53 protein-coding genes and 4 tRNA genes (1 of these 57 running past the window's edge) are annotated in these 57,671 nt (G+C 33.4%); 29 read left to right on the top strand and 28 right to left on the bottom strand.

Translation table 11 applies throughout. The features are described from left to right. The 10 genes from CCY98_RS03120 to cysE all read left to right on the top strand — a co-directional run. A protein-coding gene (locus tag CCY98_RS03120) for an HP0729 family protein (protein ID WP_112057141.1) crosses the window boundary here: on the top strand, positions 1–472 show its 3' portion. It extends 638 nt beyond the left edge of the window; only the last 472 of its 1,110 coding nucleotides appear in the window; the start codon falls outside the window, past its left edge; its stop codon occupies positions 470–472. 183 nt (positions 473–655) lie between these two features. Continuing rightward, positions 656–1,534, top strand: a complete 879-nt coding sequence (locus CCY98_RS03115; RefSeq protein WP_112057140.1) for a YafY family protein — start codon at positions 656–658, stop codon at positions 1,532–1,534. A gap of 91 nt (positions 1,535–1,625) precedes the next feature. Continuing rightward, entirely contained in the window at positions 1,626–2,936 is a 1,311-nt protein-coding gene (locus CCY98_RS03110) for a radical SAM protein (protein ID WP_112057139.1), read from the top strand. Continuing rightward, entirely contained in the window at positions 2,933–3,583 is a 651-nt protein-coding gene (locus CCY98_RS03105; RefSeq protein ID WP_112057138.1) for a hypothetical protein, read from the top strand. Before CCY98_RS03110 ends, CCY98_RS03105 begins: the two co-directional genes overlap by 4 nt. Before the next feature lie 384 nt (positions 3,584–3,967). Then, positions 3,968–5,221: a TolC family protein gene (locus tag CCY98_RS03100; RefSeq protein ID WP_112057137.1), complete on the top strand. Its 1,254-nt coding sequence runs from the start codon at positions 3,968–3,970 to the stop codon at positions 5,219–5,221. After that, a complete protein-coding gene (locus tag CCY98_RS03095) occupies positions 5,218–5,955 on the top strand; it encodes an efflux RND transporter periplasmic adaptor subunit (protein ID WP_112057136.1) in 738 nt (245 codons plus the stop codon). Before CCY98_RS03100 ends, CCY98_RS03095 begins: the two co-directional genes overlap by 4 nt. After that, positions 5,955–9,008, top strand: a complete 3,054-nt coding sequence (locus CCY98_RS03090) for an efflux RND transporter permease subunit (protein WP_112057135.1) — start codon at positions 5,955–5,957, stop codon at positions 9,006–9,008. Before CCY98_RS03095 ends, CCY98_RS03090 begins: the two co-directional genes overlap by 1 nt. 69 nt (positions 9,009–9,077) lie before the next feature. Further along, positions 9,078–9,302, top strand: coding sequence for a flagellar basal body rod C-terminal domain-containing protein (locus tag CCY98_RS03085; protein WP_112057134.1), 225 nt, complete (start codon positions 9,078–9,080; stop codon positions 9,300–9,302). A gap of 81 nt (positions 9,303–9,383) precedes the next feature. Then, complete coding sequence (gene speA, locus CCY98_RS03080) at positions 9,384–11,237, top strand: arginine decarboxylase (RefSeq protein ID WP_112057133.1); 1,854 nt, start codon at positions 9,384–9,386, stop codon at positions 11,235–11,237. Continuing rightward, on the top strand, positions 11,234–11,935 hold the full coding sequence (gene cysE, locus CCY98_RS03075; RefSeq protein ID WP_112057132.1) for a serine O-acetyltransferase: 702 nt from the start codon (positions 11,234–11,236) through the stop codon (positions 11,933–11,935). The genes speA and cysE overlap by 4 nt, the downstream gene beginning before the upstream one ends. Before the next feature lie 5 nt (positions 11,936–11,940). Here cysE and CCY98_RS03070 read toward each other — a convergent pair whose 3' ends face one another. Both CCY98_RS03070 and CCY98_RS03065 read right to left on the bottom strand, forming a co-directional pair. Further along, on the bottom strand, positions 11,941–12,408 hold the full coding sequence (locus CCY98_RS03070) for an ankyrin repeat domain-containing protein (protein ID WP_005021968.1): 468 nt from the start codon (positions 12,406–12,408) through the stop codon (positions 11,941–11,943). Between the two features lie 87 nt (positions 12,409–12,495). Then, positions 12,496–13,920 (bottom strand): catalase, encoded by a 1,425-nt coding sequence (locus CCY98_RS03065; protein ID WP_112057131.1) that lies wholly within the window; start codon positions 13,918–13,920, stop codon positions 12,496–12,498. Positions 13,921–14,146: 226 nt separating this feature from the next. Here CCY98_RS03065 and CCY98_RS03060 point away from each other — a divergent pair, with 226 nt between their 5' ends. Genes CCY98_RS03060 through CCY98_RS03050 form a run of 3 tightly spaced genes read left to right on the top strand, consistent with a single transcriptional unit; the run spans position 14,147 to position 18,894 of the window. Next, the gene (locus tag CCY98_RS03060) at positions 14,147–14,731 is read left to right on the top strand and encodes a hemerythrin family protein (RefSeq protein ID WP_112057130.1); all 585 of its coding nucleotides are present in this window, start codon (positions 14,147–14,149) and stop codon (positions 14,729–14,731) included. Between the two features lie 9 nt (positions 14,732–14,740). After that, a complete protein-coding gene (gene tkt, locus CCY98_RS03055) occupies positions 14,741–16,660 on the top strand; it encodes a transketolase (RefSeq protein WP_112057129.1) in 1,920 nt (639 codons plus the stop codon). 2 nt (positions 16,661–16,662) lie between these two features. Continuing rightward, positions 16,663–18,894, top strand: a complete 2,232-nt coding sequence (locus CCY98_RS03050) for a PD-(D/E)XK nuclease family protein (protein WP_112057128.1) — start codon at positions 16,663–16,665, stop codon at positions 18,892–18,894. Here CCY98_RS03050 and CCY98_RS03045 read toward each other — a convergent pair. From CCY98_RS03045 to CCY98_RS03020, 6 genes are all read right to left on the bottom strand, one after another. Continuing rightward, positions 18,869–19,366, bottom strand: a complete 498-nt coding sequence (locus tag CCY98_RS03045) for a DUF4149 domain-containing protein (RefSeq protein WP_112057127.1) — start codon at positions 19,364–19,366, stop codon at positions 18,869–18,871. The two genes, CCY98_RS03050 and CCY98_RS03045, sit on opposite strands and share 26 nt — an antisense overlap. A gap of 170 nt (positions 19,367–19,536) precedes the next feature. Beyond that, positions 19,537–19,613: transfer RNA gene (locus tag CCY98_RS03040), tRNA-Asp, on the bottom strand. 7 nt (positions 19,614–19,620) lie between these two features. Then, a tRNA-Val gene (locus tag CCY98_RS03035) sits at positions 19,621–19,696 on the bottom strand. 24 nt (positions 19,697–19,720) lie between these two features. Further along, a tRNA-Glu gene (locus tag CCY98_RS03030) sits at positions 19,721–19,795 on the bottom strand. A 12-nt stretch (positions 19,796–19,807) separates the two neighbouring features. Continuing rightward, positions 19,808–19,883 (bottom strand) — tRNA-Lys (locus CCY98_RS03025). Positions 19,884–19,919: 36 nt separating this feature from the next. Continuing rightward, a complete protein-coding gene (locus tag CCY98_RS03020; protein WP_112057126.1) occupies positions 19,920–20,954 on the bottom strand; it encodes a CinA family protein in 1,035 nt (344 codons plus the stop codon). Between the two features lie 83 nt (positions 20,955–21,037). Between CCY98_RS03020 and ppk2 the strand changes: the two genes are divergently transcribed. From ppk2 to CCY98_RS03000, 4 genes are all read left to right on the top strand, one after another. After that, entirely contained in the window at positions 21,038–21,910 is an 873-nt protein-coding gene (ppk2, locus tag CCY98_RS03015) for a polyphosphate kinase 2 (RefSeq protein ID WP_112057125.1), read from the top strand. A 263-nt stretch (positions 21,911–22,173) separates the two neighbouring features. Beyond that, positions 22,174–24,282, top strand: coding sequence for a methyl-accepting chemotaxis protein (locus CCY98_RS03010; protein WP_112057124.1), 2,109 nt, complete (start codon positions 22,174–22,176; stop codon positions 24,280–24,282). 107 nt (positions 24,283–24,389) lie between these two features. Then, positions 24,390–25,316 carry an OmpA family protein gene (locus CCY98_RS03005; protein ID WP_112057123.1) on the top strand — a complete coding sequence of 309 codons (927 nt, stop codon included), beginning with the start codon at positions 24,390–24,392 and terminating at the stop codon, positions 25,314–25,316. Between the two features lie 4 nt (positions 25,317–25,320). Then, positions 25,321–26,715 carry a chemotaxis protein CheX gene (locus CCY98_RS03000; protein ID WP_112057122.1) on the top strand — a complete coding sequence of 465 codons (1,395 nt, stop codon included), beginning with the start codon at positions 25,321–25,323 and terminating at the stop codon, positions 26,713–26,715. On the opposite strand, the gene ruvX is transcribed toward CCY98_RS03000, so the two are convergent. The 9 genes from ruvX to bamD form a co-directional block, all read right to left on the bottom strand. Continuing rightward, entirely contained in the window at positions 26,692–27,099 is a 408-nt protein-coding gene (ruvX, locus tag CCY98_RS02995) for a Holliday junction resolvase RuvX (RefSeq protein WP_112057121.1), read from the bottom strand. The two genes, CCY98_RS03000 and ruvX, sit on opposite strands and share 24 nt — an antisense overlap. Further along, positions 27,099–27,860, bottom strand: a complete 762-nt coding sequence (locus CCY98_RS02990) for a DNA-processing protein DprA (RefSeq protein ID WP_112057120.1) — start codon at positions 27,858–27,860, stop codon at positions 27,099–27,101. Before CCY98_RS02990 ends, ruvX begins: the two co-directional genes overlap by 1 nt. 2 nt (positions 27,861–27,862) lie before the next feature. Then, entirely contained in the window at positions 27,863–29,992 is a 2,130-nt protein-coding gene (locus tag CCY98_RS02985; RefSeq protein WP_112057119.1) for a WD40 repeat domain-containing protein, read from the bottom strand. A gap of 53 nt (positions 29,993–30,045) precedes the next feature. Further along, a complete protein-coding gene (locus tag CCY98_RS02980) occupies positions 30,046–31,056 on the bottom strand; it encodes a divergent polysaccharide deacetylase family protein (RefSeq protein WP_112057118.1) in 1,011 nt (336 codons plus the stop codon). 6 nt (positions 31,057–31,062) lie between these two features. Then, positions 31,063–31,299: a cell division topological specificity factor MinE gene (gene minE, locus CCY98_RS02975; RefSeq protein WP_006655121.1), complete on the bottom strand. Its 237-nt coding sequence runs from the start codon at positions 31,297–31,299 to the stop codon at positions 31,063–31,065. Beyond that, complete coding sequence (gene minD / locus CCY98_RS02970) at positions 31,296–32,096, bottom strand: septum site-determining protein MinD (protein WP_112057117.1); 801 nt, start codon at positions 32,094–32,096, stop codon at positions 31,296–31,298. The genes minE and minD overlap by 4 nt, the downstream gene beginning before the upstream one ends. Positions 32,097–32,162: 66 nt before the next feature. Beyond that, a complete protein-coding gene (locus CCY98_RS02965; protein WP_112057116.1) occupies positions 32,163–32,777 on the bottom strand; it encodes a ribonuclease HII in 615 nt (204 codons plus the stop codon). Next, a complete protein-coding gene (gene lon, locus CCY98_RS02960; RefSeq protein ID WP_112057115.1) occupies positions 32,764–35,181 on the bottom strand; it encodes an endopeptidase La in 2,418 nt (805 codons plus the stop codon). Before lon ends, CCY98_RS02965 begins: the two co-directional genes overlap by 14 nt. 9 nt (positions 35,182–35,190) lie before the next feature. Further along, on the bottom strand, positions 35,191–35,859 hold the full coding sequence (bamD, locus tag CCY98_RS02955; protein WP_112057114.1) for an outer membrane protein assembly factor BamD: 669 nt from the start codon (positions 35,857–35,859) through the stop codon (positions 35,191–35,193). A gap of 269 nt (positions 35,860–36,128) precedes the next feature. On the opposite strand from bamD, the gene fliW reads away from it, so the two are divergent. From fliW to CCY98_RS02920, 7 genes are all read left to right on the top strand, one after another. After that, entirely contained in the window at positions 36,129–36,560 is a 432-nt protein-coding gene (fliW, locus tag CCY98_RS02950; RefSeq protein WP_112057113.1) for a flagellar assembly protein FliW, read from the top strand. A gap of 2 nt (positions 36,561–36,562) precedes the next feature. After that, a complete protein-coding gene (gene proC / locus CCY98_RS02945) occupies positions 36,563–37,303 on the top strand; it encodes a pyrroline-5-carboxylate reductase (RefSeq protein ID WP_112057112.1) in 741 nt (246 codons plus the stop codon). Continuing rightward, positions 37,300–38,196, top strand: a complete 897-nt coding sequence (gene miaA, locus CCY98_RS02940; RefSeq protein ID WP_112057111.1) for a tRNA (adenosine(37)-N6)-dimethylallyltransferase MiaA — start codon at positions 37,300–37,302, stop codon at positions 38,194–38,196. Before proC ends, miaA begins: the two co-directional genes overlap by 4 nt. Positions 38,197–38,316: 120 nt before the next feature. Continuing rightward, on the top strand, positions 38,317–39,672 hold the full coding sequence (selA, locus tag CCY98_RS02935; RefSeq protein ID WP_112057277.1) for an L-seryl-tRNA(Sec) selenium transferase: 1,356 nt from the start codon (positions 38,317–38,319) through the stop codon (positions 39,670–39,672). After that, the gene (gene selB / locus CCY98_RS02930; RefSeq protein ID WP_112057110.1) at positions 39,662–41,479 is read left to right on the top strand and encodes a selenocysteine-specific translation elongation factor; all 1,818 of its coding nucleotides are present in this window, start codon (positions 39,662–39,664) and stop codon (positions 41,477–41,479) included. The genes selA and selB overlap by 11 nt, the downstream gene beginning before the upstream one ends. Further along, positions 41,473–42,468 carry a nitrogen fixation protein NifS gene (locus CCY98_RS02925; protein WP_112057109.1) on the top strand — a complete coding sequence of 332 codons (996 nt, stop codon included), beginning with the start codon at positions 41,473–41,475 and terminating at the stop codon, positions 42,466–42,468. The genes selB and CCY98_RS02925 overlap by 7 nt, the downstream gene beginning before the upstream one ends. Before the next feature lie 2 nt (positions 42,469–42,470). Further along, positions 42,471–43,697: a molybdopterin molybdotransferase MoeA gene (locus CCY98_RS02920; RefSeq protein WP_112057108.1), complete on the top strand. Its 1,227-nt coding sequence runs from the start codon at positions 42,471–42,473 to the stop codon at positions 43,695–43,697. Here the strand turns inward: CCY98_RS02920 and pyrF are convergent. From pyrF to CCY98_RS02890, 6 genes are read right to left on the bottom strand one after another with little or no spacing between them, the layout of a single operon-like run. Continuing rightward, positions 43,694–44,377: an orotidine-5'-phosphate decarboxylase gene (gene pyrF, locus CCY98_RS02915; RefSeq protein WP_112057107.1), complete on the bottom strand. Its 684-nt coding sequence runs from the start codon at positions 44,375–44,377 to the stop codon at positions 43,694–43,696. The two genes, CCY98_RS02920 and pyrF, sit on opposite strands and share 4 nt — an antisense overlap. Then, positions 44,374–44,907: a transcription antitermination factor NusB gene (gene nusB / locus CCY98_RS02910; RefSeq protein WP_112057106.1), complete on the bottom strand. Its 534-nt coding sequence runs from the start codon at positions 44,905–44,907 to the stop codon at positions 44,374–44,376. Before nusB ends, pyrF begins: the two co-directional genes overlap by 4 nt. Next, the gene (gene ribH / locus CCY98_RS02905) at positions 44,908–45,378 is read right to left on the bottom strand and encodes a 6,7-dimethyl-8-ribityllumazine synthase (protein ID WP_112057105.1); all 471 of its coding nucleotides are present in this window, start codon (positions 45,376–45,378) and stop codon (positions 44,908–44,910) included. Then, positions 45,378–46,184 carry a 3-deoxy-8-phosphooctulonate synthase gene (gene kdsA / locus CCY98_RS02900; protein ID WP_112057104.1) on the bottom strand — a complete coding sequence of 269 codons (807 nt, stop codon included), beginning with the start codon at positions 46,182–46,184 and terminating at the stop codon, positions 45,378–45,380. Before kdsA ends, ribH begins: the two co-directional genes overlap by 1 nt. Before the next feature lie 2 nt (positions 46,185–46,186). Further along, on the bottom strand, positions 46,187–46,807 hold the full coding sequence (locus CCY98_RS02895) for a carbonic anhydrase (protein WP_181566540.1): 621 nt from the start codon (positions 46,805–46,807) through the stop codon (positions 46,187–46,189). Positions 46,808–46,831: 24 nt separating this feature from the next. Then, a complete protein-coding gene (locus CCY98_RS02890) occupies positions 46,832–47,602 on the bottom strand; it encodes a flagellar motor protein MotB (protein WP_112057102.1) in 771 nt (256 codons plus the stop codon). A gap of 97 nt (positions 47,603–47,699) precedes the next feature. On the opposite strand from CCY98_RS02890, the gene CCY98_RS02885 reads away from it, so the two are divergent. Next, complete coding sequence (locus tag CCY98_RS02885; protein WP_112057101.1) at positions 47,700–48,293, top strand: DedA family protein; 594 nt, start codon at positions 47,700–47,702, stop codon at positions 48,291–48,293. A 29-nt stretch (positions 48,294–48,322) separates the two neighbouring features. On the opposite strand, the gene CCY98_RS02880 is transcribed toward CCY98_RS02885, so the two are convergent. Continuing rightward, positions 48,323–50,140, bottom strand: coding sequence for a Na/Pi symporter (locus CCY98_RS02880; RefSeq protein ID WP_181566538.1), 1,818 nt, complete (start codon positions 50,138–50,140; stop codon positions 48,323–48,325). Positions 50,141–50,243: 103 nt separating this feature from the next. Between CCY98_RS02880 and CCY98_RS02875 the strand changes: the two genes are divergently transcribed. Beyond that, positions 50,244–51,458 carry an NAD(P)/FAD-dependent oxidoreductase gene (locus CCY98_RS02875; RefSeq protein ID WP_112057099.1) on the top strand — a complete coding sequence of 405 codons (1,215 nt, stop codon included), beginning with the start codon at positions 50,244–50,246 and terminating at the stop codon, positions 51,456–51,458. Positions 51,459–51,565: 107 nt separating this feature from the next. On the opposite strand, the gene CCY98_RS02870 is transcribed toward CCY98_RS02875, so the two are convergent. The 4 genes from CCY98_RS02870 to CCY98_RS02855 are packed head-to-tail and all read right to left on the bottom strand — an operon-like array spanning position 51,566 to position 54,204. Next, complete coding sequence (locus tag CCY98_RS02870; protein ID WP_112057098.1) at positions 51,566–52,387, bottom strand: UDP-N-acetylmuramate dehydrogenase; 822 nt, start codon at positions 52,385–52,387, stop codon at positions 51,566–51,568. Further along, positions 52,387–52,653 (bottom strand): flagellar biosynthesis protein FliQ, encoded by a 267-nt coding sequence (fliQ, locus tag CCY98_RS02865; RefSeq protein WP_112057097.1) that lies wholly within the window; start codon positions 52,651–52,653, stop codon positions 52,387–52,389. Before fliQ ends, CCY98_RS02870 begins: the two co-directional genes overlap by 1 nt. Positions 52,654–52,668: 15 nt before the next feature. Next, the gene (gene fabI, locus CCY98_RS02860; protein WP_112057096.1) at positions 52,669–53,490 is read right to left on the bottom strand and encodes an enoyl-ACP reductase FabI; all 822 of its coding nucleotides are present in this window, start codon (positions 53,488–53,490) and stop codon (positions 52,669–52,671) included. A 9-nt stretch (positions 53,491–53,499) separates the two neighbouring features. After that, the gene (locus CCY98_RS02855; protein WP_112057095.1) at positions 53,500–54,204 is read right to left on the bottom strand and encodes a triose-phosphate isomerase; all 705 of its coding nucleotides are present in this window, start codon (positions 54,202–54,204) and stop codon (positions 53,500–53,502) included. A 145-nt stretch (positions 54,205–54,349) separates the two neighbouring features. Between CCY98_RS02855 and CCY98_RS02850 the strand changes: the two genes are divergently transcribed. From CCY98_RS02850 to CCY98_RS08720, 3 genes are all read left to right on the top strand, one after another. Continuing rightward, complete coding sequence (locus tag CCY98_RS02850; protein WP_112057094.1) at positions 54,350–55,432, top strand: FUSC family protein; 1,083 nt, start codon at positions 54,350–54,352, stop codon at positions 55,430–55,432. A 175-nt stretch (positions 55,433–55,607) separates the two neighbouring features. Continuing rightward, positions 55,608–56,114, top strand: coding sequence for a PAS domain-containing protein (locus CCY98_RS02845; RefSeq protein ID WP_112057093.1), 507 nt, complete (start codon positions 55,608–55,610; stop codon positions 56,112–56,114). Further along, positions 56,089–57,459 (top strand): methyl-accepting chemotaxis protein, encoded by a 1,371-nt coding sequence (locus CCY98_RS08720; protein ID WP_112057092.1) that lies wholly within the window; start codon positions 56,089–56,091, stop codon positions 57,457–57,459. The genes CCY98_RS02845 and CCY98_RS08720 overlap by 26 nt, the downstream gene beginning before the upstream one ends. Positions 57,460–57,671: the final 212 nt, after the last annotated feature.

The following is a 57,671-nucleotide window of genomic DNA, read 5'->3' as shown; positions in this document are numbered from 1 at the left end:
CAATAACCTTATCCTAGCAGAGCTAGAACTACAAGAAAACTTAGAAAATCCACTTTATGACTTTACTTCAATAATAGTAAAATACTCTAAAACTATAGAATATGAAGTATATGATTTTGCCAAAAAAATATTTTCAAAACTTATCGAACGGAATTCTCATCTTTTGTCTATAAGTTATAGTGTGCAAGGAAGGGAATTTGACTTTAAGCAGTTTTTCATCAGCAAACCTAATCTTGGAACAATTAAATTTTTATTTAAAAATAAAGAAATTCAAGAGCTTTTAGACAAGGATATAAAAGGCTTTATCAATTATGAATTTAATAAAACCTTAGATAAATTTCAAATAATACGAAATCATGCAGTGCATACAAAATCGCCCACTTTGGAACAGACGCTAAAAATTAGAAGCCTAATTTTAGGTATAGAAAATACTAGCATTTTAAAACGCGCATTAGAGTATAAATTCAAATAAAAAGGATAAAAATGATAAGACCAAAGCCTTTTCTTAAAAAATGCCCAAAGTGCGGAAAAATGTTTTTTTGTGCTCCTAAGAGCGATTGTTTAAATCCAAGTGATTTTTTCTGCGATAAGTGTAGTGGCAAAAAAGATACAAGCTTGATAAGTAAAATTATTTCTGTAATTAAAAAGGTTTAATATGACCCACGATAAACTTGCAGTGCGTTTAGCACAAATTTTAATGCGTTTTAATGATGGGGGAAAGTTTAGTTTAGAAGAGTTAGCAAGTGAGTTTGGCGTAGATATTAGAACTATACAAAGAGATTTAAACCAAAGACTTTCTTTTATGCCTATCAAAAAAGAAAATGGCAAGTATTTTTTGGAATCTTTTGTTCTTGGTAAGCTTAGTTTTAAAGATATACAAAATTTTGCTATGTTAAGCGGGATTCAAGAGCTTTATCCAAAACTGGATAAGGATTTTATAACAGATTTGCTAAACTCTAAAGTAAATAGCGTTTTTATGGTAAAAAATGAAGGCTTTGAAAAAGTGAGTTATGAATTATTTGAATCCATAAGTATAGCTATTGTGAAGCATAATGTTTTGAGTTTTGTCTATAAAGATAAAGATAAGAATCGTGAGGTTAATCCCTATAAGCTTATTAATAATAAAGGGATTTGGTATGTTTTAGTCGATGAAAAGGGCAAGTTAAAGCATTTTGCATTAAGCAAGATAAAGAATCTAAAAATTACAAAGCAGAATTTTACCCCACAGCAAGAATTTTTACAACAAATCAAAGAGGATGCAAGCATCTGGCTTAATGCGACCAAAGAAGCGACAATCAAGCTAGATAAAAAGGGAAAAGATTATTTTTTTAGAAAAAAATTATTTGAATATTGTGAAATAGTAGATGAGGATGAAAAATATTTTATTTTGAATGTGCGTTTTTCTTATGATGATGAGCTTTTAAATGTGGTAAAACAATGGATACCTTATATAAAGATTCTAAAACCTTTAACATTAAAATCAAAACTTGAAATGATGTTGAAAGATTATTTAGATTTTAATCAAGAAATTTAGCATTAAGATTACCGATTTTTAAGCAGTCTTTAGCTTGATTTATTTATTTTTTTGTAAAATCACCAGTTTATTTTAATCAAGGAGATTATTTTTGGATTATAAAATTTTTAATCAAACTAGTATTTTAGAAAAGGATTTAAGTTATTATTTTCATAATTTCTTTAATGGTATAGGTGTAAATGTCGATAAAAAATACATAAAACAAATCAAAGATAATACCATTATTTTCAGTGATGATTTTAAAAAAGAAGATGTTGATTTTTTGATTAAAAATTATTTTATAAATACAAGTTTTGATAAAAAAATATATCAAGAACATTACCAAGCACAACTAAAAAAAGAACAAAATAGCTTACATTTAATCCTTTTGCCAGCAGGTTGTGCTTGTAATTTTAATTGCGTTTATTGTTATGAGAATCACAATGATAAAACAAGATTTTCATCTTTGCATAGCGATCAAATTTACATGGTTTTACAAGAAAATAAAAACAAGCAAATCCACATAGAGTATTTTGGCGGCGAACCTCTTTTAAATTATAATTGGATTATAAATTTTCAAGAGAAAATTCAAAATATAAAACATTCGGCTTCTATGACTACCAATGGATACTTATTGACAGAAGATAAATTTAAAAATTTAATAGATAAAAATATAAAAACATTTCAAATCACCATAGATGGCACAAAAGAAACTCATGATAAATTAAGACCTCTAACAAATAAACAAGGAACTTATGAAACTATACTAAATAATCTTAAAGAAATTAGTAAGCTGCAGGATAATTTTAATATTATTTTGCGTTGCAATTTTAATAAAAGCAATTCTGGCAACGAACCGAGAGAGCAATTTTTCAAAAATATCTCTTTTTTAAAAAATGATTTTAGATTCAGTTTGATATTTAGGGCTATTGGCTTGTATTCTAGTGCAAATAATAGGGTCACAAAAGAAAACTTAGCAGCATATTATGATGATAAAGAGAATATAAAACACACTTGGGAAATGCAAGCATTAGAAAGTGGATTTTTATTGGGTGATATATCTTTGTATACGCAAATTGGTGGGATGATTTGTTATGCTTCAAAGGCTTCAAATTATACTATAAATCCTGACATGAAAATACTAAAATGTACCATAGCATTAGAACAAGATTATAATTATTTCGGAAATTTGAACAATGGTTTGAGATTGAATAAAGAGAAAATTAAAAATTGGAAAGAAAATATAGAATTTTCTGAAACTTGTGAAAAATGCTTTTTCTTTTTTCAATGTATGGGTAAAGCTTGTGTGCTAAAAAACTTTATTAGTCAAAGAAAAATTTGTCCTATAAAACCCGAAGATGAAAAGTTAATAATAGAAAAAATCATAAAACAAAAAGAACTTCTAAAAAGGAAATTAACATGAAGCAAATTTTTAATTTTTCACAAAATGATTTGATTTTAGATTTAAAAATAAAAGCAAATATAGAAATTTTAAATACCGAAAATAATGCTTTTGTGGATTTTCAAAGCGATGATGAAGGTTTAATTATAGAGTGTGATGAAAAAAATATGCTTTCTATCGTAAATTCTAAAAAATTGAAGGGTATAAAATCATTAGAAAGTTTTTTAAATTTTATACAAGAGAGCATAGTAGAAAAAGAACAAAATGTATCTGATATTAAAATTTATATGCCACAAAATAGTAATTTAACGCTAAAATCAAACAAATCACAATTGATAATAAAAGCTTCATTAAATAAATTTGAAACAAAAATCAACACAGCAAATATAAATATTTTAGAATATATAAAACAATGTCATATTAAAGCAAATACACTAAATTTTAGTAGTGAAAAAGCATTTGAAAGGCTATATTTAAAAACAAATTCAGGAATTATAAAATTAGAGGCAAATAAAGAAACATTAAAATACGAAATCAAAGCAAACAATGCAAATATAAACATAAATAAAAATGATTTTGATGGTGTTATCGTGCAAGATAATAGGATAAATTCTCAAAATGAAAAAATCATAGAAATAAAAAACAATGGTTTTACAAACATATCTTAAGAAAGGAGGTAGTATGCAAGTAGATTTAAGTATAGAGCAAATCATGCAAGCTAGTGCTGATACGATTTGCGCAGGAGATGTTTTATGCGGTTCAAATTGGACAACTTGTTTTAGTTAAATAATAAAGAGCATATTTTTGCTCTTTATTGGGGGCTTAATAATTCTAATTGATATTGCAAAAAATTAATTTTTATAAATTCAAGTATTGTTTTGACATAGCTTTGACTTTGTGTTTAAGAGTGAAAATATTTTGTTTTGAATATTTGTTTTTCTTGTTGAGATAATTTGTTAATGAAAGTTTTATTTTGGAGGATTTTTAGATACAATTCTTGAGAAATTGCATAGGAATATTTTCAATAGAATCTTGATAATCAAAGGGGAAAAATGTCAAAAAAGATAATGTCTTTAATGGTTTTTTGTCTTTTTTGTATAGATATATCTGCAAATCCTCTAAAATCTCTTATTATTAATGCTAATAATAATCCCCTGCTAGAATCAAAAAATTACCAAACTCAAGCCCTAAAGGAAGAAAAAAAGGCGCTTTATTCTGGATATTTGCCCAAAGTTGAAGTGGGCTATGCCTATCAAAATATCAATAATCCAGACCTTTTTTATCCCAAAAGCGTAAATGGACCTTTTGTTGAAGCTTCTTGGCTTTTGTTTGATGGATTAAAAAGAGAAGGGAAATTTTCGATTCAAGACCATAAAATCAAAGCTTCTGAATTTTCTGCCTTAAGCACGAAGCAGCAGATTTTTTTGAAAATCATTCAAGAATATTTTCAAGCCCTAAGCCTAAAATCAAAACGCAAAGCACTTTTAAGCCAGCAAAATGAATTAGAACAAAGCATTATCAAATATCAGACTTTTTTTGAATCTGGACTTGCTTCACAAGATACGCTAGAGGCGATTAAATCGCAGTTCGCACAAAATTCTTATCAATTAGAAAATATTGATTTAGCTCTAGAAGCTCGTAAAGAACAAATAAGTCTTTTAAGCGGAGTAGAGAATTTTCTTTTAGATGATTTGGTAAATATTAAAGAAATTTCTGCTCAAACACCACAAAAACAAAGGGCAGATTTACAAGCACAATTCCATTATGTCAAAAGCCTAGAAAATGTTTCCACGCAATACACTTATTTGCCAACCATTGCCTTAAGCAATCGCTACACAAACTATCAATACCATAATCGCAATATTCCAATGCTTCCTTTTCCTATTTCTATTGAAGATCCTAAGTATCAAAATATTTTTGGGGTTAGTGTTTCTTTTGTGTTATTTGATTCTTTTGCGACACTAAAAGCCAAAGAATCAGCCCATTTACAAGCCTTAGCAGCTAACTTTGAATACGCTCATCAAAAAGATTCTCAAAAAAGGGAGCGCATCATCGCCCAAAGTGCCCTTGAAACTGCAAAAGAAAAAATTCAATGGGCTTTTTCTGCACTCACTTCTGCTTCCATAGCCTATACTTATGCAAAAGAAAAATTTAATTCACAATTGATTGACTACACACAATACCTAAAAGCACTTTCAAATCTTTTTAACGCACAATCTTTTTATGATGAAGCGCGTTTTGATTATGAGATTAAAAAGGCAGAATTTCTTTATTCTAATGGTGAGAATCTAGAGGAGTTTTTATGAGGCAAATTTTAATCAGTATTTTATGTTTTTTGCCATTATTTGGAGAGGGGATTTATGCGACTTTTAATATCCAAGCTACTCAAAGTGCCACTTTAAGTTTAGCTAGTAATGGCGTTATAGAAGAGATTTTTGTAGAAGTGGGAGATTTTGTTGAAAAAGGGGAGAAATTACTCACACTTAAAGCAAAGGATTTGCAAGAAAATGTGAAAATTGCCAAGGCAACTTTGGATTCTGCTAGAATTGAATATAATTTTTTAGAATCTCAATACAAGCGTTATCAATCCTCTAAAAATGTGATTGATAAAAACACTTTTGAAAGAATACAATCTCAATACCAATCTAGTCTTTATGCGTTTAAAAAAGCACAAGCTAACTATGATTTGCAAAAAGAGCTTTTGGATAAAACTATCCTATATGCCCCCTTTAGTGGTGTTATTAGTAATAAATTTGTTGAAGTGGGTGATGGTGTGGGGGCTATTTCAAGCAAACTTTTTGTATTAGAATCCAAGCAAAAAAAGGCAATGATTGAGTTTGATTCGCAGTATTTTAGTCAAGTCAAAGTTGGTGATAAATTTCAATACAAACTCCAAAATATTGCACAAAAAGACCCTTTAATTCTCACAAAAATCTATCCTAGTATTGATATGAAAACCAAGAAGGCAAAAGCAGAGGCGCTCTTAAAAAGAGATTTGCCCTCTGGAATCTTTGGTGATGGTTTGATTTTGGGGCAATAATGTCAAAAATAGCAATAGAGCGACCCATTGCAACTTTAATGTTTGTTTTGGCGTTGATATTTTTTGGTATAGATGCTCTAAAAAGACTTAGTGTTTCACTTTATCCTAATGTTGATATTCCTGTGATTACCATTACCACGCTTTATCCTGGGGCTAATCCTGAGATTGTTGAGAGCAAGGTAACAGAAAAGATTGAAGAAGCCATTAGCGGGATTGAATCGCTAAAGAAAATCACTTCTAATAGTAGCGATAGCGTGAGCGTGGTGGTTGCGGAGTTTGAGCTAGAAAAGCCCCTTGAAATTGCAGCTAATGATGTGCGCGATAAGGTGCTATCTGTTAGCTTTGGAAGTGAAGTGAAATCTCCTGTGGTTGAAAAATTTAATGTTGGTGGTGCGCCTATTATTTCGCTTTTTGTATCATCTAAAACTCCAATTACCAATGAAAAAGAACTTTTAGAAATAAATACGCATACAAATTGGAATATTAAGCCTTTGTTACAACGTATCAAAGGCGTGGGCAAGGTTAATTTGGTTGGATTTTTAGAAAGAGAGATTAAAATCATACCTAATCCTACTTTGCTCAATCAATACAACTTGACTTATTTGGATTTAACAAGGGCTATTGGCGCACAAAATGTAGAAATTGATGGAGGCAGAATCATCGCTAAAGATAAGGAATGGAAGATTCTCACACAAGCTGATTCTAATAATTTAAAAGAATTAGGTGATATTCTTGTGGGAGATAATATTAAGCTAAGTGATATTGCTAAGATTGAAGATTCTACAGAAGAGCAAAGAAGCTTTGCAAACTTGCTTTCTAAAGATATTCAAGGCAGTGGAATCTTGCTTGAAATACAAAAGATTTCAGGGGCAAATGAGATTGAAATCACAGATGCTATTAGAGAGATTCTGCCAAGTTTGCAAGAAAGTAGCCCAAAATACAATTTAACGCTTTTAAGAGATACGACTACTTATATCAAAGACACGATTTGGGCGGTGGAGCTTGATTTGATTTTGGGTGCATTTTTGGCAGTTTTTGTAGTGTTTTTCTTTTTGCGTAATGTTTCAATGACTTGGATTGCAAGTTTGAGTATTCCTGCTTCTATTATGGGAACTTTTGCGTTTATGTATTATTGGGGTATGACTTTAAATCTCACAACATTAATAGCAATTACTTTGGCAATTGGGATTATTATTGATGATGCTATTGTGGTAATTGAAAATATTTATAAAAAAATTGAAGGAGGAATGTCGCGTAAAGAAGCAGCATTAATGGGGGTTAAGGAAATTATTTTTGCACTAATAGCTATTTCTGCAATGCTTTTGTCAGTTTTTGTGCCTATTGCAAATATGGGTGGAATCACGGGACGATTCTTTGTTTCTTTTGGTATTAGTCTTGGTGCTTGTATTATTATTTCTTTTTTTGTGGTTATTACCTTTATCCCTATGTTAAGCTCAAGGGTTGCTAATCACACACAAAGCGCTTTTTATCTTCAAACAGAGAAATATTTCAAGGCTTTAGAATTGCTATATGTGCGGATTCTTAAATGGGTGTTAGCCCATAAAGCTTTTGTGATTTTAAGTATTGTAAGTATTTTTGTGGTTTCACTCCTTTTGATTACGCGACTGGGAGTAGAGTTTTTGCCCTCAGAAGATAAGGCAGAATTTGATATTAATCTCACTGCTAAGCCTGGAATCTCGCTAGAAGCAATGCAAAAACAAGCTTTGGCTATACAAGAGCGATTAAATCAAGAAAAAGAGGTGGAATATAGCATTTTAAAGATTGGTTATACAGCAGAAAAAAAGATTTATGAAGCAAAAATTTATGTGCGTTTAGTGCCTTATAATAAAAGAGAAAGAGATTTGCAAGAAGTAATGCAGTTTTTAAGAGGAGTTTATGCAGATTATACAAAGCAATTTGATTTAGAAATTGCTTTAATTGAGATTCCTCAAATTAGCTTAGGAGAAGATGATTCGCCACTTCAATTAGCACTTTATTCACTAGATAATACTGCTTTGCAAACAAGTGTGGAGAGAATCACTAGCTTTATGGAGCAAAGTGGAAAATACAAAGATATTCACACAAATATTAAACCCCAAACGCCACAATTAGAAATCACTATCAACCGCGCTTTGGCAAGTCAGTATGGATTTGGCGCTCAAGAAATCGCTTTGGTAATCAATGGTGCTTTTAGTGGTGTGCAAGAAATTTCTTATTATCGTGAAAATGGCAAGGAATATAATATTGTGTTGTTAGCCCCCAAAAGAAATCAAATAAAAGACTTAAAAACTCTTACCTTACGCAATGCAAAAGGAGAAAATGTATTTTTAGAAGGGATTGTGGAGATTAAAGAAGTAGGGGGAGTTACTACAATTAGGCATTATGATAGGCAAAAAAGCGTGATGGTGTATGCTAATTTAGCAGAAAATATCAGTTTGGGTGAGGCTACAAATTTTTTGGAAGAAAATAAAGATTCTTGGTTAGAATCTGGCGTCCATTATAAGATTGAGGGTTATGCTAAATATATGCAAGAAACTAATGAAGCTTTTGTTGTGGCAATGACTATGGCGTTTGTTTTGATTTATTTTATTTTAGCAGCTTTATATGAATCACTCATTCAGCCTTTAATTATTATGATTACTTTGCCTTTGAGTTTTACAGGGGCTTTTTTGGGGCTTTTTATTAGTGGAGAATCGCTTAGTTTGTTTAGCATTATGGGGCTTATGCTGCTTATGGGACTTGTGGGTAAAAATGCAACTTTAATCATTGATGTGGCTAATGAAAAACACAGAGGGGGTATGGAGTTAGAGAATGCTATTATTAAAGCAGGGGAAACTCGGTTGCGACCAATTTTAATGACAACTATTGCAATGATTTTTGGAATGTTGCCTCTAGCCTTAGCAGGTGGTGCTGGAAGTGGGATAAAGTCTCCTATGGGAATTGCTGTAATTGGTGGTTTGCTAGTATCAATGATTCTTAGTTTGCTTGTGGTGCCAGCATTTTATCGATTATTATCTCCACTTGATGAAAAACTAAGAAAATATTATCGCTAAAATAAAATTTTAGTAGATTCTTTTGGAATTTAGTAGTATAATGCTTTTACATAAATAAGGAGATGCTAAATGGATCCAATTTCAATGAATAGTTATTCAGGATATAACGCTTTTTCTAGCGCTCAAAGCGGAATTAGTGCTAATGTGCAAAATGCAACTTTGGAGACTTCAAATACAGATTTAACTCAAAGCACAGCTAATACCATAACAGCACAAAATGGTGTAGAGGCTAATGCAGTAAGTATGCAAACAGCTGATTCTATGTATCAAAGTTTGCTAGATATTATGGCTTAGCCTTTTTTATTGATTATTCTATTTGCTTTGTAATGGACTTATGCTAAAATTTGCCTTATTTAATTCTGTAAGGGAAGTTATATGGTAGATTATGGTATTCATTATTGGGCAAATGATGATTTTATTATTGAAGATGGTAAGGTTAAAGTTAATTTTGGTAATAAACCTGCACTAATTGATATTGTTAAACAAATGCGCGAGGAAGGATATCGCGGTCCTTTACTCATTCGATTTCCTCATTTAATGAAGAAACAAGTTGAAAAAATCTTCTCACATTTTGAAAATTCTATTAAAGAATATCACTACAAGGGTAAATTCAAAGCAGTTTTTCCCATTAAGGTCAATCATTTTCCTAATTTTATTTTGCCTCTTATGGAACAAACACAGAATCGTTGCTATGGGCTAGAGGCTGGAAGTAAGTCAGAACTTATTATTGCGATGGCTTATACCAATGAAAATGCTCCTATTACCGTTAATGGTTTTAAAGATAAAGAAATGATTTCTTTAGGTTTTATTGCAGCTAAAATGGGTCATGATATTACTTTGACTATTGAAGGATTAAATGAGCTAGAGACAATCATTGAAGTAGCAAAGGCTATGGGAAAGCCTTATCCTAAAATTGGATTGCGAATTCGTCTCCATAGCACAGGAATTGGAATTTGGGCAAAAAGTGGTGGAATTAATTCTAAATTTGGATTAACTGCAACTGAATTAGTGGAAGCCATTTATCTTTTGCAAAAAAATAAGTTATTAGAACAATTTACAATGATTCATTTTCACATTGGCAGTCAAATTAGTGATATTGCACCACTTAAAAAAGCTTTAAGAGAAGCTGGGAATATTTATGCTGAATTGCGCAAAATGGGAGCAAAAAATCTTAATAATGTGAATATTGGGGGTGGTTTGGCTGTTGAATACACACAGTATGAAGCCTATCAAAATCGCAATTATACACTTGGGGAATTTAGTGGAAATGTTATTTTCACGCTTAAAGAAATTGCCAAAAACAAAAAAGAGCCTGAGCCTGATATTTTTATTGAATCGGGGCGTTATGTTTCTGCTAGTCATGCCGTTTTAATTAGTCCTGTTTTGGAGCTGTTTTCACAAGAGTATGATGAAAAAGCTTTACATTTAAAAGACAAAAATCCTCCACTTGTAGAAGAGCTTTTGGATTTGTATAATACGATTAATGAAAAATCGGCTATTGAATATTTACACGATAGTTTAGAGCATATGGAGTCACTACTCACACTTTTTGATTTAGGTTATATTGATTTACAAGATAGGAGTAATACCGAAGTTTTAGTGCATCTTATTATTAAAAAAGTGATTAAGATTCTAAAGCATAAGAATCATAGCGATATTATTCGGATTCAAGAGCAGGTGCAGGAGCGGTATCTACTAAATTGTAGCTTTTTTCAAAGTTTGCCAGATTATTGGGGATTGAAGCAGAATTTTCCAGTTATTCCGCTTGATAGGTTAAATAAGCGCCCTACAAGAAGTGCGAGTTTGTGGGATATTACTTGTGATAGTGATGGAGAGATTGCTTTTGATAAAAATTACCCCTTGTTTTTGCATGACATTGATGTGAATAATGAAGAATACTTTTTGGGATTCTTTCTTGTGGGGGCTTATCAAGAAGTTCTTGGAATGCGACATAATCTCTTTACTCACCCTACGGAATTTAGCGTGGTTTTTGATGAAAAAGGAAAATATGAGATTGAGAATCTTTTAGAAGCGCAAACGATTTTAGATGTGTTAGATGATTTGGATTTTGATACCAAAGAAATTGAAAGGCGACTTAAGCAAAAGCTTGATGAAAGCATAGAAATTCCTCAAGATGAGAAGAAAGAAGTTTTGGGACAGCTGTATGTTATGCTAAGTGAAAATGGCTATTTACGAACGGTATTTAAGAGCCAAGGTGAGTTAAATTGAAATATTCTACAAGCCTTTTTGGGACTATCAAAGAAGATTTTCGTGTTATTTTAGAAAAAGACCCCGCGATTAATTCTAAAATTGAATTGTTCTTTAACTACCCTGGATTAATTGCGTTGGTGCATTATCGACTTGCTCATAAATTGCATTTAAAGGGCTTTAAGATTCTAGCTAGAATCTTGATGGGCTTTACACAATGGATTACCAATATTGATATTCATCCTGCTTGTAAAATTGGGCATAGAGTTTTTATTGATCATGGAATTGGAGTGGTGATTGGAGAGACAGCAGAAGTGGGGAATGAGGTAACGATTTATCAAGGTGTGAGTTTGGGCGGAGTTAGTTTAGAAAAAACTAAACGCCACCCAACGATAGAAGATAATGTGGTTATTGGAGCAGGTGCTAAAGTGCTGGGTAATATTACTATTGGAGCAAATTCTAAAATTGGAGCAAATTCTGTCGTGATTACTTCTGTGCCACCAAATTCTACAGCCGTTGGGATTCCTGCAAAGGTTGTAGTAAAGGGTAAAAGTAATGATTTAAATAAGATTCCAGATATTCAATTTCAACTTTTTAATTATTTGCAAAAACGCTTAGAATTATTAGAATCGCAAATTCCTCATTCTGAAGAATTGCAAGCAAGTATAGAAAAACTTAATCTTATATATTATGAATTTCTAAAGTCAAGAAGAGAATAAAATGATTATTTTTTTAAAAGATTTAAAATTAAAAAACTTATTTTTTTAAAGAGGCTTTGCTTGGAGTGTATCATAAGATATCTTGCGACATCTTTACGCCCAAACATAATAGCAAAAGAAAAAGGAGTCATTCCTAAGCCATTATTTTCATCAATATTTGCACCATTGCTTACTAATAATTTTGCCATATCCAGATATCCTTTAAAGCAAACTCCAGCTAATGGGGTTTGTCCTCTATCATTTTTTTCATCCACTTTGGCGCCTTTTTCAAGCAACATTTTAGCGGTTTCTAAAGAATTATTATAAGCTGCTAACATAAGTAGAGTATCACCTCTATGTGTTTTTAGATTAACATTTAATCCAGCTTCTATCATAATCCTTAGATTTTCAAATTCATTATTTCTAGCAAAATTAAAAGCCATATTGCAAAGCTCTCCAAATCGCTTTTCTTCTTCTAAAGAAATTTCATTCATCATTTTATCCTTGTTTATCTATTAGTCAATCTAAAAAATTGATTTTTAATAGCTATGATTTTAGAGTGAGAATTCTCACTCTAAAAGTTATTTACTCAATGCTTTTTTAACACCCTCTGCATATTCTTTGCTAATTTTTTCAAAATGCATTAGAGCTTTGTCTATGATTTTTTGTTCAACACCTTCCATTGATGAGGCAATATTATTAAAGAGTTGTTCTTTTTGAGAATCATTCATTATGTCAAATAAGGCTTTTGGTTGGGTGTAAAAATCATTATCCAATGGCGCATATCGTTGTGCTGCAGCTTCTAAATTCAAATCTGGTTCCAAATAATTTTTATCTTCTTTTGGGCTATCATCATAGCTATTTGGTTCATAGTAAGCTGATTTGTTTTTATACTCATCAAAATTCATAGCCCCAGCAACATTATAGGTATTAACCTCACTTCTTGCTCTATTAATAGGCAATAGATGATAGTTAGTTCCTACTCTATATCGGTGCGCATCAGGATAGCTAAAGATTCTACCTTGGAGCATTTTATCAGGACTAAAGCCAATTCCAGGCACGATATTGCTTGGGCTAAAGGCGGCTTGTTCTACTTCGTTAAAGTAATTTTGTGGATTTTTATTAAGAATCATTTCTCCAATATCCATCAAAGGCACGATGCTATGGGGCCATACTTTTGTCAAATCAAAGGGATTGAATCCTAATTTATCCACTTCATTTTCAGGCAAAATCTGCACTTGGAATGTCCATTTAGGGAAATCCCCTTTTTCGATACTATTGTATAAATCTCTTTGGTGAGATTCTCTATCTTTGGCAATAATTTCTTCAGCTTCTTTGTTGGTTAAATTTTTAATGCCTTGTTGAGTTTTAAAATGGAATTTTACCCAAAACCTTTCTCCTTTATCGTTGATGAGACTATAAGTATGGCTTCCAAATCCGTGCATATGTCGATAACTTGCTGGAATTCCCCTATCACTCATTAAAATTGTAATTTGGTGTAAGGCTTCAGGACATAATGTCCAAAAATCCCAGGCTGCATTTGCGTTTCTTAAATTTGTTCTTGGATCTCTTTTTTGGGTGTGGATAAAATCAGGGAATTTGTAAGCATCTCTTATAAAGAAAGTTGGTGTGTTGTTTCCAACTAAATCCCAATTGCCTTCTTTGGTGTAAAACTTAATTGCAAAACCTCTTACATCTCTTTCTGCATCAGCTGCACCGGATTCTCCAGCTACAGTTGAAAATCTCAAGAAAAGTGGAGTAACTTCTCCTTTTTGCAAAACTTTAGCCTTAGTAAATTGTGAAATATCAGCTGTGATTTTTAATTCTCCATAAGCACCGCTTCCCTTGGCATGCACTACTCTTTCAGGTATCCTTTCTCTATTTTGATGAGCAAGTTTTTCAAGTAGGATATAGTCTTGTAATAGTAAAGGTCCTTTTGGTCCAGCAGAAAGTGAATTTTGATTGTCTGCTACTATATTTCCAAAGTCATTTGTAAGTTTTTTCATAAAGATTACCTATCCTTTAAATAAAATTTATTAACAAGGAAATAATATCTTATATAAAATAAAAATAATATTAAATAATAAAATTTATTATTTAATTTAAAGTATCAAAAATATTTTTTTAAGCAGTTTTTAGTTTCCTTTTTGTTTTTAAAGTATATAATATTTAATGTTTTCAGGGTTTTTAGTGAGGTAGTCAAAATAAATAAGTTAGGAAAGAGGAGGACTAATGCTACCATCTTGGAGCAAAGAATTAAGTGTTCATAATGATGCCATTGATGAGCAGCACAAGCATCTTTTTGATATTGCCGGTAGAGCGTATGCATTGATTAATAAAAAAGCCACAAAAGAAGAAATAGTTACAATTTTAAAGGAATTATTAAATTATACGCAGGAACATTTTAGAGATGAAGAAGATTATATGGAATCTATTTGTTATCCTCGCTTAGAGCAACATAGAGAAAAACATCGTGAAATTATACGAGATATGACAAACTCTGTTATGCAGATTCGCAATGTGGATGATTTAAAAGAAAAATTAGCCGTAATTGCTAAAAAATGGCTTTTAGAACACATTATTCGAGAAGATATGCAAATTGAAAAATTCCGTCGAAGTGTTTGTCAAATTACATCTTCAATGCCTAAAAAGTCATCCAATGAAGCGGAATATGAAGAGAAAAAAATTAAATACACCTGTCAATGTAAGGGGAAGATTCACCTTGTGCCCTTGACATTGCATAATAAGATTCAAAAAGAAAAAGCTTTATTCAACTGCAAAGTTTGTAAGGCAATCATTCAATTTTTAGAAATGTAAGGGATAAAAATGTTAAATCAAAGTGAATTAAAAGAATATCAATTAATGGCTGATTCTTTGCGGTTTTTGTGTGCTGATATGGTGCAAATAGCTAATAGCGGACACCCTGGTGCGCCGATGGGATTAGCTGATATTGCAGTGGTTTTAGGGTATCATTTGCGCCTTAATCCTAAAAATCCACAATGGATTAATCGCGATAGATTGGTTTTTAGTGGCGGACATGCAAGTGCGCTTGTGTATAGTTTATTGCATTTATGGGGTTTTGATGTAAGTTTGGAAGATTTAAAAGCCTTTAGAAGTTTTGGCTCTAAAACACCAGGACATCCCGAATACAAACACACTCCCGGTATTGAAATAACTACAGGTCCTTTGGGGCAAGGTATTGCTAATGCAGTAGGATTTGCTATGGCAGGAAAACTTGCTCAAAATATGCTTGGTGATTTAATCTCTCATAAGGTTTATTGTTTGTGTGGCGATGGGGATTTAGAAGAAGGAATCTCCTATGAATCTTGTTCGCTTGCTGGGCATCATAATTTGGATAATCTTATTGTAATTTACGATTCAAATAATATTACCATTGAGGGTGATTGCGCTGTTGCTTTTAGTGAGAATATTAAATTACGCTTTGAGGCTCAGGGTTGGGAGGTTTTAGAGATTGATGGGCATGATTTTATGCAAATTGATTCAGCACTTAGTAGGGCTAAAGATTCTAAAAAACCTGTTTTGATTATTGCTAAAACTATAATCGCAAAAGGCTCTATTCGTTTAAGTGGTTCTCATAAATCTCATGGTTCTCCACTTGGAGAGAGTGAGATTGAAGAATCAAAAAAAGCTTTGGGCTTTGATTCTAAGATGAAATTTTTTGTCTCTGATAGCGCAAGAATCCGATTTAAAAACACACAAGAATTGGGAGAATTAGCCAATAAAGAGTGGGAAGAAACCTTGGCAAAAAGCGATAAGAAATCCCTATTAGAAGCGATGTTAAATCCGGATTTTTCTAAGATTGCATACCCTAAATTTGATGAGACTAAAAGTGTAGCAACGCGTGCAAGTAATGGAGAGATTCTTAATGCTATTGCAAATGCGCTGCCCGGATTTATCGGCGGAAGTGCAGATTTAGCACCTTCTAATAACACAGAATTAAAGGGAATGGGAGATTTTCCAAAGGGGAGAAATTTCCATTTTGGAATCCGCGAACACGCTATGGGAGCTATTAGTAATGCGTTAGCTAATTATGGTTTATTCTTGCCTTTTTGTGCTACTTTTTTTGTCTTTAGTGACTATCTTTCCCCAAGTGTGCGCGTAGCTTCGTTGATGAAAAGTAAAGTGTTTTATATCTGGACACATGATAGCATTGGTGTGGGAGAAGATGGGGCAACTCATCAGCCTATCGAGCAAATTAGCCATTTTAGGGCGATGCCAAATTTAAGTGTTTTCCGTCCAAGTGATGCAAATGAAAATATTGCCTGTTGGCAAGTTGCTTTAGAAATTGAGGGACCTTGTGCTTTTGTGCTTAGTCGCCAGAATCTTCCTATTTTTGGAGAGGTTGCAAAAGATCAGGTAAAAAAGGGCGCTTATGTAAAACAAGAATCAAGCAAAGAGCCACAAATCACATTGTTAGCAACAGGGAGTGAAGTGGAGCTTGCTTTAAGAAGTGCTAAAGAGTTGGAATCACAAGGCGTGGCAACACGAGTTGTGAGTGTGCCAAGCTATGATTTATTAATGCAACAAGAGAAAACCTATCGCGATTCTTTATTGAAAGGTAAAGTGATTGCCATTGAAGCAAGTCGTGGTTTGGAGTGGTATGCACTAGCTGATGTGGTGGTTGGAATGCAAGGTTTTGGTGCAAGTGGTAAGGGCGAGATTTTGTTTGAGCATTTTGGCTTTAGTGTAGAGAATATTGTAAAAATCGCTAAAGAAAATCTCTAAAAGTGGCAAAACTCTATTTATTCTCAAACACGCGCGCAATCAAGGCATTTTTTGAAAGGGATTATTTAGCTTCATTTTTGCCTGATGCACAGAGTATTGGTGAGTTTTTGGAATTTGTCTTAAGAGTGGAGGGGAAACGCAAAATTCCTGCATTTTTGCGTCATATTTATCTTTATCAATCTATCCAAGAATCAAACTCTAAAGAATTTAGCGAGTTTGCTAAAAATTTCTCTCAATTTTTAAATAATTCAGATTTCTTTTTTAAATTTTATGAAGAATTGTGCGCTGGATGTGTGCGATTAGAAATGCTAGAAAAACTTGATGTTTATGCATTCTATGATGACTACTTGCAGGTTTTAAAAAGAATCTTTGAGCTTTATAGTAAAAAGCTTGCAGAGAATCATTTCTTTGATCAATATTTTTTAGAAGATTATAAGATTACTTTTGAAATTTTGGGGATTTATGAAAGCATTGAAGTGTATTTGGAAGGGTTTTTAAGTCATTTTGAAATGCGTATTTTTCAAGAGATCTCCTTTCAAAAGCCAATTTTTTTAAAGGTTTTTATTAATCCTTTTAATATTGAGTATTACCAAAAGCTTTTTGGAATAACCTTGGAGAATGGTAAATTTACACTAAAAATAGAGAAACAAAAGTTAGAGATTTTAAGCTTTGAAGCTAAAGTGGAGATTCCCAATAACCTTAAGCTTTTGGAGTTTGATAGTAAGATTTCTGAAGTGGGTGGGATTTTTACTCAAATTGACTTATGGCTTGAGAATGGGGTTTCACCAGAGGAGATTTGTGTTGTTTTGCCCAATGAGGAATTTATCAAATATTTACAACTCTTTGATAAGGCAAGGAATTTTAATTTTGCAATGGGTAAAAAGTTGCAAGAAACAAGTTTTTTTAAGCAACTTCAAAGTTTAGCAGAATCTACGCAAAATTTTGAAGAATTTGAACAATTCATTATAGAAATGCCAGAGCATACTTGGGAGGATAAAGAGGCTAAAAAGATAATTTTGCAAAGATTGGAGTATTTTTCATTTGGATTGAAGTTTTTAGATTCTTTGCAGACTAGAGATAAAATTTATGCCTTTTTTACGCTATTAAGCAAAGAAACAATCGATGATGTTGGCGGGGGAAGGATTAGTGTTGTGGGAATTTTGGAGACAAGGGGGATTAATTTTTCTTATGTGATTTTACCAGAATTCAATCAAAGCAATGTCCCAAAAGTGAGCCAAAAAGATATTTTTCTTAATTCAATAATTCGTCAAAAAGTTGGGCTTCCCACAAGAAAAGATAGGGAAAATTTACAAAAATATTATTATGCAAAGCTTTTTGCTCATTCCAAAGAAGTTAGTGTAATGTTTGTTAAAAATGAGGAAGAAGAGCCTTCGCGTTTTTTGTTAGAGGAAAAGATTTTCAAAAACGCTTTAATTAAAAAAACTTCTAGGAAATATGGTGAATATTTTTTAAGTGGAGAATTGCTAAGCTATAAAGAAAAGGAAATCATCGCACCTTTGAATTTTGGAGTGATGAGCGCAACAAAGTTAGAGTGTTTATTGACTTGCAAAAGAAAGTATTATTATCGCTATGTTTTGGGCTATAGGGAGCCAAAGGATTTTAATGCTGGAACTCAAATCCATAAAGCTTTGCAAATGGCATATGCTAATTTTGCTAGTCATAGGGATTTTAAAAGATTGGAGCAAGAGACTTATGAGAATTTGCAAGTTTATGAGAATAAAAGAGAATATTTTGAGCTAGAGGTTGCCAAGAAATATTTGCAGAAATTTTTCTATGCTGAAAAAAAGCATTTGGAGGAAGGTTGGTTTCCAATTGAATTTGAAAAAGAATTTTCATTAGAAGTCTGTGGGATTCCCTTTAGGGGAAGGATTGATAGAATTGATAAAAGGGGAAAAGAGGTTTTTGTTTTGGATTATAAATACAAAAAGAATCTTAAGGTTGGTTTGCAAAGAAGTATTGACACTTTAAAGGACTTTCAGCTTATTTTATATGCTCTAGCACTTCAAGAATCTTGTAATGAAGTTAGGGCTGGGTTTTATGATATTTATGAAGCAAGCATTAAAGAAGAGGAAATTTTACAAGAAAAAACACAAAAACTCATAGAAAGACTAGAGGAGCTTAAGGGACTTCAAAAGGAATTTTCTTATGAGCTTTGTGAGAAAAGAGCACCTTGCAATTTTTGTGAGTTTATTTACCTTTGCAAACGCTATTAAAAATTCCAAAGAATCGAGTAAAAAATAATAAAATTAGCGTGATAAGTAGGGTTTTAAAGACTAATTCAGATTGTTGGTGCATTTGGTTAAATTCTAGGGTTTCAATGGCACTTTCTCCTATTGTTTGAGCTTCTATAATGTAGGGTGTGTAATATAGAGTAAATAAGAGAATTAAGATTGCATTGATAAAGCCAAGTAAGGGGATAAATTTTTGGCGTGTGGTTTGAAGAGTAATTAACTCATAAATAAGAATAAGCAAGGCAAGGATATTGAGTAGAAAATTAACTTTAATAAAGATTTGTGTCATTAAGATTCCAGATTGAAATAAGGTAATATCTAATCCCTCTGCCAAACTAGCCCCACGGAAAACCACAGAAGCACTAAAGGCACTCGCAAGAATAAGACCAATGCTTAAAGCAATAAACAATAAATACAGCGCTGAAAATGAAGCATAAATTTTGGTTTTTAACATAGGATTCCTTAGTATTTGGCGAATTTTAAGTCTTAAGTCTTGTATTATAACAAATAAGGTTTTAAAGTTTATAAAAGAATATAATTTGTAAGTAAAATGTAGATTATCAAAAAGACTGGTTAAAGTAATGATTAAAGTTTTAACTATTTGGAGATTTTGCTAATAAATGATGGCGGAGCGGACGGGGCTCGAACCCGCGACCCCCTGCGTGACAGGCAGGTATTCTAACCAACTGAACTACCGCTCCAAAAAAGTGGTGGTCGCTACAAGACTCGAACTTGTGACATCCACCTTGTAAGGGTGGCGCTCTACCAACTGAGCTAAGCGACCATTATAAAAAAATAGAAATAAAAGTGGTGACTCCTAGGGGACTCGAACCCCTGTAGCCACCGTGAAAGGGTGGTATCCTAACCGCTAGATGAAGGAGCCACTTTTATTTAGTGGTGACCCGCGTTGGATTCGAACCAACGGCCCATTCCTTAAAAGGGAATTGCTCTACCAACTGAGCTAGCGGGTCAATCAAAAAGGAAGTGAAATTATAGCTATAAAATTTTCAAAAGTCAATAGTTTTGAAAAAAAGTTTTAAAAAAAGCAAGTAAGCATAGAGGCAAGATTGTTCTTGAATATAGTTTCTATCCCCAGAAAATAGGACTCTATTGATAATTTCTTCCCCATTTTTAGATTTCACTCCAATAAAGATTGTCCCAACAGGTTTGCTAACACTGCCTCCAGTTGGTCCAGCAACACCACTTGTAGCAATGGCAAAATCTGCACCACTTAGATTCAAAGCACCCTCTAGCATTTCGCGCACTACCGCCTCACTAACTGCGCCATAAGAAATAAGATTGTTATTAGAGACCTTTAACCAAGATTCTTTAATGGCATTAGCATAGCTGATAATTCCCCCCTCAAAAACTTCACTTGCACCTGATTCTTTGGTGAGATAGTAAGCCACTAAGCCACCAGTGCAGCTCTCTGCAGTTGTAATTTTTTGTTTGGAATTTGCAAGGAGTTGGATAATACTTTGAGCTAAATTCGAACTCGCAAAGATTTTATTTTGAAAAGTTTGTTGCATTTCTTGCAAAAAATTATCAAGTGATTTGTGTGAAAGGGCTTTGGCGTGTAAGATTTCTATTCCACAAGTTTCTTGAAGGATTTGTAATTGGATTTGATAGGCTTTGGCTAGAGGATTTAGAAGGGTTAAAGCGCTTTGACAATCAAGCCCTAAAAGATACAAAAAAGTGTTATCTGCATCTCTGAATTGTGTGATTTTTGGGGATTCTTGTAAGATGATATTGCAATTTTTAAAGGCAAGTGTATGGTGGGTTTTTTTGAAAATAGGCGTTGAAAAAGAATATTTTTTAAAATACTCTAAAATTTCATTGAGCACAGAATCTTTGGCGAGTATTAAAAGATTCTGTGAAGATTCTATGGCGTAATTGAGATTTTTAAAGCAATTTGTATCATTTAAAGAATCCAAAAACCAAGTGCATTGAATCTCCCCAAAAAGACTTTGAGCATAGCAAATAGAATATTTTTGAAGTGGTTTAAAAGAATAATTTTTTCCAATGCAAAATAAAGTATTCAAAATAGTTTTCCTTATGTATAATTTAATTCTTTAATGGTAGAATATTTTAACTATTTTATAACTTAAGTTTGGAGGTTAGGCAAATGAGTAAAACTTTAGTTGTGCGTCCTGAAGATGAAAGACCTGGTGAAGTTTATAATAAAAAAGGCAAGTTAAATAAGGAATTTTATGAAGTGGAGATTAAAAAACTCCAAATTGAGCTGATTAAATTGCAAAATTGGGTAAAAAAGCATCAGAAAAAAATCATTATAATCTTAGAAGGGCGTGATGCTGCAGGCAAAGGTGGAACAATCAAAGCTTTAAGAGAGCATTTAAATCCGCGTGGGGCAAGAGTGGTGGCATTACAAAAACCAAGTGATGTAGAAAAAACACAATGGTATTTTCAGCGTTATATTGATGAACTTCCAAATGGTGGAGAAATTGTATTTTTTGATCGCAGTTGGTATAACCGAGCGGGAGTGGAGCGTGTGATGAACTTTTGTAGCAATGAACAATACAAAGAATTCATTATTCAAGTTTCCCATTTGGAACAAATGTTGATTGAGAGTGGTTATATTTTGTTTAAATTCTTTTTAGATGTTGGGCAAGAAGAGCAAAGAAAGAGAATTGAAGCAAGAAAAGATGAACCTTTGAAGCGTTGGAAATTAAGCCCTATTGATGAGTTATCCCTTAATTTATGGGATGAATACACAGAAGCATTTGAGAAGATGTTTTCACGCACGCACACACCTTTTGCGCCTTGGATGATTGTGGATTCTAATGACAAAAAACGCGCAAGAATCAATCTTGCTAGAATCTTGCTTTCTAAGATTGATTATGAAGATAAAGATGCAGAGAATGTTTGTTTGTTAGCTGATCCTGGAGTTGTTTCATATTATTCAAGCGTGCGAATGTTTTCTAATGAGCAAGAAGAAGATTTGCAAAAAAAGAAAAAGAAAAAGAAAGATAAAAAATAATTAAACTTTAGAATATTAGGGGGTATTTTTTGGAAATTACAAATTATTTTATTTGAGATAATTTGTAATTATTATTGTTTTTAAATTGTTTGTATTCTATGGGTTTGATGGTAAGCATTTTTTATTTTTGAATTTTTTAGCTTTAATGAGCTTTTTAAGCGCTAATTAAGAAGTTAAAATAATTTTATATATTTATTTTAATTAAGTTGTTTTGTGATATAATTCGTGCTCTGTTTTTATTAAAATTTAGATGAGGGTGAATTATGAATCCATTTAAAAGTTTAAGCATAGGAACTAAATTAGTTGCCTCCATAGGTATTATTATGGTTATTGGTTTGGCGATTCTTTCTACTATTATTAGTATTCGAGTGAGTGATAGTATGAGTAAGAGTGCTGAAGCTATTATTATGGAAGCTTCAAAAGGACATACTAACACCGCTGAAGCTTCAGTAAACGAAATGATTGCGTTGAATAATGCAGCTACTAATAGCATAGAAAGTCTTTTTACTTCAACCCCACGACAAAATATCTCAATAAATCAACTTGAAGAAACAATAGCAAATGTGCTTGATTCTGGTAGTTATACAGATTATGCTTTTGTATATTTGAAAAATCCATTAGGTCTCAATGACAATGGTAGATTTACAAAAATGGATGATGGCAATTATATGGCACTTTGGCAAGATAAAGATGTGAGATCTGCTGGGGGTATCACAAGTTTGCGTGTGGGTAGTGATTTGCAATTAGATTCAGTAAAAAAGGCTCTAACTGCTTCTAGTGCAGATGATGGCAAAGTTTTTTTTGGTCTACCGCGTAAATTTTCATTAAGTGGAAAGGAATTTGTAGGTATTGGTATGGCAATGACACTTTATGATGAGAATCGTTCTGTGATTGGAGCAGTTGGATTTATCTTTAACTTTGAAAATCTTGCAGAAGTGTTTTTAGATCCTTCTAATGAAGTTTTTGATGGTAGTGTTGTTGGATTGCTTAATGAGGATGGAACTATCCTTATTCATAGAAATAAAAGTTTAATTTTAAAGAAAATGCAAGATATTAATAAGGATCCTAAGGCAGCAGAAGGGGTTAGAGCTATGGTAGAAGGCAAAGCGGGAGTGTATGATTATGTCACTACAGATAAAGTACCAAGCTATGCAAGTGTGATGCCATTTTCTTCTGTGGGTGGGGCTATTAATTGGAGAATTTTGGTAACCGCTCCTAGATCTTCAGTGCTTGCTTCTTTATACACTTTAGAATACATTATTGCTGGGGCTTCAGTTGTTTTCTTGATTATTGTAATGTCTTTTGTGTATTTTTATATTCGTAAAAATGTTTCTAAGAGACTTACTGTTATTTTGGATACATTGGATAAAGTCTTTAAATATATTAATTACGAAAGTAAAGACATACAAACAGTTAAAATTCACTCTAATGATGAATTGGGAACTATGGGACGAATCATTAATAGTAATATTGAAAGAACTCGATCTTCTTTATTGGTTGATGAAGAAGCGATTAAAGAATCAGTAGAAACTGCTAAGGAAATTGAAGCAGGAAATCTCACTGCAAGAATTTCTAAGAATCCTAGTAACCCTCTATTAGTAGAGCTTAAAGAAGTGTTAAATCAAATGCTTGATGTTTTACAGGAAAAAATTGGAAGCGACACCAATGAAATCTCAAGAGTTTTTGATTCTTATGTGAGATTAGACTTCACTACAGAAGTTAAAAATGCAAATGGACGCGTTGAGATTGTTACTAATACTTTGGGCAAAGAGATTAAAACCATGTTGCATACAAGTGCTAAATTTGCTGAAGAATTAGCAGCGCGTTCTTTAGAACTAAAAGAATCAATGCAAAAACTTACTGATGGTTCTCAAAATCAAGCAAGTTCTTTGGAGCAATCTGCTGCTGCAGTTGAAGAGATTAGTGCTTCAATGCAAAATGTTAGCGATAAGACTATGGAAGCAACAAGACAGGCAGAAGATATTAAAGAAATAGTTGGTGTAATCAAAGATATAGCAGATCAAACCAATCTCCTTGCTTTGAATGCGGCAATTGAGGCAGCAAGAGCAGGAGAACACGGAAGAGGATTTGCGGTTGTTGCTGATGAAGTAAGAAAGTTGGCTGAGAGAACAGCAAAATCATTAGGTGAGATTGAAGCAAATGTTAATGTTCTTGTTCAAAGTGTAAATGAAATGAGCGAATCTATCAAAGAGCAAACAGAAGGAATCGGACAAATTAATGAGGCAATTGCACAATTAGAAAGTGCAACTCAAGATAATGTTGGCGTAGCAAATGCAACTAATGAGATTACTCGAAGTGTTGATGAGATTGCTAAAAATATTCTTGAAGATGTGAATAAAAAGAAATTTTAGTAATTCTTTAGTTTTAGGGCAGTAGATTTAGTTAATTTTAGTTATAATTTAAAGAACATGGATTCTAGAAATAGAAAATGTTATTTTTCATGAATAAAGGAAGGAATATGAAAAAGTTTTTCTCTTTGTCGTTGGTTTTGTCTAGTATGCTTTTTGCTGCGAATAATCAATTTGAGATTACACCTCAAATTGGCGGAAGTTGGCATGTGGATAATCAAAGAATGGCAGATGACATTGATTTGTCTTATGGATTAAAAGCGGGTGCGAGGGTAGCTCCTGATGTGCTTTTGGAGTTGGGTTATGATTGGATTACACACGCTGAGCAAAGTATTCCTAATGCCAAAACCTCTTTTAATCGTTATTATATGAATCTTGTTAAAGAATTTGAAGTATGGCAAAGCGTATCTCCTTATATCTTAGGTGGTGTGGGTTATGAAGATGTTTCTAATAATAGTCAAAGTTTAGATAGTGCGCCATTTGGTCAATATGGTGTGGGATTGCGTTGGGAAGCTTTTGAGTATTTACATTTTAAAACAGAATTAAGACATTTAATGAGTTTTGATGGTAGAAGTGATGTGGTTGCGATGCTTGGCTTTAGCATTCCATTTGGAACTTATGGAGCACAGCAAGTTGCAGTAGCAGAAGAAGCAAAAGAAGTTGTTGTAGAGGAGACACAAGAACCTGCTTTATCGCATATCCACACCTTTAATGTAGAGTTTCCCAGTGATTCTGCAGTAGTGGATCCAGCTTATTATCCAGAGATTCAAGATTTTGCAAAATATATGGAGCAAAATCCTGAAAAAACAGCTGTAATTAATGGACATACAGATAGCACAGGAAGTGCAGCTTATAACCAAAAGCTTTCTGAAAAAAGAGCAGTATCTGTTAAAAATGAAATCGTTAAACAAGGTATTTCTGCAGAAAGATTAGAAGCAAAAGGTTATGGTGAAGAAAAGCCAATTGCTTCTAATAAAACACGAGAAGGCAGACAAAAAAATAGAAGAGTAGAAGCAGAAGTTTATCTCGCAAACTAATTCAATGCGACCTATTATTAAGCAAGACATTGCCATTTATGCGCCAAATATCCATTTGGAGATGAAAGAAGCAAAGGAGATTTGCGAGGTTTTCACCTCCAATAGCGCTACGATTAGAAGTTTATCTATCAAGGCGGTTTATTTTTCTTTTGAAAACATTAATTGGATTGATGAGGGTGCTATAATTTTGGTAGCAAGGGCATTGTTGGCATTGCAAGATAAGGTTTCCATTCCAGTTGCTTTTATAGGATATAGTAAAACCCAATTTGTCAAACTTAAAGCCCTTTTTCCTAATCGAAGTATTCCACTATTTAAAAATGATTCCATTGCTAGTTTTTTGCTTGGTTTTAAAATGCCACCTATTCAACAAAAGATTGTTTATTATGATAATGATGGAATGGTGCAAACACTCATTTCTCATGAATTGCAAGTAAAGGGTTATGAGGTTATTTGTCTTAACAACGCTCAAGCTTTTTTGGAAAAACGCAAACAGCTCTTAGATCAAGCTTTTTATATTTATGATATTTATTTTGATGTTACAGGAAATTTTATCCCCACCATCATACAAAATGGAATGGTGATTTATACGCTTTATAGAAAGGCTGATAAAAATATTACATTGTATTTTAATCTTCAGGCGCATAATTCAAGATTGCGCGAGGGATATAAAGTGTTTGTTTTTGATGTGAGTCAGATTCAGGACTTTAATTTTGGAGCATTGGATTTTATTATGTCTTTGGCTTTAAACAATGTGCGCTATGAAGCTTGTGTTGCAATTTGTGGTTTGCAATTAAATCTTGCTAAAGAAAAAAGAGAACTTTGTAGGCGTAGTGGAATTTACTTCTTTTCTAACCTTGAGGAATGCAGACAAGATTCACAGATTAAAGAAGCGATTAAAAAATACCAAGCAGTTGAGCAGAAACGCAAAGGACTTACAAAACATCTTGTGGCGCAGTTGCCTGTGTTTATCAATGCCGCTATTGAAACACTTTCCTCCCTAACAGGTGGCGAGGCAAAGCGAAAAGACTATAAAGTTACAACCTATAATAAAACCGGTCAAAGCAATATTATGGGAGCGATGATTAGCTTTGAGGGCGATGTGAGCGGAATTGTGGCGCTTTGTTTTAGTAAGTCAATCGTCAAAGAAGCCTCTTTGATGTTACTAGGTGAGGAATCGCAAAGCGATGAAGAGTTGCTTGATGTGATTAAAGAATTTACAAATATTATCGCGGGGCGATCAAAAGCGATTTTATCAGAACATAATCTCTCCATTGGCATCTCTTTGCCAAAAGCCTGCAAAAGCGAAGAGGAGATTGCACAAATGCTTGTTGGGAAGCAGGGTGTGCAAGTGGATTTGCTTTTAAATAATAAGCCCTTAGTTTTGTTTTTGGCTCACTAAGAAACGCTCTAAAATTATCATTGCAGCAAGACTATCTAGACTGCCATCTTTCTTTTTGCTTTTTTTGCTACCTTGCATTCTTTGGAGTGCCTCAAAGGAACTAAAAGATTCATCTATGAAATGTATTTTAATATTATTTGGAATTTCAAGTAAGGTTACAAAATGTTTGATTCTACGCTCCATTTCTGCTGAAGATTCGCTCTCTTGTGGGAGACCAATGATGAGAGTTTGGATTTTGGAATCACAAATAACTTGACTTACTTCTTTGGCAGCTTGATTCCGATTTTTTCTTAAAATTGGGGGTAGGGGAATGGGAATATTTTGTATTGATTTTGCGATTCCTATACGCTTTAATCCTATATCTAATGCCAAAATATTTTGCATCAAACAACCTCGATTCTTCCATTATTTCTTAGAATTTTGCCCTCTAATTCATAGGTAAAAAGAATTTCTCCGAATTTAATAAAGGCTTCTTCAAAAAAAGGATTGGTTTTGCAAAACTCTAGAATTTCATCGGCACTTTGGTAAGATGTGGTTTCAAAAAGAGTAGATAAAAAGCTATCAACTTCCCAAATGACATCAGCTTTGCCTTCCTTGGCTAATCTTTGTGTCCCCTCACTTTGTCCTAAGTGGTGAGGTGGAACATAGATTTTTTTTCCTAGGCTTAATGCGTATTTGGCACTTTGCATAGATCCGCTTTCTAAGTCGGCTTGAGGAATTATGATAGATTCTGCAAGACTAATAATGATTTTATTGCGTTCTAAAAAGGAATAATGCTTAGGTATATAAGGAGGAGAAAATTGGCTTAGCATAAGCCCTTTTTGATAAATTTCTTGAATAATTTTTTGATTAGTTTTTGGATAGATAATATCTAGTGAGCTTGGAGATACCATAATGGTGTTTGGTAAAGCAGCGCTGTGGGCTAAAATATCTATCCCCAATGCACCTCCACTTATGATTGTTGCATAAGGCGATATTTTCTTGGAGATTTCCTTGGTGAAATTTTGAGCATAAGGGTTTGGGTTTCTAGAGCCAATAATGGCTATTTTGCGCTGTTGAAGTAATTGTAGATTCCCGTGATAATAAAGTGTTTTTAGATTCTTTAAATGTTGGAGATCTAAAGGAATTGTGCTTAGTGTTTGCAAGATTATGATTCTTTTTGCACAAGGTAAATTACAATATTATCGACAAAGCTATGATAGCGGTAACCATCGCTTTCGCCATCGCCTTCAAATTCATCTAAAATGGCTTTAGAGGAGTGATTTTGGAGTAGTTTTATGATTTCGGCACTTTTGCCAAATCTCTCATAATAGCGCTTGATGGTCATAAGCCAATTCACTTGAATTTCATTTAGGGCATTATTGATTTGCTTGAGATAGGCAATTTTCATCAAAGAAGCAATTTTATCAATCCAATAGTTAATCTCCATATATTCCCCAAAAATAACTCTAATATGTTGAGCATTACCTGTATAAGCATAAGGCTTAGCTTCCTCATAAAGCTTGAGAAAATCTTTAGTAAAGTCTTTAAATTGTCGCATAGAGCGCAAACTCTCAATATCATCTACTAGCGTATAGACTTTTTTTATATCCTTTTTTTCGATAGCTTCTAGGAAATTTTCCTTTTGTTGCATAAGCACAATTTTTTCATTAGCCGATCTTTTTAAGTTTGGAAATACCAAAAGGGTTTCAGCGAGTTTTCTTGCTTCTTGGTATTGAAAATTTTTCTCTAACTCAATGAGATTTGTGAGCATTTTTTCACCAAGTAAAAGCACCTTTTTATATAAATCAGTCTCACGCAAAAAAGAAAATTGAAAAGTAAGCGAAAAATATTCTTTGAAATTTTGATTTTTGATGAGATTGTCTGCCTTTGCAAAGACATCAGAATTTCTTAGTAGTTGAACGATTAATTCTTTTTTGGGTGTATTTTCAAAGGGAGCAAGATACTGCTCGGCAAGTTTTTGATTGATTTTTGCATTCTCTATAAGTAACTTTTTGGCATTAAAAAAAGCCTTATTCCATATATTTTCTAGCTTTTCATAAGCTTGAGTTTTGATTAGAAATTTTGTAGTTTTTACCATTTCATAGGCTTTGATAAAGTCTTTTTTATCGATTAATTCCAAAAAGGTTTTCACGCCATCTTTTTGAGAAAGATAAAAATCAAATTCATTTTTTTTGGATTGAGAAACTATAAAAGGGGCGGTTATTTCAATGGCTTTATCAATTTCATCTTGATTTAAAAGGATAACTGCTTGATTTAAAATATCAGGCCACACTTCATCAAAGATTTTGGTTAAAGGATGTATGCTTAAAAAGACATTTTTTTCAATGGCTTCACGCGCTTTTTTATAGTCTTTGATGGCAAAGGCATCTTTTAAATCTTCTTTGCCTTCGTTGTAATCAAAAATTAGCAAAGCACCATCAATGCAACCAATATATAAAAAGCCATGACAAAAAGCAATAGAAGCGATTCCGGCGTGTTCAGTTTTGATTTCCATGACTTTAGAATTGTCTTTAAGTGAAATGATATAGAGTATATCAGAACGAGTTCCAATAAGGGCGTAATTTTCTTCTTCATCTAAGGCAATGCATGTAGGCCAGAAAGCAAATAAATATTCTTGAGAGAGAATTTTGCCTTCTTTGAGGCTAAAAACAATGCTAGAGTTATTGCGCAAAACAAGCAAGAGTTTTTCATCGTTGCTAAAAAAACAAGAATCTTCTACCACATCATTAGTAACAAAGTTAAAGGCAATTTTGTGGCGTAAAATATCAAAAATCATTGTGAATTTATCAAATCCGCTAATAGCAATAAATTCATTACTTTTTGAGAAGCGAATAGTGGAAATATAATCTGAACGCGCTAGAAGTGAAGCTGTTGGTAAAAAATTGTTATCTTCATATAAAAATACTCTACCATCTTGTCCGCCTGTTGCAAGGTATTTTCCATTGTTTGAAAAGCCACATGATTCGATATCGCCATCGTGATCATCGAGTGTAGCGATGTGTTTAATATTAGAATCATCAAGTCGAATAATTAAAGTTTTCTTCTCTCCAACTAAAGAAATGCAAAAATAAGCATCAGGGGAGATTCCAAAGGCGTGTGAATAGCGATGAGGAGGTTCTATATTTTTGATAATTTGAAAATTTACAATATTTTTTAAGTTTTGATTTATTTTTGCAATATAAAAGGTGTTATCAATACAAAAAGTTAAATCTTTGCAGGGTGAAATAGAAAGAATACTACCTTGTAATTGGTGGGTTACTTTTGGAATTGCCATTCATTAAATCTTTATTTTTTTATCTGTATTTTAACATATTTTTAATAAAAATTTTATGGAATGATAAGCTCGTTTATATAAACGGCTTCCACTCCACTCTTTTGGAGATATTCAGAAGCGTTTTTTAAAGCTAAAATCGTTTCTTTGTGAGGATGCCCAATAGCGATTGCATAGCCTTTTGATTTGGCAGTTTCGATGGCTTTTATAAAATTTTGTGTGATTTTTGAAATATTTAGTTCGTTATCTAAAAAAATATTGCGTTCCAAAAATGGAGTATTTTGGCAAGGATTAAGAGAAGCTGTGGGGTTGTTTTTGTAATAAAGAGCTGTTTTGGTTTTGGGAGTGGTTTTAGAATCGACAAAGGTAATTTTATTTTCATTGAGGACTGCAAGGAGATTTTGCATGGCATTTGGATCTTGTGTGAATTTACTTCCTGTGTGATTGTTGATATAAGTCAGATTTGGAAAATCCTTTTTAATAGCTTGAATCCTATCTTGAATTATTTGTTTAGAATCATTGCTAAAAAGCCATAAATGTTCTTTTTGGTAAAAATTCAATGCTTCAAGAGGCAAATGCACCATATAAAAGGGCGCAGTTGCAGCAATTTGGGGTGTATTTTTTGAAGCAATGGTTTTTGGGAAAAAAGAGGGAGTAATTTTATAGGGTATTTCCTGTAGCCTACGATATTGTGTATAGTTGCCAATATCATCAATAATAATGGCAAGCTGTGGTTTAGTTCTTTGGCAGATTTGAGTTGTTTTTGGAGTGTTTGTTTCTTTTGCTAGAGATTCTGGGTTTGGTGTAGTGGGAAGTGGTTTAGTTTTAGGCTCTAAATTTTCTTTGAGAAGTGGGAGATTTTCTTCTAAAAAATCAAGATTTTTTTGAATCAGCATATTGTTAGTTTCTTGAGTTTCTTGAGTTTCTTGAGTGCTTGGTTTGGTTTTTATTGCCGTTTGTATTTTTTGCTGTATTGGCTTTGATTCTTGGTCGGGGATAAAGTTAAAAACTAAAAGCACAAGTAAAAGTGCTATAATTCCTATGGTAATAGGGTTTAGTTTATTCATGCAAAATTATTTTTCAAGTAGGATTTCTACTTCAAGAGTGTTAAAGTTTTGATTAGAATCAGTTTTAATGTCGATTTTTTGTGCTTTTGTGTATTTTTTAATCACTTCTAGGATTTCTTTTTTCATAGCTTCCATATAGGGCACATTGATTGTGCGTTCGTGAGCTAACATCAAAGTTAAGCGGTTTTTCGCTTCTTGCGCAGAACTTGTTTTGTTTCCAAAAAATTTTTCAAATAAACTCATGAAAATAGCCTCCCAAAAAATCCTTTTTTAGCCTTTAATTCCAAATAAGGCACTTCTTCCCCCAAGATTCTTCTTGTAATGTTTTTATATGCTTGGCTTGAGAGAGAGTTTCCATAGATAACAGGCTCACCGGTGTTGGTAGAAGAAACAATTTTATCATCTTCTGGAATTACGCCAATGAGAGGCAAGGAGAGAATCTTTAAGACATCATCTACACTAAGCATCTCACCTTTTTCAGCCATTTCTGGTTTTAAGCGATTGATGATAATGTGCTTTTTAACTTCTTGACCCATTTGTGCTTTTTTGCTTTTTGCATCAATAATTCCAATCACCCTATCTGCATCTCTCACGCTTGAAACTTCGGGAGTGGAGACAATAAGGGCTTCATCAGCCAAAAAAATAGAATGTTCAAAACCGCCTTCGATTCCTGCAGGTGAATCAAGCAAGACATATTCAAATTCTTCTTTTAGTTTTTCAATGAGTTTGGCAACTTTTTCTTTATCCAAGATTGTTTTATCTTTACTCTGTGAGGCAGGTAAAAAGTAGAGATTCTTAGCTCTTTTGTCATTGATAAGTGCTTGGGAGAGATTGCACTCTCCCTCCATAACATTTACAATATCATAAACAATGCGATTTTCTAAGCCTAGAATCATATCAAGATTTCTAAGCCCAATATCAAAATCTACAGCTACAACCTTTTTCCCTGCATTGGCTAGACCAACTGCTAAATTTGCTGTTGTAGTGGATTTTCCAACACCACCTTTTCCAGAAGTAATTGTTATAATTGTCCCACTCAAAATAATGCCTTACGATTAAAAATAGATTGTGCAATTTTATCAAAAATTGTTTAAAAAGGATTAAAATCAAAAAAGCGTTGTTGTGGTTTTTGGAAGTTTTTTTAAGTGGTAGCTTTGGCGATGTTCCTTGCAATAACCAAATTTTAAGATAGCTTCTATATGAGCTTTTGTTCCATAGCCTTTGTGTGATTTAAAATTATATTGCGGATAAATTAAATCCAATTCTATACTTTCTTTATCTTTAGCATTTTTAGCTAAGATACTTGCTGCACTAATGGCATAAACCTTAGAATCACCTTTTATTAGCGTTTGTAGGGATTGGATTTGAAAATTACAATTTCCATCAAAAAGGTAGTGGGGGGATTTGAGTTGAGTTAGAATTTCTTGTAGGGATTCTTTTAGGCAAAGACTTAATCCTTTTAAATCAATTTCTTGTGCAGTTTTTTTAACAAGATGAAATTGTGCGTATTGCGTGATTTGCAGGGCTAGAGTATCGCGGATTTTGGGAGAGAGTTTTTTGGAATCTTGGAGTTGGTTTAAGAGATTTTTGGGAAAAGATTTACCTAAAATCACACCGCATACAAAAAGTGAGCCACCAATACAACCTCTACCCGCTTCATCAATCCCACAGATTTCAAGGGGATCGTGTGAGGGTTGAGTAAAAAGGCTATTTGGATTCAAAGATGTATTTTAGAACTTCTTGGAAATTTTCTACTGGATAAATTTCTAAGCCCTCTTTGACCTCTTCTGGAATCTCATTTAAATCACGCTCAAAATTTTTCTTAGGAATAAGTGCGGTTTTAACACCTGACTTTAGAGCCGCAGTGAGTTTTTCTTGTAAGCCACCAATGGGAAGAACTTTGCCTCTTAGAGTTAATTCACCAGTCATAGCAACAGAGCTTAAGATAGGGCGATTAGAAAAAATTGAAGCAATCGCACTAGCTATGGCGATTCCAGCACTCGGACCATCTTTTGGTGTAGCACCCTCTGGGACATGCAAATGCACATCAAAGCGATTATAAATCTCACTTAGATCAACAGAATCTTTCTCTGCCTTTTCTTTGGGAGAAAGTGGAATAAGGCTTGGGTCAATTTCTAGTTTTTGGCTGTCAATTAGGGATTTGATATAAGAGTGAGCAATTTTTGCGCTTTCTTTCATTACATCACCCAGATTACCAGTTAAATGCAATCCGCCCTTGCCTTTGATTTTTAAAGCTTCAATTTTTAAGACATCACCACCAACGCTTGTCCAAGCAAGTCCATTGACTAAGCCCACTTCATTTTTAGCATTTGCACTTTCGTATTCAAAGACAATTTTATCAAGGTATTGAGATAGATTCTTGTTGGTAATAGTGATTTTTTCTTGTGGATTTTGCAAAATTTCTTTGGCAACTTTGCGTAAGATTTCAGCAATCTTGCGTCTTAAATTTCTCACCCCCGCTTCTCTTGTGTATTTTTCAACAAGATTTTTTATAGCTTGTGTATTAAAGCTAACTTCACTGCTTTGTAAGCCATGTTTTTTGATTTCTTGAGGAATGAGATATTTCTTTGCAATTTGTTCTTTTTGATAAGGAGTGTAGCTATTGATATTAATAAATTCCATTCTGTCGCGTAAAGGAGCTGGGATTGAACTAATGTCGTTGGCAGTAGCGATAAAAATCACTTGGGAGAGATCTAAATCAAAATTTGTGTAATAATCTCTAAATTCTTTGTTTTGCTCAGGATCTAAAATCTCTAATAACACAGAAGAAGGATCGCCACGGAAAGAATGGTGCATCTTATCAATTTCATCTAAAACAATCACAGGATTCATCTCTTTTGCATCAATTAAGCCTTGCACGATTCTACCCGGCATTGCTCCAATATAAGTTCGGCGGTGTCCTCGTAACTCATTCACATCTTCTAAGCCACCTAGCGCGATTCGGATAAGTTTTCTTTTGAGGGCAGTGGCAATGGAGTTTGCAAGACTTGTTTTACCCACTCCAGGGGGTCCATAAAAGCAAAGAATCGTGCCTTTATTTTCATTATCATTTTTACCTCTTAAAGCAAGAAGTTCTCGCACAGCAAAGTATTCTATGATGCGCTCTTTTGGCTTTTTTAGCCCATAGTGATCTTTATCGAGCTGTTTTTGCACTTCTTCAATTTTGAGAGATTTTTTAGAATAAGCACCAAAAGGAATATCCAAAACCAATTCGATGTAATTTTGTAAAAGGTTAGCATCTGCGCTATCTTGGTGCATACGAGAAAGTTTGTTGATTTGTTTAGAGATTTCCTTATAGGCATTTTTGCTCATAGCATTTTTGAGTTTTTCAAGTTTTTGTTTGTATTCTTGTAATTCTGTGTCTTTGTTTTCTCCGCCAAGTTCTTTTTGAATCTGCTTTAATTGTTCTTTTAAAAAATATTCTTTATTGATTTTTTCCATTTGGAAATTAACTTTGTTTTTAATTTCTTTTTGGATTTGTTGAGCTTTGATTTCATCTAAGACTATATCAATGAGGCTAAGCAGTCTTTCTTCTGGATCATTTTCTTTGAAGATTTTATAAACTTGCTCTTTTTTTAGTCTTGTAGCACTTGCAATTAAGTCTGCAGCACGATTAGGATCCATTGTTTCATTGATGCTTCTTAGCAAGTCTTGTGAGAAATTTTGAGAAATATTATGAAGGGTGCGTAATTTTTCTTTTAAAACCGAGAGAATGGCTTCGATTCTACTTGCATCAAAGCTTTTTGAAATAATGGGCTGGATTTCTCCAATCAAGGGAGATTTTGAAATGAGTTTTTCAATACTCCCACGGCTTAGCCCTTGAAAAAGAATCTTGATGCGCCCATCAGGCAAGGCTACACGCCTCATAATTGTTCCAATCACTCCAACATCATAAAAGGATTCTTCATTCTCTTCATCATCTTTAGATTTAATTGCAGTGATAAAGATAAGCTTGTCTTCGCTTTGCATTGCAAGATCAATGGCTTTAAGACTTTCTTCATCATTAATAAAAAGAGGCGCTATCATAAAAGGATATAAAAACATATCCTCTTCTAAAATAATAGGCAGATTTTTTGGAAAAGCTCCATAGCGTTCTAATTGCATTGATTTATCCTACCATTCAAAAATTTTTTGATACCAAGGCGAACCTGCCTCTTGATAAAAAATATCTTTTATCCAAGCACTTTCATCAATTTTTTGTTGATAATATTTTGCAGCTTGTTGTTTATCTTTCTTTTCATAAAGTTTAATAATTTCTTTATTAAGGCTCAAATTAGCGAGTTCTAGTTTTAAAAGCATAGTATCAACAATAGGTCTATAGCGTGAATAAGGGTATTTTTGGCTAAAGTCTTGTGCGTCTTTGATTGATTTTGCCAAAAGTTGCTGATCGCGAAATTGTTTGGCAAAGGCAAAATAATTGGCTTGAAGTTTTAAGAAGCTAATAAAGTCAATATTTTTCTCATCTCCAAAGCGTTTGGTGTATTCATCAAAATAAAATGTGGCTAGGAGATATTCCTCTTCTTGCATATGCGCTCGTCCCAAAATCAACATTGCTTCGCTTAATAGTGGTGAATTCAAATGCTCACTTTGGAGTGAAGTGAAGTAACTATCGGCTTTTTCTAAATCTCCATTACGAATTTCTTTAAGCATATTTTGATACCAATAATCAGCTGGTTTATTTACTTCATCAAGCGCTAATCCGCCATTGTTTTTTGAAGAACAAGCATTGAAAATTATCAAAAAACTAAAACTTATAAGAAAGAATTGGATAAATTTTTTCACAGATTCCCTTTTGTTATCTTTGAATTTTAAGCTTTAAACTTTTCATACCAAACTCTTTAAAAGCAGAATGATTTTAATTTAAAAAGCTTTATGAGTGGTAATTATAGCGGATTTGTAATGCATTTTTTATAAAATTGCATTGATTTTTTGTTTTTATTGCGATAGAATTAAATTTTAGAATTCACTATACAATTAGGGTAGATAGCTATTTTGCTAGTGAATAAACTATGAAAAGTTTATTTTGTTATTATTTTAGCAAGGATTAGGTGATGGAATTTGCAGTAAAATCTCCGATTTTAGGTTTTGAACATATCCAAAAGATGCAATTAGAAAAGATTTCAAAAGACGATGATACATTTATGCAACTAAAAAGCTGTGAAAACGATGGTATTTCTTTCACTTTGGTGAATCCTTATTCAATGCGAAGTGATTATGAGTTTGAGATTCCTTCTCCTATAAAGGCACTTTTAGAGCTTAAGGGAAAGACTAACATTGACCCCCAAAACTCTAAGTTAGTTACGCTTAATATTGTTTGTATTAGAGAGCCCATTGAAGAATCAACTGTGAATTTTCTAGCACCCGTATTATTTAATTTTGAGAACTTGACTATGGCGCAAGTTGTATTAGAGAATTTTAAATATGAAAATTTTGGGCTCTCAGAGCCCATTTCTAAGTTTTTTGATTTTAGCAAAGCCAATTAAAAATGAAAACTCTTGTTCTTTTGGGTTATGGTAAAATGGCAAGAGCTTTAGCTCTTGGATTAAAAGAGAAGGCAAATATTCAAGTTGCAGGGAGGAATCCACAAAAAATCCGTGAGTTTTGCGATGATTTAGGACTCACTCCATTATCTCAAAATAACAATCTCATTGAAGTGCAAGATCAAGAAATCCTGCTTTGTGTTAAACCTTATGCACTCCAATCTTTTCAGTTTGTTGGCAAAGCCAAATGCGTTTATTCAATTTTGAATGCTACTACTTTAGAGACTTTAAGAAATAGAATAGAATCAGAAGCTTTTATTCGTGCAATGCCTAATGTAGCTGCGAGTGTTGGCAAATCAATTACTTCTTTGTGTGGAGATGAAGTTTATAAGCAGAGAGCATTTGAAATTTTTAATTCCATTGGGAAAAGCGTTTGGATTGAAGAGAAGATGATGTCGGTAGCTGCGGCACTTGGTGGTTGTGCTCCTGCATTTCTAGCTATGGTAGCTGAATCGCTTGTGGATGCGGGAGTTACAAATGGTTTAACGCGTAATGAATCAAAAGAGATTGTTGAGGGTTTGTTTGAGGGATTTGGGACATTATTGCAGACAACTCATCCAGCGCTTTTAAAAGAAAGTGTAATGAGTCCAGGTGGCTCTACAGCGCAAGGTGTTGCAAGTTTGGAGAAAAATTCCTTGAGAAACACTTTTTTTGAGGCAGTTTTGGCTTCTAAAAATTTCGCTTGAAAATTTTTGCCATTTTAGGAGGTAGTGGTTCAGGAAAAACCGCGCTTTCATTGGAAATTGCACAAAAAAAACAATGTGCAATTCTTTCTCTTGATTCTTTAAGCGTATATCAAGAAATTGATATTATTTCAGCTAAACCAACAAAAAAAGAGAGAGAAGGAATCGCACATTTTGGTATTGATATTTTAACTCCAATACAACTACATAATGTTCAAATATTTATTCAAGAATATCAAAAAGTAAGGGATTTTTGCCAAAAAAATCAACACAATTTATTGATTGTTGGAGGCAGTAGTTTTTATCTTAAAATACTTTTGGAGGGACTTTCAGATTTTTCTTTAGATGAAAATCAAAGGAGTGAAACTTTAGCAAAAATCAATGCTTTGGGGGATTTAGAAAAACAATACCACTTTTTAAAGACAATAGACAAACAATGGGCGATTCGTATTAAGCCAACAGATTGCTATCGCATTCAAAGGGCTTTGGAAATTTATTTTATTACCTCAAAGATTCCTAGTTTGTATTTTAGAGAAAATCCTCCAATTCCGATTATTGAAAATTGTAAAATTTATGAGATTGTTTGGCAAAGGGAATTTTTACGCCAAAGAATCAAGCAAAGAACAAAACAAATGCTAGAGAATGGGGCTATTGATGAGGTTAGGGGACTTTTGGAAAGATATGGAAAAATCTATCAATGGGCAAAAAGTATTGGCATTAAAGAAATAATAGGATTTTTAGAAGGGCAGATTTCACAAGAAGAGCTAGAGGAATTAATCTCCACACACACAGCACAACTTGCAAAACGACAAAGAACATTTAATAAAACACAATTTAAAGAGCATTTTTGTGGTGAAGCCAAAGAGGTTTTAGAGCAAATCCAAAAAGATCTTTGAAATGAAAAATTAATAAATATAATTAGTCTTTATTGAACTTTTTATTTTTTTTAGTTTGATTTTACACAGAATAAAGCAAGAGTGCGTTATTGTATCACCATTTAAATGAATTGGGCAGAAATGGAAAATATTTTAAGGCATATTCCAAAGACAGATAAATTATTAAAGGCAAAGGCTTTAGAAGAGTGTAATGGCGTGTTGCTAAAGAAGATTGTTGTAGAGTTTTTGGCGATTTATCGCAATGATCTTTTGAATGGTGGAGCAATAATGGAGTTTGAGAAGTGTGTGGAGCGTATTAAAGAAATTTATCACAAGCGCACTAATAAGTCTCTTAGAACTTTGGTGAATGCAACTGGAATTATTGTGCATACTAATCTTGGGCGGAGTGTGTTTTCAAATGAGATTTTAGAGGAAGTTAAGCCGCTTTTGTGTGCTTATAATAATTTAGAATATGATCTAAAAGAAGGTGATCGTAGTGAGCGTTACATTCATCTAAAAAATCTTTTTGCTATGCTTTTGGGAGTGGAAGATGTTTTGGTGGTGAATAACAACGCAGCTGCAGTTTTTTTGATTTTTAATACTTTTGCTAAAAATAAAGAAGTGGTTGTTTCAAGGGGTGAGCTAATAGAGATTGGTGGAAGTTTTAGGATTCCTAGGGTTATGGAGGATTCTGGAGCAATACTAAAAGAAGTGGGAACTACTAACAAAACCTATCTTAAAGATTATCAAGAGGCTATTAATTCTAATACTGCTATGCTTTTTAAAGCGCATAAATCCAATTATGAAATTGCAGGTTTTAGCAAGGAAGTTGACTATCAAGAGCTTATTGCTTTAGCGCAAGAGAAAGGATTGTTGGATTATTATGATCTAGGAAGTGGATATTTTGGTTTAAAAGGGCTAGATATTTTAAAAAAATACGAAATGCCTTTGGAAGAAATTGCAAGTTTAAATCCTTCTTTGGTGAGTTTTAGTGGAGATAAGTTGCTTGGTGGCGCACAAGCAGGAATTATTTTTGGCAAGAAATGCTATATTGATCAATTAAAGCAAAATCAACTTTTAAGAATGTTGCGTGTAGATAAATTTACCCTTGCTGCTTTGGAGGCGACTTTGATGGCGTATTTGCAGGGGAAATATGAAAAGATTCCAACTTATAAAATGCTTTTGCAAACTAAAGAAGTTTTAAAAAAGAAAGCAGAAAAGCTATTGGAGCTAATTCAAGAAAGCTTCAAACCTATCATCTTAGAAACAAAGGGCTACAGCGGAGGGGGTGCAATGCCAAATAAAGCCCTAGAGTCTTTTGGAATCGCTCTTAGCTTTAGCGATGAGAAAAAGTTAGAACAGCTTTTAAGAGAGAGGGGCATCATTGCTAGAGTTGAAAATGGAAAGGTGATTTTAGATGTAATGGCGCTTTTGGAGGGAGATGAAAAGATTATTCAAAAAGCACTTTTGGATATTAAGGAAAGTTATGCAAGATAATTTGATTCTTGGGGTAATGGGACATATTGATCACGGAAAAACGAGTTTGGTGCGTGCATTAAATGGATTTTGGGGTGATGAAAGAAAAGATGAAAAAGAGCGTGGAATCACGCTAGATTTGAGCTTTTCAAATCTAAGTAATGGGGAGAGAAATATTGCTTTTATTGATGTTCCAGGGCATGAAAAATTAGTAAAAAATATGATTGCTGGGGCATTTGGATTGGATTATGGAATGTTGGTCATTGCGGCTAATGATGGCATTATGCCACAGACTTTGGAGCATTTAAGAATTGCAAGTTTGCTTGGAATTAGTGATTTTGTGGTGGTAATAAGCAAAGTAGATTTAGCAGATAAGGCTGAAATTGTAGCGCTTAAAGAGCAAATTCAGAATCTTTTTAGTCAATTTAATACCTTAAAATATCAAATCTTTGAAGTTTCTCTCTATGATGAAGTAAGTGTGGAGAATCTTAAAAGAGCACTCTTTGAGTTACCCAAAAAGATTCATAGGGATTTGGGATTTTTCCGTTACTATATTGATAGAATCTTTGTGATTAAAGGTAGTGGTTGTGTGGTGAGTGGGACACTTTTGGATGGTAATCTCACTTGTGATCAAAAGGCGTGGTGTTGCAATCTTGATAGACTTGTGGGCATAAAAAATATTCAATGCCACGGCGAGTTTGTTAATGAAGCTAAAAGTGGGCAGAGGGCAGCTTTAAATCTTAGTGGTGTCTCACATCATGAGCTAAAGCGTGGAGATTTGCTAAGTAAAAAGGGTTATTTGAGGGGATTTGATAGGGTTGAGGTTGCCTTAGAAATGTTTGTAGAAATTCCTCATAATGCTGAAGTTAATTTTTTTATTGGGGCATTAAAAATGCCATGTCGGGTTTTGTTTTTGGATAAAAATTATGCAACTTTGAAGCTTAAAAACCCGGTTTATAGTATTTTTAATGAGCGATTTATTTTGCGCGATGATAAACAAACGCTAGGTGGTGGTAGAGTTTTAAGCCCTATTGTTGATCCGATGAAAAAATCCCAAAAACTTGAATTTTTAAAAATGCTAGATAAAGGGAATTTAAAAGGAGCCTTTGAGATTTTACTCCAAGCACATAAAAAAGGTTTTGGGCTTATAAGTGCTTCACAAAGATTTGGAATCTCACAACTTGAAGCATTAAGTATTGCAAAAGAGATTTTACAATGCTTTGTGAGTGAAAAAAATCTAGTTGTGTATTCCAAAAAAGCAGAAGAATTATTAAGAGAAATTATTTTAGTGATTTTACAGAAGAATCCCAATGCGCTTTTGAGCTCTGCTTTGCTTTGTCAAAAGCAATCGTGGGTTGCTAATGACTTTGCCCAAAGCTTATTAGATAAGCTTTTAAAAGAGGGTGTTTTGCAAAAAAATGATTCATTTTATGTTTCTCCACAGGCTAAAATTGGAAAAATAGAGGATTATTTATACCGCACCATTTATACGCTACTGCAAAGCCAAGGCTTTGAACCAATGGCGCCTTATAATCTTTATGATAGTTTAGATATTGATAGAAAAAGTGGTGATGAGGTGTTTAAAAAGCTAACTAGGGAAAAAAAGATCGTGCGACTTAACCATAAACTTTTTATTTGCACACAAGCTCTAACGCAGCTTTTGGAGGCAATGAGAGAAATTATTAAAAATGAGGGTTATTTGGATTTAAATAATTTTAAGGCACATTTTAATCTTAGTCGAAAATATTTGATTGCTTATTTGGACTATTTAGATAGTTTTGGAGATATTTTAAATACCAATGGGAAAAGGACGCTAAAGTCATGCTAGATTATTTGCAAAATCCACCCATTTATACTTCTTTAATGCAAAAATTAATAGCGCAAGATCGCCCTAATTATTTGGCTATTACTCCTAGTGCGGGGCAAAAAATAAGTCAAGAAAATAAAGAATTAAGCCATTTTTTGGGCTGTGAGATTACGCGCCCTTTTAGTTTTAATTTGGAGAGTTTTTATTTTTTGCTCTCCAAGCTTAGCCAAAAATACAAAGTCGCTCTTGTACTTTCTTCTCATCAAATGCTTTATAGTGCCTACCTTGCTTTGCCCAATAAAGAATCAATAATTCCCATAATCCCAGATAAAAAAAGTGGTCAAATTGATATTGAAAACGCCTTAGAAAAAGGGGCGGATTGCTTTTTGATTCCTTATTTAAATGAAGACATTCTTACTTTGAATCTTCATTTAGATGAGATTTTAAAAGATGTTTTTACCCTTTGGGATATTAGCTATGCTTTAGCCTTAGGGTTGCCTTTGCCAAAAAATGCAAATTTTTTAATTGCTAATGGAGAAAATTTGGGCTTAATGCGTCCTTTTGGAATTATGGCGGGTAAAGATATTTTGGATTTGGGGTTATATTTAGAGATTGAAAATCTCTATGGAGTATTTTTGGAGGCAATTAGACTTCAAAAAGTTCCCAAAGAAAATCAAGCTCAATTATTCTTTGAGATTCTAAAAAAAGAATTGCAAGAGGATTGTTATTGTTTTTTTGAGACACCTTCTAATACCTTGCCTCTAGGATTAAAGGGGATTAAAGCAAGAAATCTGATTCAAAGTTTGATTTTTGATGATATTTCTTTGATTAATGGGCAAGAGTGTCTTTTTGGATTTGCTAAGCCCTCTTTTGTGCTGCAATTAATGGGGTATAGTGAGAATCAAGCAAGAGAACTTTTGAGTTTGAGTTTTAAAGAGAAAGTGGATATTAATAGACTAGCACAAAAAATCATTCAAAAATACCGACAAATTAAATCATTACAAGGATAAAAATGCAAGCAGTTTCATTACAAGAAGCAATCAAGATTTTGCAAAAGGCAGGTAGTGGCTTTGCAAAAAATAAAGAATTTTTGGCTTTATTAGAATCACAAGGGAGATTCTTAGCCCAAGAAATTGTGTCTCAAAAGGCGCTCCCAAGTTTTGATAATGCTGCAATGGATGGATATGCCATAAGGTCAGAAGATATGGGAAAGACAGCAAAAATTAAGGCTAGTATTTTTGCGGGGGATCGCAAAGAGGTTGAACTTAAAAGTGGAGAGTGTGCAAAGATTATGACAGGCGCTAAACTTCCTAAAAATGCTGATATAGTTGTGCCTTTTGAAGTTATTGAGGGTGGGTTTAATAATCAAGAGAGTATTACTATACCACAAGGACTTAAGGTAGGGGATAATATTCGCCAAGCTGGTGAAGAAATCCAATTAAATAAAAAAATCTTAGAGATTGGCGATGAGATTGATGAGAATGCTTTAGCACTGCTTGCCTCACAGGGTGTTAGCTATGTAAGTGCATTTAGAGAGCTTAGAATCGGAGTTTTTTCTGGGGGCAATGAACTTAAAGAGCCTTGGGAGTTAGCAGAGGACTATCAAATTTATAATTCTAATACTACAATGATTCTGGGGATTTTAAAAAGTTTTGGTTTTAAGGCAAGTTATGGAGGAATCTCAAAGGATAATAAAGAAGAATTATTGCAAGTTTTAAATATGCCTTTTGATATTATTTTTACCACAGGTGGTGCAAGCAAAGGGGAAGCAGATTTTATGCAAGAAGTGCTTGTGCAAACAGGTGCTGAGATTCTGATTTCTGGTGTGCAGATTAAACCAGGTAAGCCTATTATGGTGGCAAGGCTAGAGAGAAAATTTATTATCGCATTACCAGGGAATCCTTTGGCAGGAGCGGTATTGTTGCGTTTTTTGATTTTACCATTTTTAAGAAATCTTGCTGGGGCTAACGCTCATTTTCCTCAAGCTTTAAGGGTAAAAAATATTGAATCCTTTAAGTTAAAAAAGCGAATGGATGCTATGCTTGGAAGCCTTAGTGTAGATGGATTTTTGCTAACTCAAAAAGGAAAATACACTTCAGGGCAGATTTTGCCACTTTGCCAAAGCAATGCTATCGCACTATTAAGTGAAGAATGCATACAAATAGAAGCAGGAGAGTGGATAAAGGTGTTACCTTATTCAATGATTTGGGGTAAGGTAGAGTGTGATTACATTAATTAAAGAGATTGGAGAATCTTATTAATCACTTCTTGTGGGTTTGGAGCTTTGTAAATAGGTCTTCCAACCACTATAAAATCACTCATTGCAGCTTTTGCATCTTGCAAGGTTGCGGTGCGTTTTTGATCTCCGCTTTCTTCACCAAAAGGTCGGATTGCTGGAGTGAGTGTAAGAAAATGAGAATCGATTTTTTCTTTGATGGCTTTTGATTCCAAGCAAGAACAAACCACTCCATTAATCCCTGATTCATAAGCCATTTTGGCAAATTTTAAAACTTGAGTATCTAAATTGCTATGATAAACTTCAAAAAAACTCTCTTGTTGAAAGCTTGTAAGTGCTGTAACTGCCATAATTAAAGGTGGATTTTGGACTTTTTGTAGCCGTTTTGTTATCTCACACATTGCTTCTCTTCCGCTACTTGCGTGAATAGTTACCATATCCACTCCAAGTTTTACAATTTCATCAATGCTATCGCCCATTGTGTTGGGAATGTCATAGAGTTTTAAATCCAAAAAAATCTTAAAATGATTAATGGATTTGATTTGCTCTAAAAACTCTTTTCCATCACGAATAAAACTTCTAAGCCCTACTTTAACCCAGACTTCTTGAGAAGTTTTTAGATTGCTTAAGAGTTCAAGATTGTCTTTTTTGTTTGGCATATCAAGGGCGATACAAAGTTTCATACTTTTCCCTTTTTTGTGGAGTTCTGATTTTTTGCTTTTGGGGTTTTAGATTCTGATTTTTCAGGCTTAGCTAAATCACTTGTAACTTGTTTAACCTTTTGCATTGATTCTTGAATGGTATGAATGGGGATTTGCAGATTCTTTGCAATGTTGTCCAAAACCCCATTAATAAATTTTGCCGAAGCCTCATTTCCAAAGGTTTTTGCTAATTCTAGGGCTTCATTAATGGCAATGGCTTTATCAAGATTATTAAAAGCAATTTCATAAACTCCAAGCCTTAAAATAGCTTTTTCCATATCTCCAATTTTTGAAAAATCCCAACTTTCAAGTTGATGAGCGATGCGTAAATCAAGTGATTCAAGATTTTCAATAACGCCATTAAAAAGTAGATTTGCAAAATCTTTTTGCTTGTTTTTTATTTTGTGTTCTTCAAAGATTTCATCAGCAAATTTAAAAATTGCATTATTTCCACTACTATAAGCATACAAAAGCTGCACAACAACTTCCCTTACATGGCTTCTTGTTGCCATTTATGCTCCAATTTTACGATAAAGATTGATTAATTCGATGAGGCTACTCATTGCCTCAAAGCCCTTATTTCCTGCCTTTGTCCCTGCGCGCTCAATAGCTTGTTCAATGGTATCTGTAGTTAAAACCCCAAAGGTTACAGCAGCTCCATAGCGAATAGTAACATTGGCAATACCTTTAGTGGCTTCAGCACTCACATAATCAAAATGTGGTGTGGATCCTCTTATAATCGCACCCAAACAGCAAACACCATCATAATTGCCTTGAGCAAGAACTTTTTCTAGTACAAAAGGAATCTCAAAAGCACCCGGCACTAAAATGTTTGTAAGGTTTTCATCAATTCCGCCGTGTCTTAAAAAACAATCTTTTGCACCCTCTATTAATCTATCTGTGATAAGATGATTGAAACGACTTGAGATAATTGCAATCTTTTCATCGCCAAGTAATGATAAATCGCCTTCAATAATTTGCATTATAAATCCTTTTTAATAAGATGATCAATTTCAAGTAATTGGTTAGATAATTTGAGTAACTCTTGTGGAGTTAGCATATTTGGTCCATCACTTAGGGCAATTTTTGGATTAGTATGCACTTCAGCAAATAAGCCATCAATCCCAACAGCACTTGCTGCTCTAGCAAGAATGGGAGCAAAGCGAGAATCGCCTCCGCTTTTTCCGCCAGCAGCACCAGGCATTTGCACTGCGTGAGTAGCATCAAAAATCACTGGAGCAAACTCTTTCATAATAACTAAAGAGCGCATATCCACTACCAAATTCCCATAGCCAAAGCTACTACCACGCTCAGTAAGGAGAATCTGATATTTTTGCGATTCTTGATAGGTTGCTTCTTCTCCCCCGCGCGTTTTAATGGCTTTTAGCACAGAATAGCGCATATCAGCAGGATTCATAAATTGTCCCTTTTTGATATTCACAATAGCCTTGCTTTTTGCGACCTCTACAATCAAGTCTGTTTGGCGGCATAAAAAGGCTGGAATCTGTAGAATATCTACGACTTTAGCTGCAAGTTTGACTTGATGGGTTTCGTGAATATCAGTAAGCAGTTTGTAGCCAAATTTTTGCTTGATTTTGGCTAGAGATTCTAGTCCTTTTTCTAAACCTGGTCCTCGATAAGAATCAAGGCTCGTGCGGTTTGCTTTATCAAAACTTGCCTTGAAATAAAAATCAATATCAGGATTTTTTGCAAGTGGTTTAAGCGATTCTGCAATTTCTTCTAAGATTTCATCATTTTCAATAACGCAAGGTCCAGCAATAAAAATCATTTTTATCCTTTTAGTAAATTAAATTCGTGTTTTTTGAAATCATAGCTATACACTTCGCCACTTTCAATAATATAATGCCAACCATAAATATGCAATGTCCTTGCAAGATACTTTTCCTTGACATTGGGATAAGTAAAAAGATTCATGATTTGTCTTTCGATATTGATTTGTTCGGTTAAATAAGCACGCATAGCTTTATTTTGTGGATTTAAAGCAAGAACTTGTTTTTTAACAGGTTCAATTAGTTTGAGCCAATTTTGGACATTGGGCATTTTAGTGAAATGATCTTCTTCATAAAGTGCCGCACAACCTCCACAATGAGAATGCCCACAAATAATAATATTTTCAACTTTGAGTTCTTCAAGGGCATATTCTATGGCTGAAGTTGTGGCAAGATATTCTTCAGCTTCCCTATAAGGAGGGACAATATTTGCGATATTCCTAACAACAAAGAGTTCGCCTGGGAGAGTGTTTGTAATAAGGTTTGGAACAACTCTTGAATCAGCACAACCCACAAAAAGTGTGTGAGGATTTTGACCTTCTTTGAGATTTTCAAAAAGCTCTTTATAGGCAATAAAATTTTCTTCTTTAAATTTAATTGCACCTTCAAAGAGTGTTTCAATAGAGCTTTGTGCCACTTAAATCCTTTAATTTGATTTGGCTAGATTTTGTGCAAGACTAGGGAGATCCTCTCCTATGCTATAGATATACAAATCCACGCGTCGGTTTTTTGCCCTAAGTTCAGGAATTTTATTGCTAGCAATTGGAGAAAATTCTCCCTCACCACCACCTAAAACTCTCTCTTTTGAGATGCCCTCAGAGATAATAAGTTGGGCAACATTGACACCTCTAGCAATAGAGAGTTCTAGATTGTCTGCAAAGATGGGATTTTCTCGCATAGGGACATTATCTGTGTGTCCAATGGCTTTGATTAATGCTGTTTCTGGGAGTTTATCAAACTCTAGAGTTAGTCTTTTTAAAAAAGCAAGTCCGCTAGAATTAGTTAAAACAGCACTACCACTCTCAAAGAGTAAGGCTTCTGGAATGCGAATAATCATACCCTCTTCAGCTTCTTCAAATTCAACAGCAGGACCATTAGCAAGTTTATTAATTTCGTTGTATTCAGTAATGAGACTTGCAAAGATATTAACCGCATCTTCCATTACTTCTTGAGGTTTAATAGGAGTTGCAAGAATTGGAGCAGGAGGGTTAATCTGTGTTTTTATCCCATTTTCAAGCACAGCAAAAGTCCCTTCTAAAGAACCGATTGCTTCATCAATTTTTTCAGTGGTAAAAGTAGCCATAGAAAGCAGCAAAATAAAGAAAGTCAAAATGAGTGTAACCATATCACCATAAGTTCCAAGCCATAAAGGAACGCCTTTGGGGCATTCACAGGGAGGACATTTTTCTTTTGCCACTTTCTTTTTTCCTTATTAATTTTTATTAAAAGACTTTCTAATTATAGCTAGGTTTTAGTTATAATTTAATTTAATTTTTAAACTAAGTGAGGAATTTTTGCAGACAATTATTGATTTTATTGTGAAGCTTGTTGGTGATTTGGGATATTTTGGAATTTTTTTTATGATGTTTTTGGAAAGTAGTTTTATTCCTTTTCCAAGCGAAGTGGTTATGATTCCTGCTGGGTATTTGGCTTATCAAGGGGAAATGAATTTCTTTGTTGCAGTTTTCTTTGGGATTCTTGGTTCTTTAGCGGGGGCATTGTTGAATTATTATTTGGCATTGTTTTTTGGGAGAGAGATTCTTATTAAGTATGGAAAATATGTTTTTTTTGATGAAGAAACGATGAAAAAAATGGAGGATTTTTTTGCTAAACATGGACATATTTCCACCTTTAGTGGGCGATTGATACCAGTTGTTAGGCAGTATATTTCACTTCCTGCTGGGCTTGGAAAAATGAATTTAGCGATTTTTTGTTTTTATACTTCTTTGGGGGCAGGAATTTGGAGTTTGATTCTTGTGGCTTTGGGGTATTTTTTAGGACAGAATGAAGATTTGCTTAAAGAGTATTTGCATTGGATTACTTTAGCCTTGGTGATTGGGGTGGCATTTGGAATTGCGATTTATGTGGCTTATCAAAAGAGAAAGTGATTTTTAAACTCTCTTTTGGTGTTTAAAATTTATGCCGTTTCTTTGGCAAAAATAATTTCAACGGCTTCAATTAATTGACTAGCAATTTGGGCAATAAAGGCACTGTCATTGAGAATTGAAGTTCCATTGGTTACGCTGATTTTTTCTTGCGTGATAAGTGCTTCTACATTGTGGAGTGTGTGGTAATCTTTTTCTTTGGGGAGATTTTTGGCATTTTTGAGTTGAGATAGAATGAGATAGGCATTATCATCATTCATTAATTTAAGCTCTTCTACACTTCTTAAAAGCTCTCCTAAATCTTTGCGCATTGTGTTGTATTGTGTGGCTAATGTTTTGTTTGATGAGTTTGAATAAACTTTCATATTGGTTTGGATAATTTTGAGATTCTTTGTGGCTTCAGCGATATTGCGTGAAGCAATTTTAAAAGCAAAGATTTTGGCAAGTTTTTCTTCTTCAGTAACATAGGTTTGTGCTTTTGTGGAAAATTCCATAATCGCATCAAAAAGCACCTTGATTTTACGCTTATAAAGATAGTCTAAATCCACATTTCCACTAAACCATTTTTTGGTTTGTATGATAGTATCAAAAGTTTCTTTTCCGCGAATATCGCTGCGGTTAAATCCGATAGTGTGAGCAATCATTGCATAGGCATTATTATAGAGATGCACACTTTCTTTTTGCAGGGCTTCAATAGCTGTATCAGGATAGCTAACAATGTTTTGATTTAAGAAAAGTGGCGCATCCATATCTCTATCTTTTGGGGCTTTAATTATTTTATCAAGAACAAAGACAATTTGCTTAATAAATAAAGAGATAAATAACACAGCAATAAGATTAAATAAAGTATGAAAAAGTGCCGTTTTTAAGGCAAGATTATCTTGCGGAATCCCTAAATAACCTGCAACTAAATTAACAAGATACACAAAATAAGGGAAAAGCGCAATGACAATAAGCGCTATGGTAAAGTTAAAAATACAATTAGCTATTGCAAGTTTCTTACCTTCAATATTAGTGCTAAAACTTGCGACAACAGCAGTAACAACACCGCCAACGCTTGTGCCTAAAGTAGCTGCAAGAGCATTTTCAAAACCAATTTGCCCACTAAGCAATGCAGATATGATAATAGCTAAAGTTGCGTGACTTGATTGGACAATTCCTGTGATGATTGCTCCAAGTCCTACGAAAATCAAAACACCTTTGAAACCTTCAAAATTAAAGCGAGACAAATCCACAACCTCTTTATAGGTTTCAAAGCCATTTTTAATGTAATCTACACCCAAAAAGAAAAAGCCAATCCCCATAAAGATAAGTCCAAGTCCTTTAAGTAAAGAATCTTTTTGAAAGCCAAGTAATGTTCCACAAACAATAAGTGGAATGGCAAGGATAGAGATATTAATGCTTGTTAATCCAACAATAAGCCAAGAACCAGCGCTATTGCCGAGATTTGCTCCAAAGACGATTCCTATACCTTGAGCTAGAGTGATTAATCCTGCTGAAAGGAAAGAAATTGAAATAATTGAAACAAGCGTGGAAGATTGCATTAAAATGGTAGTAATAACTCCAAAAGTAACGCTCTTAAAACGAGTGTCTGTAGATTTTTTTAGAATCTTTTCTAGCAAACCACCACTAAAGCTTTTAAATCCATTGCTAAGATTTGTCATTCCAATAAGCAAGATCGCAACCCCTGCTAGGATTTTTGCGATTTCAGGAAAAACAATCAAAAGATAAATTAAAGCAATGATAAGCAAAACAAGAGTGTAGCGTCTAAAATTCTGCAATTTGATCCTTTGTTGTAGTCTAAAAGCTAGAATTATAGCAAAGCTTAAGAATTTATGCCAACTAGCCATTTCAATAAAAACTTTTAAAAGTAAAATTATATTAAACTTTTTATTTTTTTCTTAACTATTTTGAACTAGTATATGTTCAAAATCGTTGTCAAAGGATTCTCTAATGGAGCGTGATACAAAGAAAATTTTAATTATTGGTGGAGGTTATGGGGGATTGAAAGTGGCGCTTGGTTTGCAAAGGAAGTTAAAAATTAAGGCAGATATTACCTTAATTAGCAAACACGATTATCATTACCAAACAACTTTGTTACATAAAGTAGCAATAGGAACTCTTGCTGCAAGAAAAGCAAGAATTTATTATCGCAAGATTCTTGATCCTCAAAAAGTAAAATTTATTAAAGATAAAATTATTCAACTTTGCCCCAAAGAAAATAAAGTTATTGGCAATGGTGGAGAGTATTTTTATGATTATTTGGTAATTGGGCTTGGATTTAAGTCAGATAGTTTTGATATTAAAGGGGTGGAGGAATATACTTATAAGCTTTCAAGTCTTAATCGAGCTTTGAAGCTTTCTAAAAATATTGAAAATAAATTTAAAGATTTTATACACACTAAAAATTCAAAAGATTTGCAAGTGATTGTTTGTGGGAGTGGATTTACTGGGATTGAGTTTGCTGCAGAACTGGCAACACAATTAGATGAATTATGCTTGATTTGTGGAATTGATAGAAAGATTCCAAAGATTACCTGCATTGGGCGATCTCCTCATATTTTGCCGGTATTTAACTCTAAGCTAGTGAGTATCGCAGAGGAAAAATTAAAGAAACTAGGTGTAGAAATTGTCAATAGTGGGAATATTAAAGAAATACAAAAAAATAAAGTTTTGGTAGAAAAAGAGGGAAAAATTATAGAAATTGAAGGCAATACTATTATTTGGAGTGCTGGAGTAAAAGGAAGTGATATAGTCGAAAAATCAGAAATACCAAATAAAAAAGGTCGAATCAAAGTGAATTCACAGCTGCAGTGCGAGGAATTTTCAAATATTTATGTGGTAGGAGATTGCGCGATTGCAGCCAATAAAGATGCGATTCATGCGCCAACAGCTCAACTCTCTGCTCAAATGGGAGATTATCTTGCAGAACTTCTTTGTGGGAAGTTAGAAAACAGAGGCTTTGCAAAGCCTTTTAAATTCAATCATAGGGGAACAGTTTGTTCCATTGGACACACAGATGGAGTGGGAATTGTGTATCATAAAAATGTGAAAGGCGAGTTGGCTGCTTTTATGAAAAATACCATAGAAAATAAATGGCTCTTTAGCATTGGTGGTTTGGAAATGGTATTTAAAAAAGGACAATTTAGATATAGAACTAGCAATTAATTTAAAAAAGTTTCTAGAATCTTTTTTGAATACAAAATAAGATAATTTTTAGAATCATTGTATTTCAAAGTATATTGATAAAAGTGCAAAGCAAGTGGAATTATAAATTATTGGAGAATTTGCACTTCATTTTGGAGTGGGATTTGGTGTTGTTTGAGAACTAAATTTCTTGCTAATTCAATTAATTCTAAAGCTTCATCAAAAGAAGTTTTTCCTAAATTAACTAAAAAATTAGCGTGTTTTGGGCTAAACATTAGCGATTGATTGCGCCCAAAAACAACTCCCTTTAATCCCACAGATTCAATTAGTCGTCCCGCAAAATCATTGGGTGGATTTTTAAAGCAGCTCCCAAAGCTAGGCTCTTTTGGTTGATTGGATCGCATTTTTGTAAAAAGGCTTACAAGATTAGGATTAAAACCGCTTTGTTTTTTAAAAATACCTGCAAAAATGAGTGTTTCTATTGTGCTTGAACGATAAGACAGATTAAGAGAATGTGCGGGAATAAATTCGAGCGATTGGGAATTTTTTAGGCTTAAGATTCCAAGCAAGGAGGATTTGATTTCATATTCCTTCAATCCAGCATTCATTTTGATGATTCCACCAATGCTTCCAGGCAACCCACTTAGGATTTCAAAACCTGCTAAATTATGTTTTTTGGCATAGGAGAAAAGCCTTCCGCTTGGAGTGAGTGCGCCCACTTCTAAAAAATCTCCACAATCTTTGATATAAGAAAAATTTTTATCAAGCATAATAAGGTTTTTTGCATTGGGTGAAACAAGGAGATTGTTGGCAGCACCAATAATACTAGGGGTGGTTGTGTGTTGTAATATTTCATAATAATCTTGCGGGTTTTGAATGAGGGAGATTTGTAGAGTAGGTCCAATTTTGATACTGCTATAAACAGAAAAATCAAGGGTTTTTTGAATCATTAAAAAATAAAATTAGGCATCATATTAAAGATTCGTGCTGTGAAATCAATGAGCATATTAAGCATCCACGGCATTGTAAAAATAATAACCACAATAACTGCTAGAATTTTAGGCACAAAGGTTAGCGTCATTTCATTGATTTGTGTTGTAGCTTGAAAAATACTAATAAGCAAACCAACTATTAATCCTACAAGCAACATTGGAAGCGATAAAATGAGTGTAATTCTATATGTTTCAATTGCAAGATTCATAAGTTGCGCTTCCACTTTTGCCCTTTTTTGTTATTTTACTCTATCCCAAACTAGAGAGGCTTTGCCATCTATTTCTTCAACAGCGCACATTCCCATAATGTTATAGCCACAATCAACATAGTGGATTTCACCTGTTACAGCACTTGAAAGTGGTGAGAGTAGATACATTGCAGAATTCCCCACTTCTTCGATGGTAACATTTTTGCCTAAAGGCGCATTGGCTTCATTCCATTTGAGGATAAATTTGAAATCTCCAATTCCACTTGCTGCAAGGGTTCGGATAGGTCCTGCAGAAATAGCATTAACTCTAATTCCTTTTTTGCCTAAATCATGAGCTAAATAGCGCACACTTGATTCTAGAGCTGCTTTTGCTACCCCCATCACATTATAGTGTGCCACATGTTTAACACTTCCTAAATAACTAAGAGTTAAGATTGAAGCATCGGGAGCCAAAATGGGTTCAAGTTCGCGACATAATTCAATAAGAGAATACACTGAAACTTCCATAGCAACATTAAAGGCTTCCTTGCTTGTCTCCAAAAAGCTTCCATCTAAAGCTTCTTTTGGAGCAAATGCAACACTATGCACGAGAAAATCAAGTTTGCCAAAATCTTTTTTAATTTGCTCTCTTAGATTTGCAAAATGTTCTTTTTTGCTTACATCAAGTTCATAAACATATTGCGAATTGCCAATTTCTTCTGCAATAGGCAAAACGCGTTTTTGGATTGCTTCATTCATATAAGTTAGCCCGATTGTCGCCCCTTGAGCCTTACAAGCTTTTGTGATTCCATAAGCAATTGATTTGTTATTAGCCACTCCTACGATTAATCCTTTTTTGCCATTCATTATCATTTTTGCTCCTTAAAGTGAATTTTTCAAGATTTCTAAAAAGCTAGAAATTTCCCAGCTAGAACTACCAACGAGCACACCATCAACACTATCAATTTGAAGAATTTCTTTGACATTGTTAGGTTTAACGCTGCCCCCATATAAAAGCGGAATTTTACCTAATTTTTGCCTTAAATGCGTGTGAATGGTTGTAATTTCTTCTAAACTTGCGCTAATACCAGTCCCAATAGCCCAAATTGGCTCATATGCAAGAGTAAGATTGGGATAGTTTAAATCAATGCCCTCAAGTTGTGAATCTAAAAAGTTAAGAGTGGATTGCAGTCCTTGTTTTTTTATGTCCAGTGATTCTCCGATGCAATAAAAAATTTCAAAATTTTTTTCCTTAAAAAAGGAAAATTTCTTTGCGCACATTGCTTGGGATTCACCTAGGATTTCACGCCTTTCACTATGCCCAATTAAAAGGGTTTGAATCTTAAATTCATTTAATTGCTCTAGTCCTATTTCTCCAGTAAAGGAGCCATTTTCTGTAAAATAGGCATTTTGTGCTCCAATTCTAAAGTGAGTAAAAGAATCTTCAAGCAAAGCTGTAGCAGGAGGAAAGATTGCTATTTTGTGAGGAAAATTTTGTGTTTGCAAAAAATTTTTTAAATTTTCACAAAAGGCTTGTGTGGATTTTCTTGTATGGTTAGTTTTAAAATTGCTTGCAATGATTTTCATTTCTTAATTCCTTGCTATTTTTAAATATTTGATGCGGATTATAACAAATTTCAAAGTTAATCAAAACTATTTAAATTGTATTATAATTTCATAAAGTATGAAATTTTAAAATAAAGACTAAATAAAGCATAAAAAGAAGGGCAGTATGTCATTAACAAAAAAAATAATGGATGAAGTAAAACTGATTTTTACCTGGAATAAGAGCGATAGACTTTGGCAAATGCCTTTTTTTGCAGGACTTGGGGTAGCAATTATTCTATTTGTAGCAACCTACTTCAAACGCCCAGATTTAGGGCTTGTAGCAATTATTGGGGCAAATATTTTTTTGTATGTTCCAGATACCCCTATTTATCATAAAATGATTCTTAGTATGTCTTGCGCTTTTGGAATGATTACGGCTTTTGCTTTGGGGCTTGTGGGGCAAACTTTTCCTTCTTTTATTCCTTTAATTGTATTTGGTGTAACTATGGTTAGCGCCCAAGTAGTGCGTTATTTTAGTATTGGTGCTCCTGGATTTTTCTTTTTTACTTTTGCGACTTTGCTTGGTAGTTTTATTCCTTTTAAATTAGAGGATTATTTTATGGCAATAGGACTTGTGGCTATTGGAGCTATGGTGGCTAATGTGATGGTGTTATTGTATTCTCTTAGTGTGATTTATCTTTTTAAGCATAATCCAAAGCCGATTCCAAAAGTGGGCGATTTTGGATTTGGAGTGATTGTTGTAGATCCTATCATTATAGCATTTTTTGTGGCTTTAGCAATGGTGTTGCAAAACATTTTAGAGTTGGAGAAGGGCTATTGGGTTGGAGTGAGTTGCGCAGCAGTTTTAACAGCTATTACCTTTAAACAAATTTGGATTAAGCAAACACAGAGAATCTTAGGAACAATTCTTGGAGTAAGTTTTGCCTATATCCTTTTGCATTTTGAGTTTAGCCCTATAGGGTTTGCACTTTTAATGATGGTTTTAATGTTTTTTGCAGAATTAATCGTGGTGAGAAATTACGCATTAGCGATGGTTTTTTTAACACCTTATTCGACTTATTTGGCAGAAGTTGGGAGTTTTATGAATTACAATCCAGATATGATTATTCAAGCAAGAGTTTTGGATATTATTCTTGGTAGTGTGATTGGGCTTATTGGTGGAGCAGTGATGCACTGGGGAGCTTTGCGTAATGTATTAGAGAGAATTGCATATAAAATTATTTATAAATGGGTGGGAAATGAATAGAGAATATTTGACTTATCTTAAATAAAATTTAAGTGGTATTTATAGTATTGAATTCATTTTTTAAAATCATATTCGCATTTTCTTGATAATTATCTGTTAAAATCTTTGTTTCCAAATTGTTAATTGTAGCGATGCTATAATATGCCAAACATTTGTTTTGCAAGGAGGAGCAATAATGAGACAAAAGATAGTTCCGATGGATAAACAAAGAAATGTTCCAGATAATGAACTCATTGTTTCTAAAACAGATTTAAAAGGGAAGATAACTTATTGCAATGATATTTTTATACAACTTTCGGGTTATAGAGAAAATGAACTTTTAGGCAAGGCGCATAATATTGTTCGCCATGGAGATATGCCGCGTATCATTTTTAAGCTACTTTGGGAAAATATTCAAAATGGTAGAGAAATTGTAGCATATGTAAAGAATCTTGCTAAAGATGGCGCTTATTATTGGGTGATTGCTTATGTTAGTCCCTCTTTTAATGAGAAAGGTGAAATTATAGGATACCATTCTGTGCGATTAAAACCAAAACAAGAAGCAGTTTCAAAAATAGAAAATCTTTATGCACAACTTGTTCAAATAGAAAAAGAAGGCAATTTGGCAAAAAGCCAAGCATTTTTAGAAGAATTTTTAAGAAAACAAGGACTAAACTATGAAGAATACATTTTATCTTTATAATTCATTTCGTTTTATGAGTATAGGTTTTATAGTAATTTTTATTGTTTTGTTTGTTGTAGAGGCATTAAATATACACTTTTTATTGGAATTTGCCATTTTTGTTTTAGGAATAATCTTTTGTGTGGTAGGACTCATTGCAGGCAGTAGGCGTGATAAGTGTATTCAAGATATTGCAACATGTATCAAAGAAATGGCAAAGGGAAATTTAGAAGCTAGAATTGTTAATATTGAAGATAAAAGTGGATTGGGTGAAGTTGCTTGGTCGCTTAATCGCTTAGCAGATCAAATTGAGGTTTTTGTTAAGGGAAGTTATATGACAATTAATGCAGCAAGAGAAGGTAGATATTCAAGAAAACTTCCTACAAGTGGGCTAAGAGGAGTTTTTGTGTATGCGGGGAATTTAATTAATCAAGCCACAGATTCTATGGAAGAAGCAGATAAATTAAACAAAAAGGGGTCAATTGTTAATCAAATTTCAAAAAGGAGTTCAAAAAGCTTGGATGAAGGTTTGAAAATAGTTTCTAATGATCTTAATGTTGTGATTACCGCTATGGATGGCGTTAAAGAACATACTCAAGAGATTTCAAGAGAATCTAAAAGTGGGATTTCAAGCATAGAAACAATTTCAGATAATTTTTCAAATTTAACTGCAACGATGGATCAAACAACAGATGCCTTTGAAGGTTTTGTAAAACGCATTGGGGAAATTGATTCTTTTGTGGCACTTATTAAAGAAATTACAGAACAAACAAACCTTTTAGCGCTTAATGCTGCCATTGAAGCAGCAAGAGCAGGAGAACATGGGAGAGGATTTGCTGTTGTTGCAGATGAGGTGAGAAAATTAGCAGAAAGAGCACAAAAGACAGCTTTAGAGATTTCATCTACAACAAAAATTATTAATCAAGAAATTAATGATATTGCTACATTGGTGGAAAATATTAATGAAATCTCACATTCTTCTAATGATTTATTAAATAGTTTCCAATCAGTTTTTGCTCAAATGGATTCTAAAGCACAGCATTTACTAGGGGCAATTTTACAGACTCATAAAAATTCATATGTGATGCTTTTAAAGCTTGATTGCATACTTAAAGAATCGGGTGCTTACTCTGCGATAATTACAGGAATGCAGCCCATTATTAAAGATTATTGCGAAGTAAATGATGAAAATGGAATTAGCAAAGAAATTTGCAATAGCGTTTATAGTTTTAATAATAGTATTAGGGAGTTTTTGGAATTTGCAACAAAAGAATCAAGTCTAAATAAACCTAAAGAATTAGAGAGATTATGCCAAAGATTTGAAGAAAAAAGCCAAGAAATTTATAAGCAACTAGTGATTATATAAAGGCATTTTTGCAAAGGTGCATTTTAGTTTTTGTGTTGGAAGCTTGTAAATCTCTAAAATTAAATAGATTGTATTATGTATATTTTATTCTTCAAACAACCCTTTTTAAACCCCCAAACTAGCTAGAAATTAAAGATAATTTATTTCTAGCTAGTAACTTTTAAAACTTATACTTTATCCCCATATTTCCACTTAAGTAAGTTTCATTTTTA

Origin of the sequence: Helicobacter sp. 11-8110 (assembly GCF_003288905.1) — a bacterium.
In the GTDB taxonomy this organism is placed as follows: Bacteria; Campylobacterota; Campylobacteria; order Campylobacterales; family Helicobacteraceae; genus Helicobacter_D; species Helicobacter_D colisuis.
This window is presented reverse-complemented; position numbering and strand designations above follow the sequence as displayed.

What these genes read in the sequence shown, in the direction of transcription:
- CCY98_RS02880 (WP_181566538.1), bottom strand. Translation starts at nt 50,140, where the DNA reads ATGGCTAGTTGGCATAAATTCTTAAGCTTTGCTATAATTCTAGCTTTT.
- CCY98_RS03000 (WP_112057122.1), top strand. Translation starts at nt 25,321, where the DNA reads ATGCGACCTATTATTAAGCAAGACATTGCCATTTATGCGCCAAATATC.
- speA (WP_112057133.1), top strand. Translation starts at nt 9,384, where the DNA reads ATGGTAGATTATGGTATTCATTATTGGGCAAATGATGATTTTATTATT.
- CCY98_RS03005 (WP_112057123.1), top strand. Translation starts at nt 24,390, where the DNA reads ATGAAAAAGTTTTTCTCTTTGTCGTTGGTTTTGTCTAGTATGCTTTTT.
- CCY98_RS02875 (WP_112057099.1), top strand. Translation starts at nt 50,244, where the DNA reads ATGGAGCGTGATACAAAGAAAATTTTAATTATTGGTGGAGGTTATGGG.
- CCY98_RS02925 (WP_112057109.1), top strand. Translation starts at nt 41,473, where the DNA reads ATGCTAGATTATTTGCAAAATCCACCCATTTATACTTCTTTAATGCAA.
- CCY98_RS02850 (WP_112057094.1), top strand. Translation starts at nt 54,350, where the DNA reads ATGTCATTAACAAAAAAAATAATGGATGAAGTAAAACTGATTTTTACC.
- nusB (WP_112057106.1), bottom strand. Translation starts at nt 44,907, where the DNA reads ATGGCAACAAGAAGCCATGTAAGGGAAGTTGTTGTGCAGCTTTTGTAT.
- fliW (WP_112057113.1), top strand. Translation starts at nt 36,129, where the DNA reads ATGGAATTTGCAGTAAAATCTCCGATTTTAGGTTTTGAACATATCCAA.
- CCY98_RS02855 (WP_112057095.1), bottom strand. Translation starts at nt 54,204, where the DNA reads ATGAAAATCATTGCAAGCAATTTTAAAACTAACCATACAAGAAAATCC.
- proC (WP_112057112.1), top strand. Translation starts at nt 36,563, where the DNA reads ATGAAAACTCTTGTTCTTTTGGGTTATGGTAAAATGGCAAGAGCTTTA.
- CCY98_RS03085 (WP_112057134.1), top strand. Translation starts at nt 9,078, where the DNA reads ATGGATCCAATTTCAATGAATAGTTATTCAGGATATAACGCTTTTTCT.
- CCY98_RS03100 (WP_112057137.1), top strand. Translation starts at nt 3,968, where the DNA reads ATGTCAAAAAAGATAATGTCTTTAATGGTTTTTTGTCTTTTTTGTATA.
- lon (WP_112057115.1), bottom strand. Translation starts at nt 35,181, where the DNA reads ATGCAATTAGAACGCTATGGAGCTTTTCCAAAAAATCTGCCTATTATT.
- CCY98_RS03105 (WP_112057138.1), top strand. Translation starts at nt 2,933, where the DNA reads ATGAAGCAAATTTTTAATTTTTCACAAAATGATTTGATTTTAGATTTA.
- CCY98_RS02980 (WP_112057118.1), bottom strand. Translation starts at nt 31,056, where the DNA reads ATGAATAAACTAAACCCTATTACCATAGGAATTATAGCACTTTTACTT.
- CCY98_RS03010 (WP_112057124.1), top strand. Translation starts at nt 22,174, where the DNA reads ATGAATCCATTTAAAAGTTTAAGCATAGGAACTAAATTAGTTGCCTCC.
- ruvX (WP_112057121.1), bottom strand. Translation starts at nt 27,099, where the DNA reads ATGCAAAATATTTTGGCATTAGATATAGGATTAAAGCGTATAGGAATC.
- CCY98_RS02870 (WP_112057098.1), bottom strand. Translation starts at nt 52,387, where the DNA reads ATGATTCAAAAAACCCTTGATTTTTCTGTTTATAGCAGTATCAAAATT.
- CCY98_RS03045 (WP_112057127.1), bottom strand. Translation starts at nt 19,366, where the DNA reads ATGTTAAAAACCAAAATTTATGCTTCATTTTCAGCGCTGTATTTATTG.
- CCY98_RS08720 (WP_112057092.1), top strand. Translation starts at nt 56,089, where the DNA reads ATGAAGAATACATTTTATCTTTATAATTCATTTCGTTTTATGAGTATA.
- CCY98_RS03095 (WP_112057136.1), top strand. Translation starts at nt 5,218, where the DNA reads ATGAGGCAAATTTTAATCAGTATTTTATGTTTTTTGCCATTATTTGGA.
- ppk2 (WP_112057125.1), top strand. Translation starts at nt 21,038, where the DNA reads ATGAGTAAAACTTTAGTTGTGCGTCCTGAAGATGAAAGACCTGGTGAA.
- fabI (WP_112057096.1), bottom strand. Translation starts at nt 53,490, where the DNA reads ATGATAATGAATGGCAAAAAAGGATTAATCGTAGGAGTGGCTAATAAC.
- ribH (WP_112057105.1), bottom strand. Translation starts at nt 45,378, where the DNA reads ATGCAAATTATTGAAGGCGATTTATCATTACTTGGCGATGAAAAGATT.
- CCY98_RS03115 (WP_112057140.1), top strand. Translation starts at nt 656, where the DNA reads ATGACCCACGATAAACTTGCAGTGCGTTTAGCACAAATTTTAATGCGT.
- CCY98_RS03070 (WP_005021968.1), bottom strand. Translation starts at nt 12,408, where the DNA reads ATGAATGAAATTTCTTTAGAAGAAGAAAAGCGATTTGGAGAGCTTTGC.
- CCY98_RS02920 (WP_112057108.1), top strand. Translation starts at nt 42,471, where the DNA reads ATGCAAGCAGTTTCATTACAAGAAGCAATCAAGATTTTGCAAAAGGCA.
- CCY98_RS02985 (WP_112057119.1), bottom strand. Translation starts at nt 29,992, where the DNA reads ATGGCAATTCCAAAAGTAACCCACCAATTACAAGGTAGTATTCTTTCT.
- kdsA (WP_112057104.1), bottom strand. Translation starts at nt 46,184, where the DNA reads ATGATTTTTATTGCTGGACCTTGCGTTATTGAAAATGATGAAATCTTA.
- tkt (WP_112057129.1), top strand. Translation starts at nt 14,741, where the DNA reads ATGTTAAATCAAAGTGAATTAAAAGAATATCAATTAATGGCTGATTCT.
- CCY98_RS03065 (WP_112057131.1), bottom strand. Translation starts at nt 13,920, where the DNA reads ATGAAAAAACTTACAAATGACTTTGGAAATATAGTAGCAGACAATCAA.
- CCY98_RS03060 (WP_112057130.1), top strand. Translation starts at nt 14,147, where the DNA reads ATGCTACCATCTTGGAGCAAAGAATTAAGTGTTCATAATGATGCCATT.
- CCY98_RS02845 (WP_112057093.1), top strand. Translation starts at nt 55,608, where the DNA reads ATGAGACAAAAGATAGTTCCGATGGATAAACAAAGAAATGTTCCAGAT.
- pyrF (WP_112057107.1), bottom strand. Translation starts at nt 44,377, where the DNA reads ATGAAACTTTGTATCGCCCTTGATATGCCAAACAAAAAAGACAATCTT.
- selA (WP_112057277.1), top strand. Translation starts at nt 38,317, where the DNA reads ATGGAAAATATTTTAAGGCATATTCCAAAGACAGATAAATTATTAAAG.
- CCY98_RS03090 (WP_112057135.1), top strand. Translation starts at nt 5,955, where the DNA reads ATGTCAAAAATAGCAATAGAGCGACCCATTGCAACTTTAATGTTTGTT.
- selB (WP_112057110.1), top strand. Translation starts at nt 39,662, where the DNA reads ATGCAAGATAATTTGATTCTTGGGGTAATGGGACATATTGATCACGGA.
- minE (WP_006655121.1), bottom strand. Translation starts at nt 31,299, where the DNA reads ATGAGTTTATTTGAAAAATTTTTTGGAAACAAAACAAGTTCTGCGCAA.